The organism is Streptomyces xingningensis (genome assembly GCF_054957865.1).
The window spans coordinates 1-52,706 of sequence record NZ_JBDJPF010000031.1 but is presented as its reverse complement, the minus strand read 5'-3'; the positions used below and the strand labels follow the sequence as shown (position 1 = coordinate 52,706).

The 52,706-nt window shown below is 70.1% G+C and carries 64 protein-coding genes (1 of these 64 running past the window's edge); 49 read left to right on the top strand and 15 right to left on the bottom strand.

The window, feature by feature from the left end; genetic code table 11:
* From rplN to truA, 20 genes are all read left to right on the top strand, one after another.
* A protein-coding gene (gene rplN / locus ABCR83_RS17980) for a 50S ribosomal protein L14 (RefSeq protein ID WP_087927567.1) crosses the window boundary here: on the top strand, positions 1-335 show its 3' portion. Its footprint begins 34 nt before the window's first position; 335 of the gene's 369 nt are visible here — the last part of the coding sequence; its start codon lies beyond the left edge, outside the window; it ends in the stop codon at positions 333-335.
* A 2-nt stretch (positions 336-337) separates the two neighbouring features.
* Positions 338-661: a 50S ribosomal protein L24 gene (gene rplX, locus ABCR83_RS17975; RefSeq protein WP_462696044.1), complete on the top strand. Its 324-nt coding sequence runs from the start codon at positions 338-340 to the stop codon at positions 659-661.
* Positions 661-1,221 (top strand): 50S ribosomal protein L5, encoded by a 561-nt coding sequence (rplE, locus tag ABCR83_RS17970; RefSeq protein ID WP_462696043.1) that lies wholly within the window; start codon positions 661-663, stop codon positions 1,219-1,221. Before rplX ends, rplE begins: the two co-directional genes overlap by 1 nt.
* Positions 1,222-1,226: 5 nt before the next feature.
* Positions 1,227-1,412, top strand: coding sequence for a type Z 30S ribosomal protein S14 (locus tag ABCR83_RS17965; protein WP_462696063.1), 186 nt, complete (start codon positions 1,227-1,229; stop codon positions 1,410-1,412).
* A 246-nt stretch (positions 1,413-1,658) separates the two neighbouring features.
* Positions 1,659-2,057, top strand: coding sequence for a 30S ribosomal protein S8 (gene rpsH, locus ABCR83_RS17960; RefSeq protein WP_462696042.1), 399 nt, complete (start codon positions 1,659-1,661; stop codon positions 2,055-2,057).
* Positions 2,058-2,078: 21 nt separating this feature from the next.
* Positions 2,079-2,618, top strand: a complete 540-nt coding sequence (gene rplF, locus ABCR83_RS17955; RefSeq protein WP_462696041.1) for a 50S ribosomal protein L6 — start codon at positions 2,079-2,081, stop codon at positions 2,616-2,618.
* 3 nt (positions 2,619-2,621) lie between these two features.
* On the top strand, positions 2,622-3,005 hold the full coding sequence (rplR, locus tag ABCR83_RS17950) for a 50S ribosomal protein L18 (protein WP_462696040.1): 384 nt from the start codon (positions 2,622-2,624) through the stop codon (positions 3,003-3,005).
* A gap of 46 nt (positions 3,006-3,051) precedes the next feature.
* Positions 3,052-3,654: a 30S ribosomal protein S5 gene (gene rpsE, locus ABCR83_RS17945; protein ID WP_004946659.1), complete on the top strand. Its 603-nt coding sequence runs from the start codon at positions 3,052-3,054 to the stop codon at positions 3,652-3,654.
* Positions 3,654-3,836, top strand: coding sequence for a 50S ribosomal protein L30 (gene rpmD / locus ABCR83_RS17940; protein ID WP_386430030.1), 183 nt, complete (start codon positions 3,654-3,656; stop codon positions 3,834-3,836). The genes rpsE and rpmD overlap by 1 nt, the downstream gene beginning before the upstream one ends.
* Before the next feature lies 1 nt (position 3,837).
* Positions 3,838-4,293, top strand: a complete 456-nt coding sequence (gene rplO / locus ABCR83_RS17935) for a 50S ribosomal protein L15 (RefSeq protein ID WP_462696039.1) — start codon at positions 3,838-3,840, stop codon at positions 4,291-4,293.
* Positions 4,294-4,522: 229 nt separating this feature from the next.
* On the top strand, positions 4,523-5,839 hold the full coding sequence (gene secY, locus ABCR83_RS17930; RefSeq protein WP_462696038.1) for a preprotein translocase subunit SecY: 1,317 nt from the start codon (positions 4,523-4,525) through the stop codon (positions 5,837-5,839).
* Positions 5,839-6,498, top strand: coding sequence for an adenylate kinase (locus ABCR83_RS17925; RefSeq protein WP_462696037.1), 660 nt, complete (start codon positions 5,839-5,841; stop codon positions 6,496-6,498). The genes secY and ABCR83_RS17925 overlap by 1 nt, the downstream gene beginning before the upstream one ends.
* A gap of 118 nt (positions 6,499-6,616) precedes the next feature.
* Positions 6,617-7,453: a type I methionyl aminopeptidase gene (map, locus tag ABCR83_RS17920; RefSeq protein WP_462696036.1), complete on the top strand. Its 837-nt coding sequence runs from the start codon at positions 6,617-6,619 to the stop codon at positions 7,451-7,453.
* Positions 7,454-7,770: 317 nt separating this feature from the next.
* Positions 7,771-7,992 carry a translation initiation factor IF-1 gene (gene infA / locus ABCR83_RS17915; RefSeq protein WP_014047798.1) on the top strand — a complete coding sequence of 74 codons (222 nt, stop codon included), beginning with the start codon at positions 7,771-7,773 and terminating at the stop codon, positions 7,990-7,992.
* 60 nt (positions 7,993-8,052) lie between these two features.
* Positions 8,053-8,166, top strand: a complete 114-nt coding sequence (gene rpmJ / locus ABCR83_RS17910; RefSeq protein WP_003956441.1) for a 50S ribosomal protein L36 — start codon at positions 8,053-8,055, stop codon at positions 8,164-8,166.
* A gap of 178 nt (positions 8,167-8,344) precedes the next feature.
* Entirely contained in the window at positions 8,345-8,725 is a 381-nt protein-coding gene (gene rpsM / locus ABCR83_RS17905) for a 30S ribosomal protein S13 (RefSeq protein ID WP_462696035.1), read from the top strand.
* A gap of 63 nt (positions 8,726-8,788) precedes the next feature.
* Positions 8,789-9,193 (top strand): 30S ribosomal protein S11, encoded by a 405-nt coding sequence (gene rpsK / locus ABCR83_RS17900; protein WP_003948617.1) that lies wholly within the window; start codon positions 8,789-8,791, stop codon positions 9,191-9,193.
* A 228-nt stretch (positions 9,194-9,421) separates the two neighbouring features.
* Positions 9,422-10,444: a DNA-directed RNA polymerase subunit alpha gene (locus ABCR83_RS17895; protein ID WP_004946635.1), complete on the top strand. Its 1,023-nt coding sequence runs from the start codon at positions 9,422-9,424 to the stop codon at positions 10,442-10,444.
* Positions 10,445-10,522: 78 nt separating this feature from the next.
* On the top strand, positions 10,523-11,008 hold the full coding sequence (gene rplQ, locus ABCR83_RS17890; RefSeq protein WP_462696034.1) for a 50S ribosomal protein L17: 486 nt from the start codon (positions 10,523-10,525) through the stop codon (positions 11,006-11,008).
* A 91-nt stretch (positions 11,009-11,099) separates the two neighbouring features.
* Positions 11,100-11,951 carry a tRNA pseudouridine(38-40) synthase TruA gene (truA, locus tag ABCR83_RS17885; RefSeq protein ID WP_462696033.1) on the top strand — a complete coding sequence of 284 codons (852 nt, stop codon included), beginning with the start codon at positions 11,100-11,102 and terminating at the stop codon, positions 11,949-11,951.
* A 39-nt stretch (positions 11,952-11,990) separates the two neighbouring features.
* Here truA and ABCR83_RS17880 read toward each other — a convergent pair whose 3' ends face one another.
* A complete protein-coding gene (locus ABCR83_RS17880) occupies positions 11,991-14,108 on the bottom strand; it encodes a glycosyltransferase family 4 protein (protein ID WP_462696032.1) in 2,118 nt (705 codons plus the stop codon).
* 564 nt (positions 14,109-14,672) lie between these two features.
* Between ABCR83_RS17880 and ABCR83_RS17875 the strand changes: the two genes are divergently transcribed.
* Positions 14,673-15,566: a hypothetical protein gene (locus ABCR83_RS17875; protein WP_462696031.1), complete on the top strand. Its 894-nt coding sequence runs from the start codon at positions 14,673-14,675 to the stop codon at positions 15,564-15,566.
* Positions 15,567-15,612: 46 nt separating this feature from the next.
* On the opposite strand, the gene ABCR83_RS17870 is transcribed toward ABCR83_RS17875, so the two are convergent.
* Positions 15,613-16,485 (bottom strand): hypothetical protein, encoded by an 873-nt coding sequence (locus ABCR83_RS17870; RefSeq protein ID WP_462696030.1) that lies wholly within the window; start codon positions 16,483-16,485, stop codon positions 15,613-15,615.
* 55 nt (positions 16,486-16,540) lie between these two features.
* Between ABCR83_RS17870 and ABCR83_RS17865 the strand changes: the two genes are divergently transcribed.
* From ABCR83_RS17865 to glmM, 4 genes are all read left to right on the top strand, one after another.
* Positions 16,541-18,169, top strand: a complete 1,629-nt coding sequence (locus ABCR83_RS17865) for an ABC-F family ATP-binding cassette domain-containing protein (protein WP_462696029.1) — start codon at positions 16,541-16,543, stop codon at positions 18,167-18,169.
* A 272-nt stretch (positions 18,170-18,441) separates the two neighbouring features.
* Positions 18,442-18,888: a 50S ribosomal protein L13 gene (rplM, locus tag ABCR83_RS17860; protein ID WP_462696028.1), complete on the top strand. Its 447-nt coding sequence runs from the start codon at positions 18,442-18,444 to the stop codon at positions 18,886-18,888.
* A 39-nt stretch (positions 18,889-18,927) separates the two neighbouring features.
* A complete protein-coding gene (gene rpsI / locus ABCR83_RS17855) occupies positions 18,928-19,434 on the top strand; it encodes a 30S ribosomal protein S9 (RefSeq protein ID WP_462696027.1) in 507 nt (168 codons plus the stop codon).
* A 197-nt stretch (positions 19,435-19,631) separates the two neighbouring features.
* A complete protein-coding gene (glmM, locus tag ABCR83_RS17850; RefSeq protein WP_462696026.1) occupies positions 19,632-20,990 on the top strand; it encodes a phosphoglucosamine mutase in 1,359 nt (452 codons plus the stop codon).
* A 31-nt stretch (positions 20,991-21,021) separates the two neighbouring features.
* Here glmM and coaA read toward each other — a convergent pair whose 3' ends face one another.
* Positions 21,022-22,005, bottom strand: coding sequence for a type I pantothenate kinase (coaA, locus tag ABCR83_RS17845; RefSeq protein ID WP_462696025.1), 984 nt, complete (start codon positions 22,003-22,005; stop codon positions 21,022-21,024).
* Between the two features lie 211 nt (positions 22,006-22,216).
* Here coaA and ABCR83_RS17840 point away from each other — a divergent pair, with 211 nt between their 5' ends.
* From ABCR83_RS17840 to ABCR83_RS17830, 3 genes are read left to right on the top strand one after another with little or no spacing between them, the layout of a single operon-like run.
* Positions 22,217-22,498, top strand: a complete 282-nt coding sequence (locus ABCR83_RS17840; RefSeq protein WP_462696024.1) for a hypothetical protein — start codon at positions 22,217-22,219, stop codon at positions 22,496-22,498.
* A gap of 47 nt (positions 22,499-22,545) precedes the next feature.
* Positions 22,546-24,393 (top strand): glutamine--fructose-6-phosphate transaminase (isomerizing), encoded by a 1,848-nt coding sequence (gene glmS / locus ABCR83_RS17835; protein ID WP_462696023.1) that lies wholly within the window; start codon positions 22,546-22,548, stop codon positions 24,391-24,393.
* Entirely contained in the window at positions 24,390-24,758 is a 369-nt protein-coding gene (locus ABCR83_RS17830; protein WP_462696022.1) for a holo-ACP synthase, read from the top strand. Before glmS ends, ABCR83_RS17830 begins: the two co-directional genes overlap by 4 nt.
* A gap of 163 nt (positions 24,759-24,921) precedes the next feature.
* On the opposite strand, the gene ABCR83_RS17825 is transcribed toward ABCR83_RS17830, so the two are convergent.
* Together ABCR83_RS17825 and ABCR83_RS17820 are read right to left on the bottom strand one after the other, a co-directional pair.
* Positions 24,922-25,293 carry a fic family toxin-antitoxin system, toxin component gene (locus tag ABCR83_RS17825; protein ID WP_462696021.1) on the bottom strand — a complete coding sequence of 124 codons (372 nt, stop codon included), beginning with the start codon at positions 25,291-25,293 and terminating at the stop codon, positions 24,922-24,924.
* Positions 25,290-25,502: a hypothetical protein gene (locus ABCR83_RS17820; RefSeq protein WP_462696020.1), complete on the bottom strand. Its 213-nt coding sequence runs from the start codon at positions 25,500-25,502 to the stop codon at positions 25,290-25,292. The genes ABCR83_RS17825 and ABCR83_RS17820 overlap by 4 nt, the downstream gene beginning before the upstream one ends.
* A gap of 91 nt (positions 25,503-25,593) precedes the next feature.
* Between ABCR83_RS17820 and ABCR83_RS17815 the strand changes: the two genes are divergently transcribed.
* The 3 genes from ABCR83_RS17815 (at position 25,594) to ABCR83_RS17805 (ending at position 29,961) form a co-directional block, all read left to right on the top strand.
* On the top strand, positions 25,594-25,998 hold the full coding sequence (locus ABCR83_RS17815) for a RidA family protein (protein WP_462696019.1): 405 nt from the start codon (positions 25,594-25,596) through the stop codon (positions 25,996-25,998).
* A gap of 125 nt (positions 25,999-26,123) precedes the next feature.
* Positions 26,124-29,474, top strand: a complete 3,351-nt coding sequence (locus ABCR83_RS17810) for an NACHT domain-containing protein (protein ID WP_462696018.1) — start codon at positions 26,124-26,126, stop codon at positions 29,472-29,474.
* 79 nt (positions 29,475-29,553) lie between these two features.
* Positions 29,554-29,961, top strand: coding sequence for a hypothetical protein (locus ABCR83_RS17805; protein WP_462696017.1), 408 nt, complete (start codon positions 29,554-29,556; stop codon positions 29,959-29,961).
* A 310-nt stretch (positions 29,962-30,271) separates the two neighbouring features.
* Here the strand turns inward: ABCR83_RS17805 and ABCR83_RS17800 are convergent, their stop codons facing one another.
* The gene (locus ABCR83_RS17800; RefSeq protein WP_462696016.1) at positions 30,272-31,705 is read right to left on the bottom strand and encodes an NAD(P)H-hydrate dehydratase; all 1,434 of its coding nucleotides are present in this window, start codon (positions 31,703-31,705) and stop codon (positions 30,272-30,274) included.
* Positions 31,706-31,774: 69 nt separating this feature from the next.
* On the opposite strand from ABCR83_RS17800, the gene alr reads away from it, so the two are divergent.
* From alr to ABCR83_RS17780, 4 genes are all read left to right on the top strand, one after another.
* Positions 31,775-32,929, top strand: a complete 1,155-nt coding sequence (gene alr / locus ABCR83_RS17795) for an alanine racemase (RefSeq protein WP_462696015.1) — start codon at positions 31,775-31,777, stop codon at positions 32,927-32,929.
* Between the two features lie 21 nt (positions 32,930-32,950).
* Entirely contained in the window at positions 32,951-34,135 is a 1,185-nt protein-coding gene (locus ABCR83_RS17790; protein WP_462696014.1) for an alpha/beta fold hydrolase, read from the top strand.
* Between the two features lie 20 nt (positions 34,136-34,155).
* Positions 34,156-34,704, top strand: coding sequence for a tRNA (adenosine(37)-N6)-threonylcarbamoyltransferase complex ATPase subunit type 1 TsaE (tsaE, locus tag ABCR83_RS17785; protein ID WP_462696013.1), 549 nt, complete (start codon positions 34,156-34,158; stop codon positions 34,702-34,704).
* 139 nt (positions 34,705-34,843) lie between these two features.
* Positions 34,844-35,032, top strand: coding sequence for a hypothetical protein (locus tag ABCR83_RS17780; RefSeq protein ID WP_462696012.1), 189 nt, complete (start codon positions 34,844-34,846; stop codon positions 35,030-35,032).
* A 55-nt stretch (positions 35,033-35,087) separates the two neighbouring features.
* On the opposite strand, the gene ABCR83_RS17775 is transcribed toward ABCR83_RS17780, so the two are convergent.
* Complete coding sequence (locus tag ABCR83_RS17775) at positions 35,088-35,663, bottom strand: hypothetical protein (protein ID WP_462696011.1); 576 nt, start codon at positions 35,661-35,663, stop codon at positions 35,088-35,090.
* A 164-nt stretch (positions 35,664-35,827) separates the two neighbouring features.
* Between ABCR83_RS17775 and tsaB the strand changes: the two genes are divergently transcribed.
* The 4 genes from tsaB to ABCR83_RS17755 all read left to right on the top strand — a co-directional run bounded on the left by tsaB (position 35,828) and on the right by ABCR83_RS17755 (position 39,032).
* On the top strand, positions 35,828-36,496 hold the full coding sequence (gene tsaB / locus ABCR83_RS17770) for a tRNA (adenosine(37)-N6)-threonylcarbamoyltransferase complex dimerization subunit type 1 TsaB (protein ID WP_462696010.1): 669 nt from the start codon (positions 35,828-35,830) through the stop codon (positions 36,494-36,496).
* A 5-nt stretch (positions 36,497-36,501) separates the two neighbouring features.
* A complete protein-coding gene (gene rimI / locus ABCR83_RS17765) occupies positions 36,502-37,062 on the top strand; it encodes a ribosomal protein S18-alanine N-acetyltransferase (protein WP_462696062.1) in 561 nt (186 codons plus the stop codon).
* Positions 37,046-38,182, top strand: a complete 1,137-nt coding sequence (gene tsaD / locus ABCR83_RS17760; protein WP_462696009.1) for a tRNA (adenosine(37)-N6)-threonylcarbamoyltransferase complex transferase subunit TsaD — start codon at positions 37,046-37,048, stop codon at positions 38,180-38,182. The genes rimI and tsaD overlap by 17 nt, the downstream gene beginning before the upstream one ends.
* Positions 38,183-38,453: 271 nt before the next feature.
* Positions 38,454-39,032, top strand: coding sequence for a Uma2 family endonuclease (locus tag ABCR83_RS17755; protein ID WP_462696061.1), 579 nt, complete (start codon positions 38,454-38,456; stop codon positions 39,030-39,032).
* A gap of 135 nt (positions 39,033-39,167) precedes the next feature.
* Here ABCR83_RS17755 and ABCR83_RS17750 read toward each other — a convergent pair whose 3' ends face one another.
* Entirely contained in the window at positions 39,168-39,626 is a 459-nt protein-coding gene (locus ABCR83_RS17750) for a carboxymuconolactone decarboxylase family protein (RefSeq protein ID WP_462696008.1), read from the bottom strand.
* A gap of 275 nt (positions 39,627-39,901) precedes the next feature.
* Between ABCR83_RS17750 and ABCR83_RS17745 the strand changes: the two genes are divergently transcribed.
* The gene (locus ABCR83_RS17745) at positions 39,902-40,780 is read left to right on the top strand and encodes an NADP-dependent oxidoreductase (protein ID WP_462696006.1); all 879 of its coding nucleotides are present in this window, start codon (positions 39,902-39,904) and stop codon (positions 40,778-40,780) included.
* A gap of 67 nt (positions 40,781-40,847) precedes the next feature.
* Here the strand turns inward: ABCR83_RS17745 and ABCR83_RS17740 are convergent, their stop codons facing one another.
* The gene (locus ABCR83_RS17740) at positions 40,848-41,795 is read right to left on the bottom strand and encodes an oxidoreductase (RefSeq protein ID WP_462696005.1); all 948 of its coding nucleotides are present in this window, start codon (positions 41,793-41,795) and stop codon (positions 40,848-40,850) included.
* Positions 41,796-41,876: 81 nt separating this feature from the next.
* Between ABCR83_RS17740 and ABCR83_RS17735 the strand changes: the two genes are divergently transcribed.
* Positions 41,877-42,500: a TetR family transcriptional regulator gene (locus tag ABCR83_RS17735; RefSeq protein ID WP_462696004.1), complete on the top strand. Its 624-nt coding sequence runs from the start codon at positions 41,877-41,879 to the stop codon at positions 42,498-42,500.
* A gap of 3 nt (positions 42,501-42,503) precedes the next feature.
* Here the strand turns inward: ABCR83_RS17735 and ABCR83_RS17730 are convergent, their stop codons facing one another.
* The 3 genes from ABCR83_RS17730 to ABCR83_RS17720 all read right to left on the bottom strand — a co-directional run bounded on the left by ABCR83_RS17730 (position 42,504) and on the right by ABCR83_RS17720 (position 44,543).
* Entirely contained in the window at positions 42,504-42,851 is a 348-nt protein-coding gene (locus tag ABCR83_RS17730; RefSeq protein ID WP_462696003.1) for a DUF1330 domain-containing protein, read from the bottom strand.
* A 161-nt stretch (positions 42,852-43,012) separates the two neighbouring features.
* Positions 43,013-44,002: a hypothetical protein gene (locus ABCR83_RS17725; RefSeq protein WP_462696002.1), complete on the bottom strand. Its 990-nt coding sequence runs from the start codon at positions 44,000-44,002 to the stop codon at positions 43,013-43,015.
* Between the two features lie 85 nt (positions 44,003-44,087).
* Positions 44,088-44,543, bottom strand: a complete 456-nt coding sequence (locus tag ABCR83_RS17720; RefSeq protein ID WP_462696001.1) for a hypothetical protein — start codon at positions 44,541-44,543, stop codon at positions 44,088-44,090.
* A gap of 397 nt (positions 44,544-44,940) precedes the next feature.
* Here ABCR83_RS17720 and ABCR83_RS17715 point away from each other — a divergent pair, with 397 nt between their 5' ends.
* The gene (locus ABCR83_RS17715; protein WP_462696000.1) at positions 44,941-45,081 is read left to right on the top strand and encodes a hypothetical protein; all 141 of its coding nucleotides are present in this window, start codon (positions 44,941-44,943) and stop codon (positions 45,079-45,081) included.
* A 74-nt stretch (positions 45,082-45,155) separates the two neighbouring features.
* On the opposite strand, the gene ABCR83_RS17710 is transcribed toward ABCR83_RS17715, so the two are convergent.
* Complete coding sequence (locus tag ABCR83_RS17710) at positions 45,156-45,383, bottom strand: hypothetical protein (protein ID WP_462695999.1); 228 nt, start codon at positions 45,381-45,383, stop codon at positions 45,156-45,158.
* Positions 45,384-45,723: 340 nt separating this feature from the next.
* On the opposite strand from ABCR83_RS17710, the gene ABCR83_RS17705 reads away from it, so the two are divergent.
* From ABCR83_RS17705 to ABCR83_RS17695, 3 genes are all read left to right on the top strand, one after another.
* Positions 45,724-45,948: a type II toxin-antitoxin system VapB family antitoxin gene (locus ABCR83_RS17705; protein WP_462695998.1), complete on the top strand. Its 225-nt coding sequence runs from the start codon at positions 45,724-45,726 to the stop codon at positions 45,946-45,948.
* Positions 45,948-46,364: a PIN domain-containing protein gene (locus ABCR83_RS17700; protein ID WP_462696060.1), complete on the top strand. Its 417-nt coding sequence runs from the start codon at positions 45,948-45,950 to the stop codon at positions 46,362-46,364. Before ABCR83_RS17705 ends, ABCR83_RS17700 begins: the two co-directional genes overlap by 1 nt.
* Before the next feature lie 161 nt (positions 46,365-46,525).
* Complete coding sequence (locus ABCR83_RS17695; protein ID WP_462695997.1) at positions 46,526-46,894, top strand: hypothetical protein; 369 nt, start codon at positions 46,526-46,528, stop codon at positions 46,892-46,894.
* 7 nt (positions 46,895-46,901) lie between these two features.
* Here ABCR83_RS17695 and ABCR83_RS17690 read toward each other — a convergent pair whose 3' ends face one another.
* Positions 46,902-47,525 (bottom strand): Uma2 family endonuclease, encoded by a 624-nt coding sequence (locus tag ABCR83_RS17690; RefSeq protein WP_462695996.1) that lies wholly within the window; start codon positions 47,523-47,525, stop codon positions 46,902-46,904.
* A complete protein-coding gene (locus tag ABCR83_RS17685) occupies positions 47,522-48,751 on the bottom strand; it encodes a THUMP-like domain-containing protein (protein ID WP_462695995.1) in 1,230 nt (409 codons plus the stop codon). Before ABCR83_RS17685 ends, ABCR83_RS17690 begins: the two co-directional genes overlap by 4 nt.
* Before the next feature lie 98 nt (positions 48,752-48,849).
* Here ABCR83_RS17685 and ABCR83_RS17680 point away from each other — a divergent pair, with 98 nt between their 5' ends.
* The 4 genes from ABCR83_RS17680 (at position 48,850) to groL (ending at position 52,612) form a co-directional block, all read left to right on the top strand.
* On the top strand, positions 48,850-49,257 hold the full coding sequence (locus tag ABCR83_RS17680; protein ID WP_462695994.1) for a nuclear transport factor 2 family protein: 408 nt from the start codon (positions 48,850-48,852) through the stop codon (positions 49,255-49,257).
* Between the two features lie 199 nt (positions 49,258-49,456).
* A complete protein-coding gene (locus ABCR83_RS17675) occupies positions 49,457-50,347 on the top strand; it encodes a polysaccharide deacetylase family protein (RefSeq protein ID WP_462696059.1) in 891 nt (296 codons plus the stop codon).
* 213 nt (positions 50,348-50,560) lie between these two features.
* Entirely contained in the window at positions 50,561-50,869 is a 309-nt protein-coding gene (gene groES, locus ABCR83_RS17670) for a co-chaperone GroES (protein ID WP_462695993.1), read from the top strand.
* A gap of 120 nt (positions 50,870-50,989) precedes the next feature.
* Complete coding sequence (groL, locus tag ABCR83_RS17665) at positions 50,990-52,612, top strand: chaperonin GroEL (RefSeq protein WP_462695992.1); 1,623 nt, start codon at positions 50,990-50,992, stop codon at positions 52,610-52,612.
* Positions 52,613-52,706: the final 94 nt, after the last annotated feature.

The window sequence follows — 52,706 nt, the reverse complement described above, 5'->3', positions numbered from 1 at the left end:
ACAACACTGGTGCCAAGGAGATCCTTTGCATCCGTGTTCTCGGTGGCTCGGGTCGCCGCTACGCGGGCATCGGTGACGTCATCGTCGCCACCGTCAAGGACGCGATCCCCGGTGGCAACGTGAAGAAGGGTGACGTCGTCAAGGCGGTCATCGTTCGCACCGTCAAGGAGCGCCGCCGTCCCGACGGCTCGTACATCCGTTTCGACGAGAACGCGGCCGTCATCCTCAAGAACGACGGTGACCCCCGCGGCACCCGTATCTTCGGCCCGGTGGGCCGAGAGCTGCGCGAGAAGAAGTTCATGAAGATCGTCTCGCTCGCGCCGGAGGTGCTGTAAGCATGAAGATCAAGAAGGGCGACCTGGTCCAGGTCATCACCGGCAAGGACAAGGGCAAGCAGGGCAAGGTCATCGTGGCCTACCCCCGCGAGGACCGCGTCCTGGTCGAGGGTGTCAACCGGGTCAAGAAGCACACCAAGGCCGGCCAGACCGCCCGCGGTTCCAAGACCGGCGGGATCGTCACGACCGAGGCCCCGATCCACGTCAGCAACGTTCAGCTGGTGGTGGAGAAGGACGGCAGCAAGGTCGTCACCCGCGTCGGATACCGCTTCGACGAGGACGGCAACAAGATCCGCGTTGCCAAGCGGACCGGTGAGGACATCTGATGACTGCCACCACCAACGCACCGCGCCTCAAGCAGCGCTACCGCGAAGAGATCGTCGGCAAGCTGCGTGATGAGTTCAAGTACGAGAACATCATGCAGGTTCCCGGCCTGACCAAGATCGTGGTCAACATGGGTGTGGGCGACGCCGCCCGCGACTCCAAGCTGATCGAGGGCGCCATCCGCGACCTCACCACGATCACGGGCCAGAAGCCCGCCGTCACCAAGGCCCGTAAGTCCATCGCGCAGTTCAAGCTGCGTGAGGGCCAGCCGATCGGTGCTCATGTCACCCTCCGTGGCGACCGCATGTGGGAGTTCCTGGACCGCACCCTGTCGCTGGCGCTGCCGCGCATCCGCGACTTCCGTGGTCTGTCCCCCAAGCAGTTCGACGGTCGGGGCAACTACACCTTCGGTCTCACGGAGCAGGTCATGTTCCACGAGATCGACCAGGACAAGATCGACCGCGTCCGGGGTATGGACATCACCGTGGTCACCACGGCGACCAATGACGACGAGGGTCGTGCCCTCCTTCGTCACCTCGGCTTCCCGTTCAAGGAGGCGTGAGCGAGATGGCGAAGAAGTCACTGATTGCCAAGGCTGCTCGTAAGCCCAAGTTCACCGTTCGGGCGTACACCCGCTGCCAGCGCTGTGGCCGCCCGCACTCCGTTTACCGCAAGTTCGGCCTCTGCCGCGTGTGCCTTCGTGAGATGGCTCACCGTGGCGAGCTGCCGGGCGTGACCAAGAGCTCCTGGTAATAACCCAATTGGGTTGACCAGGGCTCTCGGTAAGCAATTGGCCGGCGGGGCCCGGCCCTTTGACTCGCGTAGAGTTGAAGGGTTGGGCGCCCGCCGCCCATGACCGCCCGCGGACTGTGAATCTGTCACAGCCCGCTTAACGTCGCTTACTACGCCGTAGGTCCCCGCGCCGCACCCGCCCCGAGACAGTTGGGGAGAGGGATGGCGCAGATAGGAAACCCCGGCGAGAGAGGCCGAAGGCCAAACATGACCATGACCGATCCGATCGCAGACATGCTGACCCGTCTGCGAAACGCGAACTCGGCGTACCACGACTCCGTGGGCATGCCGCACAGCAAGATCAAGGCGCACATCGCCGAGATCCTGCAGCAGGAGGGCTACATCGCCGGCTGGAAGGTCGAGGACGCCGAGGTCGGCAAGTCCCTCGTCATCGACCTGAAGTTCGGTCCGAACCGTGAGCGCTCCATTGCGGGCATCAAGCGGATCTCGAAGCCGGGTCTGCGGGTCTACGCAAAGTCCACCAACCTGCCGAAGGTCCTCGGCGGCCTGGGCGTGGCGATCATCTCCACGTCCCACGGTCTCCTGACCGGCCAGCAGGCCAGCAAGAAGGGCGTGGGTGGGGAAGTCCTCGCCTACGTCTGGTAATCGGGAACGGAGGAAAAGCCAATGTCGCGTATCGGCAAGCTCCCCATCCAGGTTCCCGCTGGTGTGGACGTCACCATTGATGGCCGTACGGTCCAGGTGAAGGGCCCCAAGGGCACCCTCAGCCTCACCGTCTCGGCGCCCATCGAGGTCGCCAAGGGCGATGAGGGCGTGCTGAACGTCTCGCGTCCCAACGACGAGCGTCAGAACAAGGCCCTGCACGGTCTGTCCCGCACGCTGGTGGCGAACATGATCACCGGCGTGACCCAGGGCTACAGCAAGAAGCTCGAGATCAGCGGTGTCGGTTACCGCGTCCAGGCGAAGGGCTCCAACCTGGAGTTCGCCCTGGGCTACAGCCACCCGATCCTGGTCGAGGCCCCCGAGGGCATCACCTTCAAGGTGGAGTCCCCGACCAGGCTGACTGTCGAGGGCATCGACAAGCAGAAGGTCGGCGAGGTCGCCGCGAACATCCGCAAGCTGCGGAAGCCCGACCCGTACAAGGCCAAGGGCGTCAAGTACGAGGGCGAAGTCATCCGCCGCAAGGTCGGAAAGGCGGGTAAGTAAGCCATGGCATACGGTGTGAAGATCGCCAAGGGCGACGCCTACAAGCGCGCCGCCGCGAAGCGCCGCCACATCCGCATTCGCAAGCGGATTTCGGGTACGGCCGAGCGTCCGCGCCTGGTCGTGACGCGGTCCAACCGCGGTATCACCGCTCAGGTCATCGACGACATCGCGGGCCACACGCTGGCCTCCGCGTCGCACCTGGACGCGTCGATCCGTGGTACCGAGGGCGACAAGAGCGCCCAGGCCAAGAAGGTCGGCGCCCTGGTTGCCGAGCGTGCCAAGGCCGTCGGCATCGAGGCTGTCGTGTTCGACCGCGGTGGCAACCAGTACGCCGGGCGCATTGCCGCTCTGGCGGACGCCGCCCGCGAAGCCGGGCTGAAGTTCTAAGCCCCGGTTCCGGAGCTAGCGGACGTAACAGAGAGAGGTAAATCCAATGGCTGGACCCCAGCGCCGTGGAAGCGGTGCCGGTGGCGGCGAGCGGCGGGACCGGAAGGGCCGTGACGGTGGCGCTGCCGCCGAGAAGACCGCGTACGTTGAGCGCGTAGTCGCGATCAACCGCGTCGCCAAGGTTGTCAAGGGTGGTCGTCGCTTCAGCTTCACTGCGCTGGTCGTGGTGGGCGACGGTGATGGCACGGTCGGTGTCGGTTACGGCAAGGCCAAGGAAGTTCCGGCTGCCATCGCCAAGGGCGTGGAAGAGGCCAAGAAGAACTTCTTCAAGGTCCCCCGTATCCAGGGCACCGTCCCGCATCCGATCCAGGGCGAGAAGGCGGCCGGTGTCGTCATGCTCAAGCCTGCTTCCCCCGGTACCGGTGTTATCGCCGGTGGCCCGGTGCGAGCGGTGCTCGAGTGCGCCGGCATCCACGACATTCTGTCGAAGTCGCTCGGTTCTTCGAACCCGATCAACATCGTGCACGCCACGGTGGAGGCCCTCAAGGGACTGCAGCGTCCCGAGGAGATCGCCGCCCGTCGTGGTCTGCCGCTGGAGGACGTCGCCCCCGCCGCACTGCTGCGGGCGCGTGCAGGGGCGGGTGCGTAATGGCTCGCCTCAAGGTCACGCAGACGAAGTCGTACATCGGCAGCAAGCAGAACCACCGCGACACCCTTCGTTCGCTTGGTCTCAAGCGCATGAACGACGTGGTGGTCAAGGAGGACCGTCCCGAGATCCGCGGCATGGTGCAGACCGTCCGCCACCTCGTCACGGTCGAGGAGGTCGACTGACATGGCGGAGAACAACCCGCTGAAGGTCCACAACCTCCGTCCTGCCCCGGGCGCCAAGACCGCCAAGACCCGTGTCGGTCGTGGTGAGGCGTCCAAGGGTAAGACCGCGGGTCGTGGCACCAAGGGCACCAAGGCCCGCTACCAGGTTCCGGAGCGCTTCGAGGGCGGGCAGATGCCCCTCCACATGCGCCTCCCGAAGCTCAAGGGCTTCAAGAACCCCGCCCACAAGCAGTTCCAGGTGGTGAACCTGGACAAGCTGGCCGCGCTCTACCCGCAGGGTGGCGAGGTCACGGTGGCCGACCTGGTCGCCAAGGGCGCCGTTCGCAAGAACGAGCTCGTCAAGGTCCTGGGCCAGGGCGAGATCTCCGTTGCGGTGCAGGTGACGGTGGACGCCGTTTCCTCCTCCGCCAAGGAGAAGATTGCCGCCGCCGGCGGCACCGTCACCGAGCTCATCTGAACTCGTTGATCTGACAACCGGGGATGTCCCATCAGGGGCATCCCCGGTTGGTCGTTCCAAGCCAGGCATAGTCGCCGGTAAGGTGGCGTGGACTGTTGCTGTACCAAGAGGGGGCCCTGCCCCCGGGCTGCGCGGCCTGTGCCCGTGCGGCTTTTGACTGAGCTCCTTATCCGTCGAACCTCAAGACCGTTACCTCTCACGTTGATTCGTGAGGGGCGCAGGAGGCACCGTGCTCACCGCGTTCGCCCGGGCGTTCAAGACGCCCGACCTGCGCAAGAAGCTGCTGTTCACGCTGGGCATTCTGGTCATCTACCGATTGGGCGCGCATGTGCCCGTACCGGGCGTCGACTACCGGGCTGTGCAGACCTGTTACGACCAGGCCAAGGGCAGCGGGGCGGGTCTGTTCGGGCTCGTGAACATGTTCAGCGGTGGTGCGCTGCTGCAGATCACGATCTTTGCGCTGGGGGTCATGCCGTACATCACGGCGAGCATCATCCTGCAGCTGCTCACCGTCGTCATTCCGCGGCTGGAGGCCCTCAAGAAGGAGGGCCAGGCCGGGCAGGCCAAGATCACGCAGTACACGCGCTATCTGACCGTCGCCCTGGCCGTGTTGCAGGGCACCGGACTTGTCGCCGTCGCCCGCAGCGGCGCGTTGTTCCCCAGCTGCACGTCCGCCGGCTCGATCGTGCCCAACCAGTCGATCTTCACCACCATCACCATGGTCGTCACCATGACCGCGGGCACCGGGTTGATCATGTGGCTCGGTGAGCTCATCACCGACCGCGGCATCGGCAACGGCATGTCGATCGTGATGTTCACCTCGATCGCGGCCAACTTCCCGAGCGCCCTCTGGGCGATCAAGCTCCAGGGCAAGCTGGCCGGTGGCTGGCTGGAGTTCAGCCTGGTGATCCTCTGCGGTCTGGCCATGGTCGGGCTGGTGGTCTTTGTCGAGCAGGCTCAGCGCCGCATCCCCGTGCAGTATGCGAAGCGCATGATCGGCCGCCGGTCCTATGGTGGTACGTCCACCTACATCCCGCTCAAGGTGAACCAAGCCGGCGTGATTCCGGTCATCTTCGCCTCGTCGTTGCTCTATATCCCAGCGCTGCTGGTGCAGTTCACCGGCTCGAAGGGCGGCTGGGCGACCTGGGTCCAGACCAACCTGGTCAAGGGTGACCACCCGATCTACATGGTCACCTACTTCCTGCTGATCGTTTTCTTCGCGTTCTTCTATGTCGCCATCTCCTTCAACCCCGAAGAAGTTGCAGACAACATGAAGAAGTATGGTGGGTTCATCCCGGGCATCCGGGCCGGTCGTCCCACCGCGGAGTACCTGAGCTACGTGCTGAACCGCATCACGTGGCCTGGCTCTCTCTACCTGGGCCTGATCGCCCTGGTGCCCACGGTGGCACTGGTCACACTGAACGCAAACCAGAACTTCCCGTTCGGCGGGACCAGCATCCTGATCATCGTGGGTGTCGGTCTGGAGACTGTGAAGCAGATCGAGAGCCAGCTTCAGCAGCGCAACTACGAAGGGTTCCTCCGCTGATGCGAATCGTCCTCGTCGGGCCGCCCGGCGCCGGCAAGGGTACGCAGGCCGCGTACCTCGCCAAGAACCTTGCGATCCCGCACATCTCCACGGGCGACCTCTTCCGCGCGAACATCAGCCAGGGGACGCCGCTCGGCCTGCAGGCCAAGGAGTACATGAGCGCCGGTCAGCTGGTGCCGGACTCGGTGACCATCGGGATGGCCGAGGACCGCCTGGACCAGGAGGACGCCGCGCACGGCTTCCTGCTGGACGGCTTCCCGCGCAATGTGGGGCAGGCCGCGGCGCTGGACGCATACCTCGAGGGCAGGGGGCTGCGGCTGGACGGGGTCCTGGACCTGGAGGTCCCCGAGGACGAGGTCGTCAAGCGGATCGCCGGCCGGCGGATCTGCCGCAATGACAGCAGCCATGTCTTCCACGTGGTCTACAACCGGTCGAAGGCCGAGGGCGTCTGCGATGTTTGCGGCGGCGAGCTGTACCAGCGCGACGACGACCGCGAGGACACGGTCCGCAAGCGGCTGGAGGTCTACCACACGGAGACCGAGCCGATCATCGACTACTACAAGGCCCAGGGCCTGGTGGTGACGATCTCGGCGCTCGGCCAGGTTGCGGAGGTCACGCAGCGGGCGATGGAGGCGCTTCCCAAGCGGGAAGTCTCCTGACCACTGGCTGTCCACGGCCGCGATGCCCCTCGGGGTGTCGCGGCCGTAGTGTTGTTTGAGCAGTGTTGTCTGCCCGGCCGTCGTCAAAATACCGACATCACATTGGAGAGGCACCACCATGGTGGAGATCAAAACCCCCGACCAGATCGCGAAGATGCGCGAGGCGGGTCTGGTGGTCGCCGCCATCCACGCGGCCACCCGGGCGGCGGCGGTGCCCGGCGCCACCACCAGGGATCTGGACGATGTGGCCCGCAAGGTGCTGGCCGAGCACGGGGCGAAGTCGAACTTCCTCGGTTACGGCGGCTTCCCCGCCACTATCTGCACCTCGGTGAACGAGGTCGTGGTGCATGGCATCCCGGACACCGGGACCGTCCTCAAGGACGGTGACATCATCTCCGTCGACGCCGGAGCGATCGTGAACGGCTGGCACGGGGACGCCGCCTTCACCGCCTTTGTGGGCACCGGTCACGCTCCGGAGCTGGTGGAGCTGTCCCGGGTGACCCAGGAGTCCATGTGGGCGGGCATCGCGGCGGTGAAGAAGGGCAACCGGCTGGTGGACCTCTCCCGGGCCATCGAGGGCTATATCCGCCGCCAGCCCCGCCCGGCCTCCGGCAAGTACGGGATCATCGAGGACTACGGCGGCCATGGCATCGGCTCCCAGATGCACATGGATCCGCACCTGCTGAACTATGTCTCGCGCAAGCGGGGCCGCGGGCCCAAGCTGGTCCCCGGCTTCTGCATCGCCATTGAGCCGATGGTGAGCCTGGGCACGGCCAAGACGCATGTCCTCGAGGACGAGTGGACGGTCAAGACGGACGACCTGACCTGGTCCTCGCACTGGGAGCACTCGGTCGCGCTCACGGAGGAGGGCCCGCTGGTCCTCACCGCCGTGGACGGCGGGAAGGCGAAGCTGGCGGAACTGGGGATCACGGCCGCGCCGGATCCGCTGGGCTGAGCCCGGCCCGTCGGCCGGAGGCCGGCGCAGTCGCTCGAAGCTTGTGAGGCGCCCTGGCGCCGAGCCCGCGAGGGCGGCGTTGAGGGGATCCTGCGGCGGGAAGGCGAAGCTGGCGGAACTGGGGATCACGGCCGCGCCGGATCCACTGGGCTGAGCCAGGAGTAGTGATCTCTGCGAGTGGGCAACAGATCCTGGATTAGTCTTTCCGGTTGCCCTGACGTAGACTGATGCGTCGGCTCTCGTGTATCTGCATGCCCATGTCCGCATGGGGTGCGAACACCTGAGTCGATCAAGGTAGCCGATTCGAAAGGCGAAGCGTGGCCAAGAAGCAAGGTGCCATCGAGATTGAGGGCACCGTGATCGAGTCTCTGCCGAACGCCATGTTCAGGGTGGAGCTCCAGAACGGTCACAAGGTCCTCGCGCACATCAGCGGCAAGATGCGGATGCACTACATCCGTATCCTTCCCGACGACCGGGTCGTGGTGGAGCTCTCTCCGTACGACCTGACGCGCGGACGGATCGTCTACCGCTACAAGTAGATCTTGCTCGAGCCCCGCTCCCGTGGGGTGAAGGCACTGACCCGGAGAACCTCACATCCCATGAAGGTCAAGCCGAGCGTCAAGAAGATCTGCGACAAGTGCAAGGTGATCCGCCGTCACGGCCGGGTCATGGTCATCTGCGACAACCTGCGCCACAAGCAGCGCCAGGGCTGACGCAGAACCTGCACTCCGCAGTTTCTTCGCGCGACGCATAGCAATACGTACATACGCAGACACCCGACCCCCGCGGTAACGCGTGGGCGACACCCCCGGCGGAGGCCGGGGACCCGGCTCGTAAACACATACGGGAACGGTGCTGCGGAAGACCTCCGAACACTCAGGAGCCACATTCATGGCACGCCTCGCAGGCGTTGACCTCCCGCGCGACAAGCGCGTCGAGGTCGCCCTCACCTACGTCTTCGGCATCGGGCGCACCCGGTCGAAGGAGACCCTCGCCGCCACCGGTGTGAACCCCGACACCCGCGTTCGCGACCTGGCCGAAGAGGACCTGGTCAAGATCCGCGAGTATGTGGATGCCAACCTCCGGACCGAGGGTGACCTCCGCCGTGAGATCCAGGCCGACATCCGCCGCAAGGTCGAGATCGGTTGCTACCAGGGTCTGCGTCACCGCCGTGGCCTGCCCGTCCACGGTCAGCGCACCAGCACCAACGCCCGCACCCGCAAGGGCCCGCGTCGCGCCATCGCCGGCAAGAAGAAGCCGGGCAAGAAGTAGTCCTCAGCGGACGCTTACCAGCGGTCTTCGCTGTAGGACCGACCACCTCCACGGGAGAATCGAATGCCCCCCAAGGGACGCCAGGGCGCTGCCAAGAAGGTGCGCCGCAAGGAAAAGAAGAACGTCGCTCACGGCCACGCGCACATCAAGAGCACGTTCAACAACACCATCGTTTCGATCACCGACCCCACGGGCAACGTGATCTCCTGGGCCTCCGCCGGCCACGTCGGCTTCAAGGGCTCGCGCAAGTCCACCCCGTTCGCCGCGCAGATGGCCGCCGAGTCGGCCGCGCGTCGCGCGCAGGAGCACGGCATGCGCAAGGTTGACGTCTTCGTCAAGGGCCCGGGCTCCGGTCGTGAGACCGCCATCCGTTCGCTGCAGGCGACCGGCCTCGAGGTCGGCTCCATCCAGGACGTCACCCCGACCCCGCACAACGGCTGCCGTCCGCCCAAGCGTCGGCGCGTCTGACGCCGCGCTGAGGCGGCCTGGCGGTCGGCCGGGGGTGTGGGGGTTGCCCCCCACATGTCGCAGCACGGCTGCCGTCCGCCGAAGCGGAGGCGCGTCTGACCTCAGGTGCGTTACGCATCTGTGGCTGATGTGCGTTCGGGCGGGAAGACCCTTCGGGGTCTTTCCGCCCGTACCCTGTTGTACAGAGGGCGTCAAATAGCGGGCGCCCATGACTGAAGGATCCACAACATGCTGATCGCTCAGCGCCCCTCGCTGACCGAAGAGGTCGTGGACGAGTTCCGTTCCCGGTTCGTGATCGAGCCGCTGGAGCCGGGCTTCGGCTACACCCTCGGCAACTCCCTGCGCCGTACGCTCCTCTCCTCGATCCCGGGTGCGGCGGTCACGTCCATCCGTATCGACGGTGTCCTGCACGAGTTCACCACCGTGCCGGGCGTCAAGGAGGACGTCACCGACCTCATCCTCAACATCAAGCAGCTGGTCGTCTCCTCGGAGCACGACGAGCCGGTCGTGATGTACCTGCGCAAGCAGGGCCCGGGTCTGGTCACCGCCGCCGACATCGCGCCCCCGGCCGGTGTCGAGGTGCACAACCCCGACCTGGTTCTGGCGACCCTGAACGCCAAGGGCAAGCTGGAGATGGAGCTGACCGTCGAGCGCGGTCGCGGCTATGTCTCGGCCGTCCAGAACAAGCAGGTGGGCCAGGAGATCGGCCGTATCCCGGTCGACTCCATCTACTCGCCGGTGCTCAAGGTCACCTACAAGGTGGAGGCGACCCGTGTCGAGCAGCGCACCGACTTCGACAAGCTGATCGTCGACGTCGAGACCAAGCAGGCCATGCGCCCGCGTGACGCCATGGCGTCGGCCGGCAAGACCCTGGTCGAGCTGTTCGGTCTGGCCCGCGAGCTCAACATCGACGCCGAGGGCATCGACATGGGCCCGTCCCCGACGGACGCCGCCTTGGCCGCCGACCTGGCGCTGCCGATCGAGGAGCTGGAGCTCACCGTTCGGTCCTACAACTGCCTCAAGCGCGAGGGCATCCACTCCGTGGGTGAGCTCGTCGCCCGCTCCGAGGCCGACCTGCTCGACATCCGCAACTTCGGTGCGAAGTCGATCGACGAGGTCAAGGCGAAGCTGGCTGGCATGGGCCTGGCCCTCAAGGACAGCCCGCCCGGATTCGACCCGACCGCCGCCGCCGACGCCTTTGGCGCCGACGACGACGCGGACGCCGGGTTCGTGGAGACCGAGCAGTACTGATCTTCCGGTAGGCGACCGCCTGCTGGGACCTGACACCGGTACCTGATACGGCCGGTGCAGAGAACAAGGAGAAACACCATGCCGCGTCCCACCAAGGGAGCCCGTCTGGGCGGCAGCGCCGCGCACGAGAAGCTGCTGCTGGCGAACCTCGCCAAGTCGCTGTTCGAGCACGGCCGCATCACCACGACCGAGGCCAAGGCCCGCCGCCTGCGTCCGGTCGCGGAGCGCCTGATCACCAAGGCGAAGAAGGGCGACATTCACAACCGTCGCCTGGTGCTGCAGACGATCACCGACAAGGGCATCGTCCACACCCTCTTCACCGAGATCGCCCCGCGCTTCGCCGAGCGTCCGGGTGGCTACACCCGCATCACCAAGATCGGTAACCGCCGGGGCGACAACGCGCCCATGGCCGTGATCGAGCTGGTCGAGGGCGAGATCGCCAAGAAGGCGACGGTTGCCGAGGCCGAGGCCGCCACCAAGCGTGCGGTCAAGGAGGCGGACGCCGCCAAGGTCGAGGACAAGGTCGAGGACGCTGTCCCCGCCCAGGAGTCCAAGGACGCCTGACGCTCCCGATGGGTGCATACGGACGGGCCCGCTCCCCTTTGAGGGGGCGGGCCCGTCCCGCTTTTCTGGATGTTCTGGAGAGGAATTCTCGGTGAGTGACGAGGCTGAGCCGGGTTTCATCCGGGTGCGGCTGGACCTGTCGTATGACGGCAAGGACTTCTCGGGCTGGGCCAAGCAGCATCAACGCCGCACGGTCCAGGGTGAGTTGGAGGACGCGCTGCGCACCGTGACCCGGTCCGCCCAGACCTGTGAGCTGACGGTCGCGGGCCGTACGGACGCCGGTGTGCATGCCCGCGGACAGGTCGCGCATGTGGATCTGCCGGTGGACGTGTGGGCCGAGCACCGGGAGAAGCTGCTGCGGCGGCTCGCCGGGCGGCTGCCGCACGATGTCCGGGTGTGGCGGGCGGCCGAGGCGCCGGCCGGGTTCAACGCACGGTTCTCGGCGGTCTGGCGACGGTACGCCTACCGGGTGGTCGATCATGTGGGCGGGGTGGATCCGCTGTTGCGCGGTCATGTCCTGTGGCATGACTGGCCGTTGGACGTGGAGGCGATGAACGAGGCGTCCCGGCCCCTGATCGGGGAGCACGACTTCGCGGCGTACTGCAAGAGGCGCGAGGGCGCGACGACCATTCGTACGCTGCAGCGGCTGAGCTGGGAACGCGATGCGTCGGGCGTGGTCACGGCCACGGTGCGGGCGGATGCCTTCTGCCACAACATGGTGCGGTCACTGGTGGGTGCGCTGCTGTTCGTCGGTGACGGGCACCGGCCCGTGGAGTGGCCGGGGCGGGTGCTGGCGGCGGGGGTACGGGATTCGGCCGTGCATGTGGTGCGACCGCATGGGCTGACGCTGGAGGAGGTCGGTTACCCGGCGGATTCGCAGCTGGCCGCGCGGAATCGGGAGGCGCGGAACCGGCGGACGCTACCGGGGGCCGGGTGTTGTTAGGGATGTGCCCCGGCTCCGGGGCACAGCTCCCTGCTGCCGTCAGTCCGTCTCCGCCGGGCAGCTGACCGCCAGGTCGCTGTTGACGGTGAGGTAGGGGCGGATGCCCTGGACGGTCGGGTAGAGGTCGGTCTTGTTGCGGTCGACGATGTCGCTGATGATCCGGCCGACCCGCACCGGCTCGGCGTCGGTGGCCAGCCGCAGGGAGAGGTCCCAGACGGTCTCCTGGCCGGTGTTGCCGCGGGCGACCTTCAACTGCTTGTAGGGCAGCGAGAACCGGAAAGTCGTGTCGTCGACAACGGTGACCTCCGCGGAGATGTCGGTCGCGGTCTCCGCGCGCGGCGTGCCGATGACGAACGGCTTGCTGTCGGGGTTGAACTCGGTGCCGTGGAGCGTGCCTTCGACCGTGAACTCGGTCCTGCTCTGACGGATCGTCAGTGCTTCCGCGTGTGCCTTGCGGTGCCAGGCGCGCAGTGCCAGGTAGCCGTCCACGGTCGGGTAGGGCACCGCCCAGGTGAACGGCGAGCCCGGCAGCGGCCGCAGCTCCAACAGGCCGCGCCCTTCGGCGAGATGGGAGGTCACCCGGCGGCGGGCCTGGTCCTCGCCGCGCACGATGTGCAGGTCCCAGCGGCCCTCGCCGAGCCGCGGCTCCTGGCGGTCGAGGACGGCCGTGTAGGGGGCGCCCGGGGTGGCCGGAGCCCGCAGCGGGAGGCGGTGGGAGGTGCCCTCCTTGCGCCGGGTGACCGTGAGGCTGAGGTCGTCGCCGGTCAGCCCCTTGGACTCGACCGAGAAGGCGATATTGCCGTCGGCGTCGATGCGGCAGGACGCGGTGGCCCGCAGCGGCTTGCGGACGATCCCCTTCAGGGCCGCCGCGACCGGCTGCTTGGCGACCGGCTGTTTGGCGACCGGACGGCGCAGCGGGCGGACCAGCTTGCCGACGGTGCGGCGCAGCAGCTTGCTCAGCGGCACCTGTTCGGCCCGGCCGCTGCCGGTCGCGGGCTTGGCGGGCGTGGCGGTGGTGTCGGCGCCCAGGCTCTTGATGAGCTCCTCATAGGCGTCGGCGATCCGCTCGGGGGCGTAGCGCTGGGCGGCTTTGCGGGCGGCGGTGCCCATGGTGCGGCGCAGCTCGTCGTCCTCGATCAGCTTGAGGAGGCCCTTGGCGATGGCGTCGACGTCGCCGACCGGGACCAGGAGGCCGTCCGTGCCATCGCCGATGATCTCGCCGGGGCCGTGCGGGCAGTCGGTGGCGACGACGGGGACGCCGCAGTTCATGGCCTCCACGATCGTCATGCCGAAGGACTCCTCGCGGGAGGTGACGGCGGCGATGGAGCCCTTGGCCCACTCGGTCTCGATGGGGGAGTGGGCGCCCATCAGGGTGAGGGTCTCGGTGAGGCCGAGCTGGTCGATCTGGGCGCGCAGCTTGGCCTGTTCGGGGCCGCGGCCGTAGATGCGCAGCTTCCAGTCGGGGTGGGCGGCGTGCACGGTGGCCCAGGCGGCGACGAGCAGGTCGTAGCGCTTGACGGGGATGAGCCGGCCGGCGGCGACGACCAGCTTGGTGGCGGGGTCGGCGGGTTCGACCTCGGAGGGCGGGCAGCCGTTCGGGATGCAGACGATCTTGGTCTTGGTGTCCGGGAACTGCTCGCGATGGGTGTTGGCGTCGGCCTCGGAGACGGTGGTGTGCGCGTCGAGGCGGGGGATGGCGCGGTCCTGGGCGGCTCGGATGTGCGGCTCGTGGGTGCCGTAGATCCGGTGCTCCTGGCCGATGCGCAGATAGCGGTCCTGGCCGAATTCGGCGAGGTACATCACCAGGCCGGGGCGGGTGGCGATGACGACATCGGCGTCGGTCCGCTCGAGGTGCGCGGCGACCCGCTGGTCGGTGAGGGCGCTGAAGTGCGCGCCCTTCGCCTCCTTGGGCGGGATGTGGGCGCTCTCCCGGGTCAGCAGCTCATGGTCGCGGTCGGCGCCCTCGTCGGGACGGTTGTCGATCAGGTTGACGAGCTTGACGTCGCGGTGCAGGGGGAGCCGGGGGGCCTTGCCGGTTCTGATGACCGAGACGATCTCCACCTGGTGCCGGGCGGCGAGGGCACCGGCGACGTTGAAGGTGGAGCGGATCGTGCCGCCGATGCCATAGGCGTTCTGAAGCAGGAAAGAGATCTTCATCGCGTGTGTGCGCGGTGCCCTCGGGGCATCGCGTCCATCCTCCCCCTGGCATGGGTGTCGGGGTCCGTCCCCTGCGGGCCGGACTGAATTCCTGACCGGTCCGGCCGGACCTGTCGATTAAGACTGTCGACAGGGATTTTGGTTGCATTGGCAGCCTACATTGTGGCTTGCGGCACGTCCCAAATCCGCAGGGTGAGATCGTTTTCGGGGGCGAATACGGGGCGCACGGAGGCGGTTCCGCGGAAAGGGTGGGGCAGGAGGTGCGCGGGATAGCGGCCGGGCCCGTTCGAGCGGGGCGGCGCGGAGAGCGGGGGCGGGGGCGCCTCCGGGTAGGCTGGACGGTCGCGCGCGGCGGGCCGCCGGTGCGGTGGATGTGCGGTCACGGCCGTTGGGCGGTCTGTCTCCCTGCCGAAAGACCCTGTTGGAACCCTTGTGAGAATGGAACGATCACCCGGTTGTCATTGCGTTCGGTGCACACCTGTTTATCCGGAGTCGGCGAACTGCGGATCGGTGCGCAAAGGGCGTGTCAAGTGAATCGGGGGACATCTGGTGGCGGTAGTGGGAATGGGCAGAGTGAAGATCAACGCGGCGCTGGCGGCGTCCGCACTGCTGGCGGTGGGTCTGACCGCCGGGTGCGGACGTGCGGACGACAAGGCCGTGGTGAAGAGCTCCAACAGCGCCTCTGCCACCACCGCCACCGGTCAGCCCGGGCAGCGGGCCGGGGACCGGCCGTCTGCGGCCGAGGGCGCCGACGACAAGTCGCTGGACCGGGCCGAGCTGGACGAGACGGAGGTCCCCGGCTTTTTGATCGAGCAGGTCGAGGACGACTCGGCCGGCTTCGGCAACCCCACCACCGGCAGCCCCCAGTGCCGTCCGCTGGTGACGGCACTGGGCTCCAACCCCGAGCCCCGTCCCGTCGCCTCGCTGGTCAACACCTTTGCCCGGTCCGGTGCGGACGACGAGTTCGAGGGCATGCTCGGCACCATTCGCGTCTCCTCGTACCAGGGCGACGAGGCCGCCGCCACCTTCCGGCGGCTGCGTGACTCCGCGACGGCCTGCGCGGGCGGTTTCCGGATGTCGACCGGTGAGGGGGAGTCGCAGTCCTTCGCGAAGGTGGAGTCGGTGAAGGCGCCCGCGCTGGGGGACGAAGCACTGGCGTACCGCCTGGACAACACGGTGGAGGAGGCGCCGACGCTGCTCACGGTGGTCCGCACCGGTGACACGCTGTCGATGTTCTTCGCCACCAGCCTCGATGACCTGGACGACCCCAACTCGGTGGAGATTCCCGAGCAGTTGGTCAAGGCGCAGGTGGAGAAGGTGAAGCGGGCCAAGGCCGGGGAGGCGGCCGCGCCGCGGTCGGCGGAGCCGGATCCCGGGCAGGACGACGAGGAGGACCCGGACGGCTTCCAGGCGGACCGGGCCGAGGTCGTCGCCCGTCTGGAGCCGGGCGGAGCGTAGGCGCCCCACCGGAGGTGAGGTCCTGCGGCAAGCCCGCCCGGGGTCCTCAGACCCCCTTGGGCGTCGCCGAAACCGCGGCCGCGGCCTGCGCCCGGCCGCGGGCCAGGATGCGGTCGAAGGCGTAGGCCGCCACATCGCGCCCGGCCGTCAGCGCCTGGGTGTCGTCGGCGGTGACGGGCTTGCCGTCGGTGTAGCCCGCGATGGTGAAGTAGGCGTAGCGGCCGGCCGCGTTGGCGCTGGTCCGGCAGGACGGGCCGTGGCAGAAGGCGGGGCTCCCGCCTCCGGTGAGGGCGGCGATGTTTCCCGTGGACCGGTCCTTGACCTGGTCCGCGGTGGCCTTGGCGTCGAAGACGGCGACGCCGACGGTGACCGCGACCCCGCCCCGTACATAGGTGGCCCGCAGCACCCTGCGGCAGTCGTTGCCGGAGAGCACGGAGCCCAGTCCGCCCTGGGTGACCGAGGCGCAGTCGGTGTCCTCGGAGGTGGCGACCCGCTCGTAGCCGCGTGGGCCCACGGCGAATCTGGCGTTGGGGAACAGGGTCGTGGGGGAGAGCGGCGCCTTGTCCTTCGCCGCGCTCGCTATGAAGTCGCGCGGGTCCGGTGGTGACGGCGGTGTGACCGGGGTGAACGTGGGCTCGGGGGACGCGGAGGCGCTGGGGAGCTTCCCGTTGTGCGGCCGGTCCGCCGCCTTGCCTCCTTTGTCCGACTGGACGACCGCGGTCGCCACGATCGCCGCGACCGCCCCGGCGGCCAGCACCCCGCCGCCGATCAGCAGCCACTTGCGCCGTCGTCCGCGGGCCGCGGCGCCGTCCGCGAGCGCCGCCCAGTCCGGTGTCTGCTGTCCCGGTGGCGGTCCCCACGGCTGCTGCTGCCCGGATTCCCCGTGGGCCCCGTCCGGCCCCCCCTGCCCAAAGCTCATGGGCCGCATCGTAAACCGGTTGGTCACCGACCCGGGAGGCGCCAGAATGCGGCCCATGGGACACGTCGAGGCCGGACATCTGGAGTACTTCCTCCCCGATGGGAGGCCGCTGCTCGGCGATGTGTCGTTCCGGGTCGGCGAGGGCGCCGTCGTCGCCCTGGTCGGGGCCAACGGCGCGGGCAAGACCACGCTGCTGCGGCTGATCGCGGGGGAGCTCCAGCCGCACGGCGGTTCGGTCGTGGTCGGCGGCGGGCTCGGGGTGATGCCGCAGTTCGTGGGGTCCGTACGGGACGACCGGACGGTCCGCGACCTGCTGGTGTCCGTCGCCCGTCCGGGCATCCGGGAGGCGGCGAAGGCGGTGGACGAGGCCGAGGAGGCCGTGCTGACCGTCGATGACGAGGCCGCGCAGCTGGCGTACGCCCAGGCGCTCGCCGACTGGGCCGAGGCGCGTGGCTACGAGGCCGAGACCATGTGGGACATGTGCACCATGGCCGCGCTCGGCGTCCCCTATGAGAAGGCCCAGTGGCGCAAGGTGCGCACCCTCTCCGGGGGCGAGCAGAAGCGGCTGGTCCTGGAGGCGCTGCTGCGCGGCCCGGACGAGGTGCTGCTGCTCGACGAGCCGGACAACTACCTGGACGTGCCCGGCAAGCGCTGGCTGGAGGAGCGGCTGCGGGAGACCAAGAAGACCGTCCTCTTCGTCAGCCACGACCGTGAGCTGCTGTCCCGCTCCGCCGAGAAGATCATCAGCGTTGAGCCGGCCCCGGCGGGCAGCGATGTGTGGGTGCACGGCGGCGGCTTCGGCACGTACCACGCGGCGCGCAAGGAGCGCTTCGCCCGCTTCGAGGAGCTGCGCAGGCGCTGGGACGAGGAACACGCCAAGCTGCGCCGGCTGATGCTGATGTTCAAGCAGAAGGCCGCCTACAACTCCGATATGGCCAGCCGCTACCAGGCGGCCAGGACCCGGCTGCGGAGGTTCGAGGAGGCGGGCCCGCCGCAGGAGCCGCCGCGCGAGCAGGACATCCGGATGCGGCTGCGCGGCGGGCGCACCGGGTTGCGGGCCGTGACCTGCGCGGGGCTGGCGCTGACCGGCCTTATGCGGCCGTTCGACCTGGAGGTCTTCTACGGCGAGCGGGTCGCGGTGCTCGGCTCCAATGGCTCCGGCAAGTCGCACTTCCTGCGGCTGCTGGCCGGGGACACCGAGCACCCGGTAGCTCACACCGGGGCCTGGAAGCTGGGCGCGCGGGTGGTGCCCGGCCACTTCGCGCAGACCCACGCCCACCCCGAGCTGCAGGGCCGCACGCTCGTCGACATCCTGTGGACCGAGCATGCCAGGGACCGGGGCGGTGCGATGTCCGCCCTGCGGCGCTATGAGCTGGAGCGGCAGGGCGATCAGCCCTTCGAGAAGCTCTCCGGCGGCCAGCAGGCCCGCTTCCAGATCCTGCTGCTGGAGCTGGCGGGCACCACGGCGCTGCTGCTGGACGAGCCGACGGACAACCTCGACCTGGAGAGCGCGGAGGCCCTGCAGGAGGGGCTGGAGGCATACGAGGGGACGGTGCTGGCCGTCACCCATGACCGCTGGTTCGCTCGTTCGTTTGATCGATTCCTGGTTTTTGGCGCGGACGGGCGAGTGCGGGAGGCTTCGGAGCCGGTGTGGGACGAGGAGCGCGTGGCGCGGCGCCGATAGGGGGTGTCTTATGGATCAGCACAGGCCCTGGGCCGCGTCAGCCGGTGGGACCATGTTTTGACCCCGCCGGTACGCGCCCGGTAGGCTACGAGTTCGTTATGCGTATTGGCTTGGTCGTTCTCACGCGAGGGGCCCTTACGCTTGTCCGTCAGGTTGACCACCGGCGGCCGACACGTGGGTTGCGTCCCCGCGGTGCGGCCAACGCCGGGTGATCGTCCCGTGCGGACCGTGTCAGGACCCACACTCACACTGAAGAAGCGAAGGCTACGACCGTGCGTACGTTCAGCCCCAAGCCCGGCGATGTCCAGCGCCAGTGGCACATCATCGACGCGCAGGACGTCGTCCTGGGCCGTCTGGCCTCTACGGCTGCCTCCCTGCTGCGCGGCAAGCACAAGCCCGTGTACGCGCCGCATGTCGACACGGGCGACTTTGTCGTCATCGTCAACGCCGACAAGGTGCACCTGTCCGGCAACAAGCGGACCCAGAAGATGGCCTACCGGCACTCCGGTTTCCCGGGTGGTCTGCGCTCCGTCCGGTACGACGAGCTGCTCGACAAGAACCCGGAGAAGGCCGTCGAGAAGGCCGTCAAGGGCATGCTGCCCAAGAACACCCTCGGCCGTCAGATGCTCTCGAAGCTGAAGGTCTACTCGGGCTCCGAGCACCCGCACGCCGCTCAGCAGCCCGTTCCGTTCGAGATCACCCAGGTCAAGCAGGGCTAAGTCCCGGCCACCGCCGAACCAGAAAGTCTGAGGAGAATCGTGGCTGAGACCACCGCCGAGACCCCGCTCGAAGAGGTCGAGGAGTACACCACCGAGACCGTGGTCGTCGTCGAGTCGGAGTACACCTCCGAGTCCCTCGCGTCCCGCTTCGGCGACCCGCAGCCGGCCGCCGGCCTGGGCCGTCGCAAGAACGCCATCGCCCGCGTCCGGATCGTCCCGGGCTCCGGCAAGTGGAAGATCAACGGGCGCACCCTCGAGGACTACTTCCCGAACAAGGTGCACCAGCAGGAAGTCAACGAGCCCTTCAAGGTGCTCGAGCTCGACGACCGCTACGACGTCATCGCCCGCATCTCGGGTGGCGGCGTCTCCGGCCAGGCGGGCGCCCTGCGCCTGGGCGTGGCCCGTGCCCTCAACGAGGCCGACGTCGACAACAACCGCGGCCCGCTGAAGAAGGCCGGCTTCCTCAAGCGCGACGACCGTGCGGTCGAGCGCAAGAAGGCCGGTCTGAAGAAGGCCCGCAAGGCTCCGCAGTACAGCAAGCGCTAAGCGCAAGGCCGGCTGCTCTGCTCGAACGCCCCGGCGGCACGATCCGTGCCGCCGGGGCGTTCGGCTATTGGCCGCCCGGGGCGTATACCTGAAGGCAATGCCCCGGCCCAGGCCGCGCCACCTCGGGTACAACCCGACACCTCAAGTACGGGGGGCTCTCCCGGGCCCCGAACTCCCGCGTTTTTCGGAGGACACCAGTGGGACGACTCTTCGGTACGGACGGTGTGCGCGGTGTCGCCAACGCCGATCTGACGGCCGAGCTGGCGCTCGGCCTGTCGGTCGCGGCGGCGCATGTGCTCGCCGAGGCGGGGACGTTCGAGGGCCACCGCCCGGTGGCCGTGGTCGGCCGCGATCCGCGGGCGTCCGGGGAGTTCCTGGAGGCCGCGGTGGTCGCCGGGCTGGCCAGCGCCGGCGTGGACGTCCTGCGGGTCGGGGTGCTGCCCACCCCCGCCGTCGCCTACCTCACCGGCGCGCTCGGCGCCGACCTCGGCGTGATGCTCTCCGCCAGCCACAATCCGATGCCCGACAACGGCATCAAGTTCTTCGCCCGCGGCGGCCACAAGCTCGCCGACGAGCTCGAGGACCGCATCGAGCAGACCTACCGGGCCCATGCCACCGGCGAGCCCTGGGACCGGCCCACCGGTGCCGGTGTCGGCCGGGTGCGCGAGTACGACCAGGGCTTCGACAACTACGTCGCCCACCTGATCGGGGTCCTCCCCAACCGGCTGGACGGCCTCAAGGTCGTCATCGACGGCGCGCACGGGGCCGCGGCCCGGGTCTCCCCCGAGGCGTTCGCCCGCGCCGGGGCCGAGGTCATCACCATCGGCACCGACCCCGACGGCCTCAACATCAACCATGAGTGCGGCTCCACCCACCTGGAGAAGCTGCGCCGCTCCGTCGCGGAGCACGGCGCGGACCTGGGGGTGGCCCACGACGGCGACGCCGACCGCTGCCTGGCGGTCGATGCCACCGGCGCCGAGGTGGACGGCGACCAGATCCTCGCCGTCCTCGCCCTGGCGATGCGCGAAGCGGGCTCGCTGCGCCGGAACACGGTGGTCGCCACGGTGATGTCCAACCTGGGCTTCAAGATCGCCATGGAGCGGGAGGGCGTCGAGGTCGTCCAGACCGCGGTCGGCGACCGCTATGTCCTGGAGGAGATGAAGGCGGGCGGCTTCGCCCTGGGCGGCGAGCAGTCCGGCCATGTCATCGTCCTCGACCACGCCACGACCGGTGACGGCACGCTGACCGGCCTGCTGCTGGCCGCCCGGGTCGCGGCGACGGGACGCACCCTGCGGGAGCTGTCCGGGGTGATGGAGCGGCTGCCCCAAGTCCTCATCAACGTCCGGGATGTTGACAAGTCGCGCGTCGCCACCTCGCCGGAACTGGCCGAGGCCGTCAATGACGCGGAGCGCGAACTGGGCGCGACGGGGCGGGTATTGCTGCGTTCCTCCGGTACGGAGCCGCTCGTACGGGTGATGGTGGAAGCGGCCGACATCGAACAGGCCCGGACGGTCGCCCAGCGGCTGGCGGACGTGGTCAAGTCCGTTCTGGGCTAGGAAGAGTTGAGGGGGCCGGAGGGTCGGCCCCCTACAACTTCCGCAGCGACAGCCGCTGCACCTTGTGATCCGGCCCCTTCCGCAGGATCAGATTCGACCGGCCCCGGGTGGGGGCCACATTCTCCAGCAGATTGGGCTTGTTGATCGTGCGCCAGTTGCGGCGCGCGAAGTCCAGCGCCGCCTCCTCGCTCACCTGGGTATAGCGGCGGAAGTAGGAGTCCGGGTCCTGAAAGGCCGTCGCCCGCAGCTTCTTGAACCGCTCGTAGTACCACCGCTCGATGTCATCGGCCCGGGCGTCCACATAGATGCTGAAGTCGAAGAAGTCCGCCAGCCCCACCCGGGTGCGCCCGTCCTCGCCCGGCAGCGCGGGCTGCAGGACATTGAGCCCCTCGATGATCAGGACGTCCGGGCGGTGCACGGTCAGCCGCTCGCCGGGCACGATGTCATAGATCAGATGCGAGTAGACGGGCGCGGAAACCTCCCCCTTCCCCGCCTTCACATCCGCGACAAAGCGCATCAGGGCACGCCGGTCGTAGGACTCCGGGAAGCCCTTCCTGGACATCAGGCCGCGCCGGTGCAGCTCGGCATTGGGCAGCAGAAAGCCGTCCGTGGTGACCAGCTCCACCCGCGGGTGCTCGGGCCAGCGCGCCAGCAGCGCCCGCAGCAGCCGGGCCGTGGTCGACTTGCCGACCGCGACACTGCCCGCGACGCCTATCACAAAGGGGGTGCCCCGCTGTGCCCCCTTCTCCCCGAGGAAGGTGTTGAGCGCGCCGCGCAGCTGCCCGGTGGCCCCTACATAGAGGTTCAGCAGCCTGGAGAGCGGCAGATAGACGTCCCGGACCTCGTCCAGGTCGATGACGTCACCGAGCCCGCGCAGGCCTTCGACCTCCGCGGCCGTCAGCGGCAGCGGGGTGCTCTCGCGCAGGGCGCTCCACTCGGCGCGCGTGAGGTCCACAAACGGGGAGGAGTCTCCTGCGCGGCGTCGGTGCTGCGGCTGCTCTGTGGTGGTCGGCACGGGCCCCATTGTGCGCGTGTGATGGAAGACGGTCACTGTGGGGTGTGGGGTTCGGGTGCCCCGGCAGGCGTCCCCAGGGGGAGACGGGTGACCGCGGGAGTGAAGTTCCTGTGCGGAGCCTGTACCTACTCGCCGGTCAGGAATACGGTCCCTCCCCCGGCCTCCGGCCGGAGACCCCACTCGGCCCGGCCCGCACCATGCGAGGGACCCCGTGTTCGTACTCCGTCTGGTACTCCGGCTCGTCCGGAACTCCCTCCAGCGCCTCCTCCACCGCCGGGCCGGCTCCCCGGCCGCCGGCCGGCCCGCCCCGGACGACCTCTTCGCCGACCGGGTGCGCGCCGAGCTGTCCGACGAGCTGCCGGACGAGGACCTCGGGCAGGACCTCGGCGACTGCCTGGACCAGTACCACCTGGGCAGCAAGCCGCGCTGTGAGGAGGTCGAGTATCTCGAACTCGTCCAGGAGGCCATCGACCGGATCGAGCGCGGGCGTTGACCCCGTCGCTCCCCGGCCGCTGACACCGGGGCCGTACGCTGCACCCCATGTGCGGAATCGTTGGTTATGTGGGAGGGCAGTCCGCCCTCGATGTCGTCATGGCGGGGCTGCGGCGGCTGGAGTACCGCGGCTATGACTCGGCCGGGGTCGCGGTGCTGGCCGACGGCGGGCTCGCCGCCGCCAAGAAGGCGGGCAAGCTCGCCAATCTCGAGAAGGAGCTCTCCGACCGGCCGCTGCCGTCCGGCCCGACCGGCATCGGCCACACCCGCTGGGCCACCCACGGCGGCCCCACCGACGTCAACGCCCATCCACACCTGGACAACGCGGGACGGGTGGCGGTCGTCCACAACGGCATCATCGAGAACTTCGCCGCCCTGCGCGCCGAGCTCGCCGAGCGCGGCCACGCCCTCGCCTCCGAGACGGACACCGAGGTCGTCGGGCATCTGATCGCCGAGTCCTTCTCCTCCTGTGGCGACCTCGCCGAGGCCATGCGCCAGGTCTGCCGCCGCCTGGAGGGCGCCTTCACCCTGGTCGCCGTGCACGCCGACGAGCCCGATGTGGTGGTCGGCGCCCGCCGCAACTCCCCCCTGGTGGTCGGCATCGGCGTGGGCGAGTCCTTCCTGGCCTCCGATGTCGCCGCCTTCATCGCCCACACCCGGGAGGCTGTCGAGCTGGGCCAGGACCAGGTCGTCGAGCTGCGCCGGGACGGCGTGACCGTCACCGACTTCGACGGCGCCCCCGCGGACGTCCGGGCGTACCACGTCGGCTGGGACGCCTCCGCCGCCGAGAAGGGCGGCTACGACTACTTCATGCTCAAGGAGATCGCCGAGCAGCCGAAGGCCGTCGCCGACACCCTGCTGGGCCGCATCGACACGGCGGGCTCGCTGACCCTGGACGAGGTGCGCATCCCGGCGTCCGTGCTGCGGGAGGTCGACAAGGTGGTGATCGTGGCCTGCGGCACCGCGTACCACGCCGGGATGATCGCCAAGCTGGCGATCGAGCACTGGACCCGCCTCCCCTGCGAGACCGAGCTGGCGAGCGAGTTCCGCTACCGCGACCCGATCCTGGACCAGCGGACGCTGGTGATCGCCATCTCGCAGTCCGGCGAGACCATGGACACCCTGATGGCGCTGCGCCATGCCCGGGAGCAGGGCGCCAAGGTCCTGGCCATCTGCAACACCAACGGCTCCACCATCCCCCGGGAGTCGGACGCCGTGCTCTACACCCACGCCGGGCCGGAGGTCGCGGTCGCCTCGACCAAGGCGTTTCTGACCCAGCTGGTGGCCTGCTATCTGGTGGCCCTGTATCTGGGCCAGGTGCGCGGCACCAAGTGGGGCGACGAGATCCGGAGCGTGGTCCGCGAGCTGTCGGAGATCGGCACCCAGGTGGACGAGGTGCTGGAGACCATGGAGCCGGTGCGCGAACTGGCCCGCTCGCTGGCCGACAAGAACACCGTCCTGTTCCTGGGCCGCCACGTCGGCTATCCGGTGGCCCTGGAGGGCGCGCTCAAGCTCAAGGAGCTCGCCTATATGCACGCCGAGGGCTTTGCCGCCGGTGAGCTCAAGCACGGCCCGATCGCGCTGATCGAGAAGGACCTGCCGGTGGTGGTGGTCGTGCCGTCCCCGCGCGGCCGGTCCGTTCTGCACGACAAGATCGTCTCCAATATCCAGGAGATCCGGGCCCGGGGCGCCCGCACCATCGTCATCGCCGAGCGCGGTGACCGGGCGGTGCGCCCCTATGCCGACCACCTGATCGAGATCCCGGCGACCCCGGTGCTGCTGCAGCCGCTGGTCGCGACCGTCCCGCTCCAGGTCTTCGCCTGCGAGCTGGCCACCGCCCGGGGCAACGAGGTCGACCAGCCGCGCAACCTGGCGAAGTCGGTGACGGTCGAGTGATCGTCGGAGTGGGCATCGACGTCGCCGAGATCGAGCGCTTCGACGCGGCGCTGCAGCGCACCCCCGGGATGGCCGGCCGGCTCTTCCTGGAACGGGAGTTGTACCTCCCCAGCGGCGAGCGGCGCGGCATCGCCTCGCTGGCGGCCCGGTTCGCCGCCAAGGAGGCCCTGGCGAAGGCGCTGGGCGCCCCGCCGGGCCTGCTGTGGACGGACGCCGAGGTGAGCACCGAGGAGAGCGGGCAGCCCCGGCTGACGGTGACCGGCACGGTGGCGGCGCGGGCGGCGGCGCTGGGCGTACGGTCCTGGCATGTGTCGCTCAGCCATGACGCCGGGGTGGCGTCGGCGGTGGTGATCGCGGAGGGGTGAGGGTCCGGCTCCGCCCCTTCAACCGGCCGGTTCCGCGGGGTGGTTGGAGGGCGGGGGCCGTTGAACTCGTTGTCGTGGAACTCGATGTGATCGCCGGACCGGTTCCACGGCCCGAACTCCGTCGCGTTTTCCCGGAACGCCGCCGCGTGCCCACGGGAGAGGCTCAGCTGCTCCAGCCGCGCAGGACGTCCGCGACCGAAGCCGCGGTCGACCGAGGACTCTTCAACTCGTTCGCCAGAGCGGTGACGTCGGTCTGGGCGAGCTTCACCTCGACCCCTGAAGCCGTCAGGTAGCCGTGTGCCACACCGATCGCCACGCGCAGATTGGAGTGTTCCAGCCAGTGCAGCCGCCCCAATGTATGGGCCAGTGCCGCGGCCCGCAGGTATACGTCGTGGTAGACCTCCTCACTCGCCAGTACGGCTTGGTGTCGCTCGACCGCGGCGATGGGCACTCCGTAGTCGCGCGGCGCGGGATCGTCCTTCCCGGTCACGCGGGCGGCATCAAGGAGCCAGGACAGGTCGATGTGGAGGGTCACGCGGCGGCCTCGATCTCGTCGATGAGGTCTCCGTAGCCGTCGAATACTTCCTGGACACCGGCGAGGAACGCCTCGCGGAGGCTTTCGTTGTCCGCCCGGATCAACTGCTCGACGTACTCGTTCACGGCCATGTGGCGCGTCTCGGCAGCTTGTTTGGCCATCTCAGCGGTGGATTCTTCGAGCCTGAGGTTCACCTGTGTCTTCGCCATGACCGAGAAGCTAGCACTTGGTAGCAGGCGCTGTGCGGCGATCGCGGAAATGCGCTGGCGGCAATGGCCGGCACCGTATGAGGATGCCGCCATGGCACATGAACCGCAGCTCACCCACATCCCCGCCCCCGAGGGCGTCTTCCCCGGCGCCGGCTACACCCAGGTGGTGACCGGGCCGGGCCGGATGGTCGCGGTCTCCGGCCAGGTGGCCCTCGACGAGCACGGCGGGCTGGTCGGCGAGGGTGATCCGGGGGCGCAGGCGCGGCAGGTCTTCGAGAACCTGCGCCGCTGCCTGGCGGCCGCCGGGGCGACCTTCGACGACGTCGTCAAGCTCACCTACTACCTCACCGATGTCGCGCACCTGCCCGCGGTGCGGGCGGCCCGTGATGAGTTCGTCGACACCGGGCGTCCGCCCGCCAGCACGGCGGTGCAGGTGGCGGCGCTGTTCAGGCCCGAGCTGCTGCTGGAGGTCGAGGCGTTCGCGCTCGTCCCATGAGCGTGCCCGTCGAGTCCGCCCGTTGAGTCCGCCCGATCCGCGGAACCCACCGCTCGCTCAACTCGCTTTCCGTATCGTCTTGGTCACCGTCCGAGGACGGAACGCAAGGACGTGGGGGAGGGGTTGTGCACCCGGCGAAGGAACGCATCGCGGCAGTGTTGGGGAGCTGCCAGGGCAGTGGGTATCTGCTGGAGCCGCGGCTGGTGCTGACCGCCGGGCATGTGGTGGCCGGGGCCGCCGGCGCGCGGCCGCGGGTGGTGGTGCCCGGCGGGGTGGGGCCGGTGGGCTGCCGGGTGGTGTGGGCCCGCGATGACGACCGGTGCGATGCGGCGCTGCTGGCCGCCGACCGGAACCTGGTGCCGGACGAGGCGGCCGCCGCCTTTGCGCCCCTGGGCTGGGGGCGGGTCAATGACCTGCAGGTCTGGCCGGACGCACAGGCCATCGGCTTCCCGGGGGTGCAGCGGACCGCGGCGGGCGAGCTCGACACCGAGCAGTTCACCGGGACGCTGAAGACCGGCAGCCAGTTGCTCGGCGGCCGCTATGTGCTCGACGGCGGCCATCGGGCGCCGGCCGCGGTGCCCGGCGGGGAGTCGCCCTGGGCGGGGATGTCCGGGGCCGCCGTCTTCGTCAACGGCTTTCTCGTCGGGGTGGTGTGCGCGGACCCGGGCGGCTGGCGGCACGGCAGGCTGCTGGTGACGCCGGTGATCACGCCGCTCACCTATCCGGCGTTCCACCGGGAGTGCGCCCGGGCGGGGCACCGGATCGCGGTGTGCGTACTGGCCTCGTCCCAGGACCTGGAGCGGGAGAAGTTCGAGCGCAGGCTGCGCGATTACCTCATCAAGAAGGCGGGCGAGCTGACCATCGTCGGCCTCACGCTCTCGGACGGGGAGGAAGAGGCCTGGCCGCTCGATGCCGCGTATCTGAGCCTGGAGCTGATCGGCGCGGAAGGGCGGCAGGAGGTCGGGCCGGTGCTGGCGTCCGAGGGCTTCGGGGGGTCCCGGGAGGTGGCGGTGCGGTCCGTGCCGTCGCCGCAGCGGGCCGAGGCGGCGCTGGCCGGACAGCAGCGGGTGCTGCTGCGCGGGGCGGCCGGATCGGGGAAGACCACCCTGCTGCAGTGGCTGGCCACGATCACCGCCCGGGGGGAACTCCCGCCGGGCCTGGACCAGTTGAGCGGCTGTATGCCGCTGACGCTGTCGCTGCGCACGCTCATCAGGGCGGGCAGCCTGCCGGGGCCGGGGGAGTTCCTGACGTGCGGGGCCCGCCCGCTGGCGGGGCTGCCGGCCGCCGAGGGGTGGGCGGCCCAGCGGATGGCCGAGGGCGGCATGCTGCTGCTGATCGACGGGGTGGACGAGGTTCCCGAGGCGGACCGCCGACGGACCCTGGCCTGGCTGAAGGATCTGCTGGCCGCGTATCCGGACGCGCGGTATGTGGTGACCACCCGGCCGTCGGCCGTGCGGGAGGGCTGGCTGGCGGAGTACGGCTTCACGGAGCTCGAACTGCTCCCCATGAGCCGCAGCGATGTCACGGCCTTCATCGACCGCTGGCATGCCACCGCGGAACAGTGCGTCCCGCCGGACGAGCGGGAGGGCGAGCGGGAGCGCCTGCGCGCCTTCCGGGATGTGCTGGCGGCGGCGGTCATCGCCAAGCCGGATCTCGGACGGCTGGCCACCAACCCCCTGATGTGCGCGCTGATCTGCGCACTCAACCGCTCCCGGCGGGGGCATCTGCCGCGGGGCCGGATGGAGCTCTACCGGGCGGCCCTGGAGCTGTTGCTGGTGCGGCGGGACCGCGAGCGGGAGATCATGACGGGTCCGGAGGTGCCGGAGCTGGATCACGCCCAGCAGCTGGCGCTGCTGCAGAAGATCGCCTACTGGCTGATCCGCAACGGCCGTTCGGAGATCGAGTGGCACAAGGCCGTGGAGATCGTGGTCCGGGTCCTTCCGGCGATGCCCTCGATGGCGGCGGCGGGCGGTGACGCCGAGCGGATCCTGCGCCATCTGGTGCTGCGGAGCGGGCTGTTACGGCGGCCCACCAATGAGACGCTGGACTTCATCCACCGTACGTTTCAGGACTATCTGGGCGCCAAGGCGGCCGTGGACGACTGGGACTTCGACGTCCTGGTCGAGCATGCGCACGACGACCAGTGGGAGGACGTGCTGCGGATGGCGGTCGGCCATGCGCCACGGCGGGCCCGCGGGGAGCTGTTCGGCAAGCTGCTGGCGCGGGGAGAGCGGGAGGAGGCCCACCGGTACCGGCTGCGGCTGCTGGCGGCGGCGTGCCTGGAGCATGCCACCGAGGTGGACCCGGGGGTACGGGCCCAAGTGGAGCGGGCGGCGGCCGAGTTGGTGCCGCCGCGCGATGTGGAATCGGCGAAGGCGCTGGCGGAGGCCGGACATGTGGTGCTGGACCTGCTGCCGGGGCCCGAGGGGCTGACGGACGAGGTGGCCTCCGCGGTGGTGGTGGCGGCGACCGCGGTGGCGGACGACCGGGCCATTCCGCTGCTGGCCGAGTACGCCGCCCTGCCCTGCCTGGGCGTGCGGGCGCAGCTCGCCTGGGCCTGGGACCGCTTCGACACCGACCACTACGCGGCCGCGGTGATCGCCAGGCTGGCGGACGCCGGGCTGTGGTTCGTGGCCAAGTCACGGGCCCACCTGGCCGTGCTGAAGGCGCTGGGCGGCCGGTGCCAGGTGGAGTGCTACGGGCTGACCGGTGGCGAGCTGGCGGATCTGCCGACGGAGGTGCTGGCCAAGGTGTGGCTCAGGGCCAGTCCGGAGGCCGTGGATCTGCGTGCCCTGGCGGCCTGCCCGCCGCTGCGCGGGGTGCTGATCTCCGACACCGAGGGCGTCTCCCACCTGGGCGCCCTGAACAGCGACGCCCTGCGGTCCCTCAACCTCAGGCTGACCGAGTGCCCCGACGACCTGGACACCCTGTCCGGCATGCCCTGGCTCACCTCGCTGCAGCTCGACTGGCACGCTCCGGCCCCGGCGCGGCCGGGCTCCCGGCGGCCCTCGCTGCCGCCGCGGCTCCAGGCCTTCTCGATGGGCCGGGGGGCGTCCGCCGATCTGCGGCTGTCCCTGGTGCGGGATCATCCCGCCCTGCAGATGCTGAGGTTCGACGGCCCGGGCATCACCCAGCGGGAGCGGCTGGTCCTGGGGACCCTTCCCCAGCTCACCGACCTGACCGTGGTCAACGAGGACCTGGCGTCGCTGGCCTGCGCGGAGCCGCTGCCGCGCATCGTCCACCTGGGGCTGTCCGGACCGGTCGGCCTCGCCCGGCTGACCCAGGTGCCGAGGGCCTACCCCAACCTGGAGTCGCTCACCATCCACACCCCCGCCGGGTCCGCGATCCCCCTCGACCTGGCGCAGCTGCGCGGCCTGGAAGCGCTCAAGCGGGTGGAGGTGGCGCACTCCGGGCCGGTCCTCAACTCCGAGCTGCTGCCCACCGGTTCACGGCTGCTGCTGGGGCGGGGGCGGTGAGACCGCCCTCCGGGCGCTTGCTTTCTGTGACCTGCGAGAAGAACGAATGCTTGCCGGAAGGGTGGACGAAGTGACCCGCATGACGTACGAGGTCGTCGCCAAGCGCTGGAAGCGCGGCTGGGAGCTTCATATCGAAGACGTTGGCGTAACCCAGTCCGGGACGCTGCTCGATGCGGAGATCATGGTCCGCGACTACGTCTCTCTGCTGCTCGACGTTCCGGCGGACTCCTTCGATGTGACGGTTGTGCCGGAGATCGGCGCGGGAGTGGACGGTGAACTCTTCCAGCTCCGGGACGCCGACCGGGAAGCGCAGGCCGCTCAGGAACGAGCCGCGGTGCAGCGGCGGAAGGTGGCCCAGCGCCTGGAGTCGCTCGGGTTGTCGGGGCGTGAGATCGCCGCAGTGCTCAAGGTGAGTCCGCAGCGGGTTTCCCAGCTTCTGGGGAAGGGCAAGTCCGGTCGTCCGGGGTATCGCGAGATCGCATCCTGAACCGCCGGTCGGCCTCCGCGATTCGCCGGTCGAGCTCGGCGTCGACCTGTGCTTCCTCCTCCGGGCTGAGGTGGTGGCCGTAGTCATCGAGCGACGGCCGGTGGATGCGCTCGGCGGGCACGGGAAGGCTGTTGGCGAGACGCGTCGGATGGGCGCGCAGCGACAGGCCCTCCGCGGCGGCGGCCCTGGCGAGGCGGTCCCGTACTTCGGCGGGGACGCGAATGTCGGCATCGGCCATGGGGTGATCTCCTTCCGCTCTCCGCCCAGCGTGCGGGCACCAACCCCATGCCTGCCGGGAGTTGTGCGCTTCTCACCCGATCGAGACGTCCCGCCAGGCCGCCCCCAGCTGCTCCGCCACCTCCATCGCCGTGATCGGCCCCGCACCCAACTCCCGTGCCGCCAGCCCGTGCAGATATGCGCCCACCGATGCCGCGTCCCGCCCCGGCAGCCCCGCCGCCAGCAGCGAACCCATGAGCCCGCTGAGCACATCCCCGCTCCCGGCCGTCGCCAGCCACCCGGTGCCCGTGGGGTTCACCCGTACCGTCCGCCGTCGGCTCGAGGCCACCAGGGTCGTCGAGCCCTTCAGCAGCGCCGTCACCCCGTACCGGTCGGCCAGCGCCCGTACGGAGGCCAGGCGGGCGTCCTCGACCTGTTCGCGGGCCAGGCCCAGCAGGGCGGCCGCCTCGCCCGCGTGCGGGGTGAGGACGGTCTCCGCGCTCCGGGCGCGCACCGTCTCGGCGGAGAGCAGCCGCAGGCCGTCCGCGTCGACCAGGACCGGGACGTCCGTCGCCAGCACGTCCGCCAGCGCCTGCCGGGCCTGCGCGTCATCGCCCAGTCCCGGGCCGACCACCCACGCCTGTACGCGCCCGGCCTTGGCCGGCGGGCCGGCGGTGACCAGGGTCTCCGGGAAGCGGGCGATCACGGCGTCCGCCGCCGGGCCCGCGTAGCGGACCGCGCCCGCGCCGCCCCGCAGTGCACCGGCCACGGCCATCACGGCCGCGCCCGGGTAGCGGGCCGAACCGGCCACGATGCCGACCACACCGCGCCGGTATTTGTCGCTCTCCGCCGCCGGGCGCGGCAACAGGGCGGCGACATCGGCGTGTTGGAGGGCCTCGACATCGGGTTCGGCCGGCAGCCGGAGCCCGATCTCGATCAGGCGCAGCGCGCCCGCGTGCCGGCGCGCGGGGTCGATCAGCAGGCCCGGCTTGTAGGCGCCGAAGGTGACCGTTGCGGTGGCGGGTACCGCGGCGCCGGGTACCTCGCCGGTGTCGGGGTCGATGCCGCTGGGCAGGTCGACGGCCACCACCAGGGCGCCCTCCGCCGCCCGTACCAGCGGTTCGGCCGCCGGGCGGAGGCCGCCCCGGCCGCCGATGCCGACGATGCCGTCCAGCACCAGGTCGGCGCGTTCGACGGCGCGCACGCCGTCGGCCGCGTCCGTCACCCGGCCCCCGGCGGCGCGCAGGGCGCGCAGCCCGCCGGGGTGGGTGCGCTCCGGCGCCAGCAGGACCGCGGTCACCCCCGCGCCGCGCCGGGCGAGCCGGGCGCCCGCGTAGAGGGTGTCACCGCCGTTGTCGCCGCTGCCGACCAGCAGGGCGACCCGGGCGCCGTACACCCGGCCCAGCAGGTCCGCGCAGGCGGCCGCGAGGCCCGCCGCGGCGCGCTGCATCAGCGCGCCCTCGGGGAGTTCGGCCATGAGCGTTCGCTCGGCGGCCCTTACGGTCTCCACGCTGAAGCCGGTTCTCATGTGATCAGTGTCCCCGTGGCCCCGCACTCCCCGCACCCCTGTTCGCCGTGGCCTGAGACACTGGCTGGGATGAGTGAGACACCGATGCGCGCCCGAGCCCTGGTAGACCTGGCCGCCCTGCGGGCCAACGTACGCGCCCTGCGGGCCCGCGCCCCTCGGGCGCAGCTGATGGCCGTGGTGAAGGCCGACGGCTATGGCCATGGCGCGGTGCGCTGCGCGCGGGCCGCCCGGCAGGCCGGTGCCCGGTGGATCGGTACGGCCACCCCCCAGGAGGCGCTGGCGCTGCGCGCCGCGGGGGACACCGGCCCGCTGATGTGCTGGCTGTGGACGCCGGGCGGGCCATGGCGGGAGGCCGTGGAGGCGGACATCGATGTCTCGGTCGGCGCGCTGTGGGGGCTGGCGGAGGTGACGGAGGCGGCCCGGGCCGCGGGCCGCACCGCCCGCGTCCAGCTGAAGATCGACTCCGGCCTGGGCCGCAACGGCTGCACGCCCGGCGACTGGGCGGAGCTGGTCGCCGCCGCCCGCGGGGCGGAGGCGGACGGGCTCGTCCGGGTCACCGGAGTCTGGTCGCACTTCGCCTGCGCGGACGAGCCGGGCCACCCATCCATCCAGGCCCAACTGGCGGTGTTCCGCGAGGCGTTGGCCCATGCGGAGCGGCAGGGCATCCGGCCCGAGGTCCGGCACATCGCCAACTCCCCGGCGACCCTGACCCTGCCCGAGAGCCACTTCGACCTGGTGCGCACCGGCATCGCCGTCTATGGCATATCGCCGAGCCCGGAGCTGGGCACCCCCGCCGACCTGGGGCTGCGGCCGGTGATGACGCTGTCCGCCGCGCTCGCCTCGGTGAAGCGGGTGCCGGGCGGACACGGCGTCTCCTACGGACACCGCTACACCACCCCCGGCGAGACCACGCTGGCGCTGGTCCCGCTCGGCTACGCCGACGGCATTCCGCGCGCCGCCTCCGGCACCGGGCCGGTGCTGATCGGCGGCAAGTGGCGGACGGTGGCGGGCCGGGTCGCCATGGACCAGTTCGTGGTGGACCTGGGCGGCGACTCGGCCGGACCCGGCGAGGAGGCGGTGCTGTTCGGCCCCGGCGACCGGGGCGAGCCGACCGCCGAGGACTGGGCGAGGGCGACCGGAACCATCGCTTACGAAGTTGTCACGCGCATCACCGCGCGGGTGCCTCGCGTCTACGTTGGTGACGAACCACCAAGGGATCGATGACAACGACCACGGGGGCACGGCATGAGTGAGGGTGACAGTTCCGACCGGGTCACCGGCATGGCCGCCTGGCTGCGCGGTGCGGGCGTGGCGGGCGCCGCGGTGGGCATCGTCGCCGCGGGTGCGGCGGCGGGCGTCGCGGTGGAACGGCTGACGGTGGGGCGCGGGATGCGCCGCAGGGCCCGGCTGGCGCTGGACTCCGCGGGCCCGTACGGGACGCTGCGCGGCACACCGGGAGTGGCGGTCGCGGAGGACGGGACCGAGCTGCACTACGAGGTGGAGGAGCCGGACCCGGAACCGCGGTCCAGGCTCTTCGGGCGGCGCCCCGCACCGCCCGTCACGGTCGTTTTCAGCCATGGTTACTGCCTCAACCAGGACTCCTGGCACTTCCAGCGTGCCGCCCTGCGCGGCGTGCTGCGCACCGTCTTCTGGGACCAGCGCAGCCATGGCCGCTCCGGGCGCGGCCGGACCGGGCCGGTCTCCATCGACCTGCTGGGCCGCGACCTCAAGGCGGTCATCGACGCGGCGGCCCCCGAGGGGCCGCTGGTGCTGGTCGGGCACTCCATGGGCGGCATGACCCTGATGGCGCTGGCCGCGCAGTTCCCCCGGCTGATCGCCGAGCGGGCGGCCGGCGCGGCCTTCATCGCCACCTCCGCCGGCCGCATGTCCGAGGTCACCTTCGGCCTCCCGGCCATGGGGATGACCATGGCCCGGCGGGTGGTGCTGCCGGGCGCCTTCCGGCTGATGGTCGGCCAGACCGAGCTGATCGAGAAGGGGCGGCGGGTCAGTACCGACTTCCTCGCCGGGATCTACCGGCGCTATTCGTTCGGGTCCAAGGAGGTCGACCCGGGGGTGGCGCGGTTCGCCGAGCGGCTGCTGGAGTCCACGCCGGTCGATGTGGTCGCCGAGTTCGCCCCGGCCTTCTTCGAGCACGACAAAGCGGCGGCGCTGAGTGCCTTCCGCGACCTGCCGGTGCTGGTCATCGGCGGGGAGAAGGACCTGATCACCCCGGCTTCGCACAGCGAGGCCATCGGCGCCGCCCTGCCGGACGCCGAGCTGCTGATCGTCCCCGGCGCGGGCCACCTGGTGATCCTGGAGCGCCCCGGGACGGTCGAGGACCGGCTGCTCGCCCTGCTGTCCGCCGCCGGTGCGGAGGGCGCGCTCCAGGGGCGTGCGGGGCGTACCGCCGAAGCGCAGGGCGGCGGCTGAGGCCCGTACCATCGGGCGGTATGAACGCCCCGCTCGAGATGCCCGGCACGGCTGGCACGTCCGCTTCCGCTTCCGCCGAGCTCACCGTGAAGACGGCCGAGGACATGCGGGAGCTGGGCCGCCGCCTGGCGGCCCTGCTGCGCCCCGGGGACCTGGTGCTGCTCTCCGGCGAGCTCGGCGCGGGCAAGACGACGCTGACCCGCGGGCTGGGCGAGGGGCTCGGCGTTCGGGGCGCGGTCACCTCGCCGACCTTTGTGATAGCGCGGGTGCACCCGCCGCTCGGCCCCGGCCCGGCCCTGGTCCATGTGGACGCCTACCGGCTCTCCGGCGGGCTGGACGAGATGGAGGACCTGGACCTGGACGTCTCGCTGCCGGAGTCGGTGACGGTGGTGGAGTGGGGCGACGGCAAGGTCGAGGAGCTGTCCGAGGACCGGCTGCGGGTGGTCATCGGGCGGGCGATCGGGGCGGACGCGGTGGCGTCGGCCGCCGAGGACGACGATGTGCGCGCGGTGACGGTCACCGGCGTCGGCGAGCGCTGGACGGGTGTGGACCTGTCGCCGCTCGGCTGACCGGCCCGGCCGGCCGGTCAATGGGTAACCGACAAGCCGTCGGGAAGATGTTGCGCCCGTGCCATGGGCCGTGGTCACATGGAAGGCAGAGACACGGTTAGGTCTACCTAACCTTGCCCAGCTGCCCCAGGAGGCACTCATGTCGGCACAAGAGCCTGCTGCCGCCGTGGCCAACCGCTCCGATCGCCCCGGACCTCCGGAGGAGCGGCCCCCCTCGATGCGTGACCTCCTCGCGGCCTGCGCGGCCGCCGACGCGGTCTCCACCCCTCCGCGGGCGCCCGCCGCCCGGGAGCCGGAGGGCCAGGCCGTTGCGGAGCACGCCGCCTGAGCACTCCGCTCCCGCCCAGGGAATTAGCCCGACCGGGTGACGCCCCGGCCACCGCCTACTGGACGACGACGATCTTCGTGTTGTTCGGCGCGAACTCCCACATCGCCCGCCCGTCCGCAGGAGTCTCCCGCACCGCACCCGTCTTCTTGACCGACTTGGGGTCCGGCGTCGAGCCGTCCACCGCGGCGCTGAAGCCGAAGACCACCCCGGTCGCATCCCGGTTGAAGCGCACCACATGCTCGACCGGCACCCCGTCCGAGCCGGTCCCCGTGGGGCTGCGCGAGGTCACCGAGTACGTCCCGGCCGCCGGGCTCACCGAGCTCGGCGCGACCTCGAAGGACCGTGCGGCCTTGCCGTCGGCGCCGACCAGCCACACCCGCTTCTGCCCGATCGAGTAGACGACCCGCTTCCCGGTCCCCGAACCGGCCGGAAGCGCCGCCTTGTCCTTGGCCGCCTGCCCGCCCCGGTCCTTGTCCTTCCCCTGGTCCGACGGCCGGGAGGGCGAGGCATGCGGCCGGGCCGGGGGGTGGTAGTCGTCCGCCGCCGACGCCTGATAGGCGAGAAAGCCGACCACGGCCAGGGCCCCCGCGGTGAGCCCGGCCACAATGATCCCCGAGCTGCTGCGTGCCACGCTGCGCACCCTTTCGTCCTACGTACGTCTAGTACGGCTATGCGGCGTACGGCTATCCGGCTGACCGTAGCACCCGGACGCGCTCCCGCCGCGCCCCCGGAGGACCCCGGCGGGAAGCGAACGCGCGCACCGCCCGCCCCATGCCGCGCCGTAGGCTTGTCACTGTGCTGCTGCTCGCTCTTGATACCGCAACCCCTGCCGTCACCGTCGCCCTCCATGACGGGGAATCCGTCGTCGCCGAGTCGAACCAGGTGGATGCGCGGCGGCACGGCGAGCTGCTGCTGCCCGCCGTCGACCGGGTGCTGGCCGAGGCGGGCCACCGGCCGGCGGAGGTCACCGGCCTGGTCGTCGGCGTCGGCCCCGGCCCGTACACCGGCCTGCGCGTCGGCATCGTCACCGCCGCGACCTTCAGTGCCGCCCTCGACATCCCCGTGCACAGCCTGTGCAGCCTGGACGGCATCGCCTTCGCGGCCGGCCAGGCCGGGCTGACCGGCGAGTTCGTGGTCGCCACGGACGCCCGCCGCAAGGAGGTCTACTGGGCCCGGTACGCGGATGCGCGCACCCGGATCACCGAGCCCGCCGTCGACCGCCCCACCGACCTCACCGAACCGCTCGCCGGACTGACCGCCGTCGGCACGGGCGCGGTCCTCTACCCGGAAGCCTTCTCGGACGTACGGGCCGACCTCCCCCAGCACCAGTCGGCGGGCGCGCTGGCCGCCCTCGCGGTGGAGAAGCTGCGCACCGGCGGTGAGTTCCTGCCCGGCCGGCCGCTCTACCTGCGCCGCCCGGACGCCCAGGTTCCGGCCAACTACAAGGTGGTCACCCCGAAGTGAGCGCCATGGACCCGGTGGAACCGGGCACCGAAAAGGTACGCATCCGCGAAATGCGCTGGTGGGACATTGCACCGGTGCTGGAGCTGGAGCGCGCGCTGTTCCCGGACGACGCCTGGTCCAAGGGCCTGTTCTGGTCCGAACTCGCCCATGCGCGCGGCGCGAACGCCAACCGCCGCTATGCGGTGGCCGTGGACGACACGGACCGGGTCGTCGGCTACGCCGGCCTCGCCGCCATCGACGGCACCGGTGACATCCAGACCATCGCCGTCGCCCGGGCACACTGGAGCACCGGCCTCGGCTCCCGCCTGCTGCGCGAACTGCTGTCCGCCGCCACCGACTTCGAGTGCCGCGAGGTGCTGCTGGAGGTGCGCGTCGACAACACCCGCGCCCAACGCCTGTACGAGCGCTTCGGCTTCGAGCCGGTCGGCATCCGCCGCGGCTACTACCAGCCGGGCAATGTGGACGCGCTCGTCATGCGCCTGTCCGCGGCATCCGAAGCATCCGACAGCGGCTCCGCCGCGGAGACCACCACTGCGCAAGGAATGACCCATGGCCCGCAAGGCTGACGAACCGCTCGTCCTCGGCATCGAGACGTCCTGCGACGAGACCGGCGTCGGCATCGTCCGCGGGCACACCCTGCTCGCCGACGCGGTCGCCTCCAGCGTCGACGAGCACGCCCGCTTCGGCGGCGTCGTCCCCGAAGTCGCCTCCCGCGCCCACCTGGAGGCCATGGTCCCCACCATCCGGCGCGCCCTGAAGGAGGCCGGCATCGCCGCCTCCGACCTCGACGGCATCGCCGTCACGGCGGGCCCGGGCCTGGCGGGCGCCCTGCTGGTCGGCGTCTCGGCGGCCAAGGCCTACGCCTACGCCCTGGGCAAGCCGCTCTACGGGGTGAACCACCTGGCCTCCCACATCTGCGTCGATCAACTCGAGCACGGCGCCCTGCCCGAACCGACCATGGCCCTGCTGGTCTCCGGCGGCCACTCCTCCCTGCTGCTCGCCCCCGACATCACCTCGGACGTACGCCCCCTCGGCTCGACCATCGACGACGCGGCGGGCGAGGCCTTCGACAAGATCGCGCGGGTGCTGAACCTGGGCTTCCCCGGCGGCCCGGTCATCGACCGCTACGCCCGTGCGGGCGACCCGGACGCCATCCGCTTCCCCCGCGGCCTCACCGGCCCCCGCGACCCCATCTACGACTTCTCCTTCTCCGGCCTCAAGACCGCGGTGGCCCGCTGGATCGAGGCCAGGCGCGCGGCGGGTGAGCAGGTGCCGGTCGCCGATGTCGCCGCGTCCTTCCAGGAGGCGGTGGTGGACGTCCTCACCCGCAAGGCGGTGCGGGCCTGCCGCGACCACGGCGTCGACCACCTGATGATCGGCGGCGGTGTCGCCGCCAACACCCGCCTGCGCGCCATGGCCCAGCGCCGCTGCGAGGACGCGGGCATAACCCTGCGCGTCCCGCGCCCCAAGCTGTGCACCGACAACGGCGCGATGGTGGCCGCCCTGGGCGCCGAGATGGTGGCCCGGGGCCGGTCGGCGTCCTCCTGGGACCTGTCGGCGGATTCGTCGCTGCCGGTCACCGATACGCATGTGCCGGGGCACTCGCATGACGACGACCATGGCCACGGGCACGGCCATGACCACGATCACTTCCATGAGCTGAGCAAGGACAACCTGTACTCCTGAGCGCGGGGCTCAACGGCTGCTGGTCCAATACCAGGCAGGTTCAGAAGTCGCCCCATATCACAGCCTGTTCACTTATTGTTGCCGGTTTGCGACGTGTCGTAGCGGCGCTCTAGCGTGCCGACGGAAGAGGGCCAAGCGGCGAGCTGCCGAGGCTCCACCCGTGTCGATCGACATCGGGTGATCAACCGTGACGCGAAAGGACTCGCGCATGACCGCAGTGCACGACGCGCCTCCCGATATCGGGGCACGATGGGGGAGAGGAGGCAACAACATGACCCCTGGTACCAGTGACCGTCCCCTGATCCTCACCGAAGAGTTCGAGGAGCTGGCCCGTACGGCGCCCGAGACCGTACGCCTGGAGTTCATCAACGGAAAGATCGAGGTAAAGCCGGTGCCGGACGGGGACCACGGCGAGATCATCAGGTGGCTGCAGAAGCAGTGTATGCAGCATGTTCCCAGCCTGTGGCTGTATCCGGAACAGGGGCTCAAAGTCGAGCATTACCGCAAGGGCAGGGCGCGCCCGGACGGTTCTCTCGCACCTGAGAGGCATTTCACCGGCAAGGGAGAGTGGACTGAAGCCGATGGCGTGCTGATGGCTGTCGAGGTCACCTCGAACGACGCGGACACCAACCAGCGTGACCGGGTGGACAAGCCCAATGGCTATGCCGCAGTCGGCATCCCGGTCTATCTCCTGATCGACCGCGATCGCTGCATGGTCACCGTCTACTCCGAGCCCAAAAACGGCGAGTACCTGAGCTCGGTGTCCCACCCGTATGGCACGCCGGTCGAGCTTCCCGGCCCGGTCGGGTTCACTCTGGAGACGGAAGAGCTGAAGGATTTCGTCAACTGATAGGGGACGCTGCCCCCGTCCCTCTGGAATCAGAGGGCCGGGGCGCTCATAACCGGGCTGTTTCCGCGGAGCAACGGGCGCTGGAGAAGGCCGGGTTCACCCGGGAGGGCGTGCTGCGCGGCGACCTCGATTTCCTTACCAGGTGACCGAGCCCGCGACCTGCTTGGTGGTGGCGTTGAGGCGGTTGAAGAGGTTGGTTATGCCGATCCAGAGGGTGAGAGCGGCGAGCTGCTTTTCGTCGTAGTGCTTGGTGGCCTCGTTCCAGATGTCGTCCGGGACCGGGTCGGGCCGGTCGGCCAGCCGGGTCACGGCCTCGGCGAGCGCGAGTGCGGCGCGTTCGGCGTCGGTGAAGAAGGGGGCCTCGCGCCAGGCGGCCACCGCGTACAGCCGCTCGTCGCTCTCGCCCGCCTTCTTGGCGCTGAGCGCGCCCCCGGTCACGCAGAAGCTGCAGCCATTGATCTGGCTCGCGCGCAGATGGACCAGCTCGAGCGTCGTCTCGGGGACGCCGCCCTTCTTTGCGGTCTTGATCAGGCTGTAGATGGCCTGGGTGGCCTCGGGGAGGACCGTCGCGGGGTTCTGCATGCGTGCCTGCATCGTTGTCTCCTTCGTAGTGGCTTTCACTGCACTGACGGAGAGCGGCAGGAGAATGTGACAGGGGGCGGGGCATCCATTTCGGGGGCATCCATTTCGATCGTCGCACGATCGTTGGGCGGATGCGCGAGGAGATCTTCGATCAGTTCGAACGGCAGATACTGCATCAACTTGCCGGGACGGGGTTGACTCTCACATAGATGTGAGGCTTTAGCGTTCCTTCGGGCGGCAGGGCCTCATCCCGCCCTCCGCGTAAACCCGTGCGAAGGAGAACACCCATGCGCGCCGTACGGATCGACCGCCACGGCGGTACCGACGTCCTGGCCGTCCGCGAGCTCCCCGAGCCCGTCCCCGGCCCCGGCGAGGTGCTGATCCGGGCCGTGGCCAGCAGCCTGAACCCCGTGGACTGGAAGACCCGCACCTGGGACGTGGGTCCGGAACTCCCGGCCACCCTGGGCTGGGACCTCGCCGGAGTCGTCGTCGCCGGGGAAAACTCCGGATTCCGCCCCGGGGACCGGGTGGTCGCGATGTCCGCCCAGATCGCCACCGGGCGCGGCACCTGGTCCGAGCAGGTCGTCCTGCCCGCCGGCCTGGTGACCACGGCGCCCTCCGCGCTGCCCCTGGAGGAGGCCGCGGCCCTGCCGCTGGCCGGGACGACCGCCCTCCAGGCGCTGGAGCAGGCCCGGCTCTCCGCCGGGCAGCGCATCCTTGTGGTCGGTGCCGCCGGGGCCGTGGGCGGCCTGGCCGTCCAGCTCGCCCGGCGCGCCGGAGCGGCCGTCGACGGGCTGGTCTCGCGCCCCGAACACATCGACGAGGCCCGTGCGTTGGGCGCCGAGCAGGTGTGGAGCGACCCGGCCGGCCTGCCGTCCGGCGGCCACCAGGTGGTCCTCGACACCGCGGGCACCGACGCGAGCCGGGCGCTCGCGCCGGGCGGCCGGTACGTCTCCATCGCCGACCACCCGCTGCCCGACGTGCCCGGTGCGGCCAAGAGCTATGTCCAGGAGAACCGGGACCAATTGGCCCGCCTCGTCGCCCTGGTGGATGCCGGGGAACTCAGGCTGCGCATCGGGGCGCGCTACCCGCTGGACGAGGTGCGGGCCGCCCATGAGTACTTCGAGGCCGGCGGCCGGCTCGGCAAGGTCCTGCTCACCTTCTGAGCCACGGATGCGGGGGAGCCGTCGGCCCCACGGGGCCCTTGATGGACAGCGGACAGCGGACAGCGGTTCAGGCGAGGGCCGGAAGCCCGAACCGCACATCCGTCAGCCGCTCCGACAGCTCCCACAGCCGGCGGCCGGTCTCGGGGTCGGCCGCCGCTGCGGACAGCCGGACCCGGGTCGGTCCGCCGCGCAGCTCGGCCGGGCCGTCGGGCCCGATGAACTGCCCACCCTGCACGTCCGGTTCGGTCGCGGCGTACAGCTGCGGCAGTGCGCCCCGGTCCGGGGTCTGGGCGAGCAGCGGGTTGCCGATGCGGCCGAACACCACCCGCCACAGACCGACCGGCGCACTCGTCTGCAGGTTGGTGGCGGTGTAGCCGGGGTGGGCGAGCACGCTGCGCACCGGGCTGCCGGTCCCGGTCAGCCGCCGGTGGAGTTCCCAGCCGAAAACGGCATTGGCGAACTTGGACTGGTTGTAGAAACCCATGGGCGAATAGCCGCGCTCACCGGCAGTGTCATCGAAGTAATCGAAGTACATGCGCCCCTTCCGGTGGTTGACCGAACTCACCGTGACCACGCGGGGGTTGTGTCCGGCGGCCAGCAGGTCGAGCAGTAGTCCGGTGAGGGCGAAATGACCGAGATGGTTGCAGGCGAACTGCAATTCATGGCCCTGGGTGCTCAGTGATCGGGGTGGAGCCATCACCCCGGCGTTGTTGACGAGTACATCCAGCCGCGCATGGTCGGTGTGCAGTTTGTCGGCGAAGGCCCGGACCGAGTCGAGATCGGCCAGGTCGAGGTGGCGTACCTCGAGGCTGGCGCCCGGCTGCCCGGCGGTGATTTCCGCGACCGCCCGATGCCCTTTGCCCTCGTCGCGGACCGCGAGGATCACATGCCCGCCCCGGTGGGCGAGCGCTCGGGTGGTCGCCAGGCCGAGGCCGCTGTTCGCCCCGGTGACGACGAACACCCGCTTGGTCTGGTCCGGGATCTGCTCGGCGGTCCAACGCTGAAGCTGTGTCATGAGGCACACACTGTCGTTGATGGCACTTAGTGTCAAGTGTGCGACTGTGTGCCATGCGTGGCATGGCGCTACGATTGCCCGGTGACTTCCCGCCCCGAAAGCAGCCTGGCCCAGCGCAAACGTCAGCTCGTCTCGAACGAGCTGGCCGAAGCGGCACTACAGCTGCTGGCGTTGAAGGGATTCGACGCGGTCACCATCGACGAGATCGCGGCCGCCGCCGGAGTGTCCAAGCGGACGTTCTTCCGGTACTTCGCGTCCAAGGAGGACGTGGTCGTCCAATTCCTGGCCGACATGGGCACCGGCATTCGCGCGGAGCTGGCGGCCCGCCCCGCCGGGGAGCGGCCCTCCCTGGCACTGCGGCACGCCGTCTGGGTCGCCATGGCGGCCTGTGCCGACCACACCGACATCGACCGGACCCTGCGCGTGGTGCGGCTGATCCTGCGAACTCCCGCCCTGCGCGCGCGCTTTCTGGAGCGCCAGGCGCAGTGGCGCGATGAACTGGCGGCGGAGTTGGCGTCCCGCCAGGAGCTCGACCCCACGACCGAGCTGTACCCGCAGCTGGCCGCCGGGATGGCGCTCACCGCCTTCGACGCCGTACTGCAACGGTGGAGCGGCAGCGACGGCGCCGAGGACCCCGCCGAACTGATCGACCGGGCCTTCGCCGTCATCGCCCAGGCGCTGGACGCCGTCCAGGCCCGGACCTGAGGGCTACTCGGCAGGCAGGGCCTCCCGCATCGCCTTGGCGGTGGTGGTCGGGTCGTAGCTCTCGGAGACGCCTTCGACCAGAATGATGTCGCCCTCGATATGCCGCGAGCGCAGTGGTGCGATCTCCTGGTACGCGGGTGAGTCCCACCAGGCCCGTGCCTCGGCAATTCCCGGGAAGCCGATCACCACGACATTCCCGGGCCAACTGCCCTCCTTTACCTCGTGCTGCGTGGCGTGCACGAGGAATCGGCCGCCGTATGGCTCGAAGGTGCCGGTGATGCGCTCGATGTATTCAGCGATCTCCGGGACCGGGGCGGCCTCCTGCAGGTTCGCTATGGCATAGGCGGGCATGTGGCGTCCTTACAACTGGTCGGGACAACTGGTCGGGCTCCATACGCCGTTGACCATGACATGCGGAGCCACCCGGGGCGATGACCTGCCAGGTAAGGTTCCTGCCTTGGTGACGGCCCCCGGCTCCGAGCAACCCGGGCTCGAGCCTGGTGTGTTCACCGTCACCCGGCATGTCCTGCCGCCGCCAGACGGCGGAGCCGGTCCGCCTCGTCGTCCAGTTGCGTCCGTACTCGCGCGAGCGCAGCGCCATGTTCGCGGATGGCGGCGTTCTGGTAGCCGGACTCCACCGCGAACCACACGCCCACCAGGTTGGTTCGCGCCTTGCAGGTCACGTCGGCCGTCGCCTGGGCGATCTCCGTACGACCGGGGCGGCCGTCGGCCGGCTTGGGCAGCCGGTCGGAGGCGTGCATCGGGTCGGACAGCCGGTAGCCCTGCGACTTCATGCACGCGGACCAGGCGGCGAAGACCGCGGACACCCGGGGATCGGTGCGGGATGCCTCGAAGCTGTCGTGCTTGATGGCGGCGACCAGCTCTCCGGGGCCGGTCTGCGGGCCCTGTGGGCTGGTGGCCTCGTCGCCGAGTTCGTGGTTGGCCGCACCCACGCAGCCGCCGGCCGGCACGGTTCGTCCGTCCTGTGAGCGGACGGGCTTCCCGGTCTCCGGGTCGCGGCCCAGCAGCACCCGCCGGGCGGCGGGCGTGAAGTCGGAGAGCCGTACGCCCGTCGCGGCGGCCGGTGGTGCACCGGCGGCAGGCCTTGGCCGGCGGTAGCCCCAGGTCCGTACCGCGGCCGGATCGGTCACCCCGTAGCGCCGGTACATCACCGTGTAAGCGTCGACGGCCCTCTGATCCGAGTGATCCGAACCGGAGCGCGGCGGTGCCGGGTAGGGGTGGCCGTGGTCGCGCATGCAGTCGTGGATCAGGGTGCCGCGGATCCGGTCGTAGGTCACCGACAGCCGGGGCGGGAGCAGATACGCCTCGATGGGCAGGTGCAGCGCGGAGGCCGGAGTGCCCGCCGAGGGGGTCGGTGCGGGTGTGCCGGCAGACCGCGGTGGCGAGTCGGCCTGTGCCGCGCAGGCGCCGAGGACGATGGTCAGTGCCGCTGCCGAGCCAACCGCCCGCAGGGCGCGGCCCGTTGTGCCGGAGTTCCGCATCGCGCGTTCCTCTCACTCGGTCGGTTGGCCGGCCGGGCCGGGGTTGCGCAGGCGGCGGCCGCCGCCCGCGCGGTTGGCGGGCCGGTCAGCCCATCCCGGTGCCGGGGCAGTGGGTGTCGTCGTCGACCGAGATGGACGCCTCGTTGTTGCGCAGGAAGGTGAGGTTGCCGCCCATCCAGGGGTTCAACCACTCCGAGTCGCCCTGGAAGTCGGGGGAGTACCAGATGCCGACGTTGCAGTCGGAGACGTCCTCCACCGAGGCCGCGTTGTTGCGGACGACCTGGCCGTGCCCGGCCCCGTCGTTGGCGTACCGATAGTTGCCGAGGTTGTGGATGTCGGCGTCGGCGTGCTGGTAGCCGAGCGAGGCACCCTTGGCATTGGGCGAGTAATACAGGCAGAACCAGTTGACGCTGTTGCAGCGGTGGCTGCTCCAGGTGGAGATGTTGTCGCTTGCCTGGGCCGTGCCGCCCAGGACGCCTACGGCCAGACCGAGGGCGGCGGCGACCACTCCGGCTCTGCTCGCGAGCTTCTTGCCGACCATTGCGTTTCCTTCCGCCAGAAACCAGTGGGGCGTTGTCGACCGAGATCCTGCGCCGTGCCGGGCCACCGGTCTTGTAGGAATGCGCCATGGGATGTGGAAGGGCGAGCTCCGTCGGTATCGGCCGCGATCACCGCAGGGCGGGCCGGAGAAATGAGGCGATGGAGTTGGCGGCGATCGTTCTGGTACCCGGGTCCCGGACGGGCGCGTGGGCGTGGGAGGACGTGCCCCGGGAACTGCGGGCGGCCGGGCACGAGGTGTATCCGGTCGCGCTGAGCGGGCTGGCGGACCGGGTCGCCGAGGCCGCGCCGGAGCCGTTCGGTGCCGCCGTCCGGCCACTGGACCGTCCGGCCGCGCTGCCGGACATTCCCTGTTCGCCTACACGTTCAGGCCCGACCAGGTGCGGCTCTGGGTCGACCGCGGCAACCCGGTCTTTGGGCTGATGGCGGGGATGGACATGCGCCACCTGCCTACCGGGCACTGGCCGATGTTCTCGCGGCCGCGGGAACTGGCGGTCCTGCTGGGTGAGATCGCCGGGTAGCGCATGGTGCCCACGAGGCGAGGTGCCGCCGCCCCCCGAGGCGTACGGTCCCTCGCCCGGTCGTCCGGGGTCGGCTAGACCACACCCGCACCGGTTTGGATGGCGCTCACCAGAGTGGCGAAGAGGATGTCGGTGGCGCCGTTGCCGCCGCCGCAGCCACAGTGGTCATCGCGGTCGCCGGGGGCGGCGGTGACTGTGGTGGCGCTGGGCTGTGCCTGGGAGGGGGCGGCCAGCGCGACGCCTCCCAGGGCGAGCAGGGTACTTGCCGCGGCGACGGTGGCGATACGACGGAAGCTGTTCAACGCAGGGCTCCTGGAGGGGTGTTGGGGGTACCTCTGATCGGCAGTGAGGCTTCCCGGCTCCATCGGCCGATGCACGCCGCACCCCGTACGGGCAGGGGCGCGTGGGAGCCCGGCAGGGGCGTGCCCGGAATGCGGGATCAGCCCGTCCCTGTCGCGGCCGGTGATGAATACGCGCATGGGCGGCACCCCTCAGATTGTTGCAGGCGCGGACTATCCTTCTTGAATTTAGTAGGCGTGTGCAATGAGTTTGGGTGAAGGTCGAGTCGGAGCCCGTGTCGGCGGAGGCTTGGATATGTACTCTGTTGATGCCGGTTATGTTGCTTCAACAAGGGTGGTGGCGATGAGTCTGACCACGATCGATCTCGATGACGAGGCGCTGGCCGAAGCGATGCGGGTGTCTGGGATAAGGACCAAGAAGGAGGCGGTGAACACCGCTCTCAGGGAGTTCACCGAGCGGCACCGGCGCATCGCCGCTCTGGAGCGGTACGCGGGACTCGCGGAGACCTGGGACTACGAGTCCTGGGAGCGGCGTCATACGGCAGAGAAGCGCGGCGGCGGGCGGTGATCGTCCGGTATGTCATTGATTCGTCCGCGCTCTGGCGCATTCAGCGCGACAAGCAACTGCGTGCGGCCTGGACCGAAGTGATCGGCAACGGGGCGGTGGGCTCCTGCCAGCCGCAGCGTGCCGAGTTCAAGAGCTCGGCACGTGATCGTGGCGAGTACGACGCGATGACCGAGATGTTTGCCGACCTCTACCCGGATGTGTCCATACCCAAGAACGCCTGGCAGTGGGTCGAGGCCGCCCAGTACCGGCTCACCCAACAGGGAGAGCACCGCGGCCTGTCGGTTGTCGACTTACTGGTTGCGGCTGTTGCGGCGCATCACGGTCTGACGGTGCTGCACGATGACAACGACTTCGCGACGATGGCCCGATGCGCGCAGGACCTGCGTGAGCGGAGTGTCCACAACGTTCCCGGTTGACCGGGGGTGAGTGGGGAGATACCGCGTCGCCGGCGGCGTACCCTGCCGCCGGTCACTCGGCGACGGGCCTGTCTGCCGCCCCGGCGGACGGCTTATCCTGATGGCCCGTGCGGGGGGACGGTCCTGCCCGCGTAACCGGGAACAACGGGGAGGCGGGCGCCGTGGAGTGGTGGTGGATCTTCATCGCCATCGGCCCTGTCGGGGCTGTCGCACACGCATTCCGCGATACCGCCCGCGAGGCGCTGCGCACCCGCCACAAGCGCAAGCTGCAGCTGATGGAGGCCAAGCACAAGGAGCGCACGGAACTGGAGGCGGCGGAGAAGCCCCCGGCACCGGTGTGCGGTTGTGGGCACCACCTTGCCAAGCATGACAAGCAGGGCAAGTGCCATGAGACGGTCGAGGTGGCCATCGCCTGGGACGCGGAGAAGAAGCCGGTCCGCTATGAGCCGGGCCGGTGCAACTGCCAGCAGTACGTGGGCCCGCAGCCGCTGACGACGTTCTATGCGGAAGAGCTCACGGATCTGGGGTGAGGTCGGGTCAGGGGAGCAAGGGCGAGGTGTCGAGGGGAGGATAGGGGGCCGGGAGCGGGAGCTTCTGACCGAGCTCGACTTCCGTCTTGGTGATGTAGTGCGCTTCGGCCAGGTCTGCTGCTCGATCGGGCTCGGAGAAGACGTATGCCTTGCCGTCCTTGCGGTGGATGAGCACATAGACGGGGACTCCGGCGGCGGCGTAGCCGCGGTATTTGGGCCCGGTATCCGTCTCGTGGCTGCTGGAGGCGATCTCGCCTACGAGGGCGAGGAGCTCCATGGAGTACCAACCCTTGTGAATCCTGCAATATGCCTCGTCCAACTCGGTGGGCCTGCGTCGCAGGATGTGGAAGTCGGGGATGGCCAGAGCACTGGTCTCGTCGCCCTTTTCGTTCTTCGCTCCGGTACGGAATCCCATGCCGATGCCAGTGAGCCGGACTCCTGACGAGCGCAGCTGGTGGGACAGCTCCATGGCGCCATCGTTGTGGTGGAAATCCGGCTGCGGTGGCACGACCGCCATCCCCTCGAAGTACTCGGGTCGAATCGGCACATCCGCTGCCTCTTCAAACGCAATCAGCAGATCGATGGGGTCCTGCGGCTTGTGCACCGGCTCGGTGATGGGATCGGCGGTCATCGCTGTCCTCCCTTGTCGCTCATGCCAGGCCACGCCCGCGCAGGCTGCCCCAGCAGCATCGTCGGCGCACCCGCCACCCGGGTAAGGACGATCACACAGGAGTTCATCCCTTTGAGTCTGAGCCTCTTGCGCAGCTCCTCCGGCTCGATCGCCGAGCCCCGCTTCTTGATGACGGCGACGCCGATCTCGCGTTCGCGGACAAGGGCCTTGAGTCTCTTGAGGTTGAAGGGGAGCACATCCGTGATCTCGTATGCCGACGCATGGGGCGTCGGGTGGGGTTCGTCGCCGGTCACATAGGCGATCGTCGGGTCGATCAGGCCGCCGCCCAGCTCGTCCGCGACCTCCGCGACCAGGTGTGCGCGGATCACCGCGCCGTCCGGCTCGTAGAGGTAGCGGCCCACCGGGCGGACGGGCGGGTCGGGCAGGCCGCGGGCGGTCAGGGTGGCGCCGCCGGGCAGCAGGGTGGCCCGGCGGGTGCCCGGCTCGGTGCCGAACCAGAGGACGGCCTCCTTGACGTCACCGCCGTCCGAGATCCACTCCGCTTCCGCGTCGTCGGGGATCGCCTCGTGCGGCACACCGGGGGCGATCTTGAGGGCGGCGTGCGGGGCCTTGCGGGCCGCCTCGATCGCCCAGGAGAGCGGGGGCGAGTACGCCTCGGGGTCGAAGATCCGGCCACCGGTCTTCGATGCGCCGCGCCGCGCCGGGTCGACGAAGACCGCGTCATGGGGCGCGGTGTCGATCTCGGTCACATCGGCGCAGCGCACCTCGATCAGGTCGGCCAGGCCCAGTGCGGCCGCGTTGGCCCGGACCACCTCGCAGGTCAGCGGATCGCGGTCGACGGCGAGGACGGAGACCCCCGCCCGGGCGAGGGCGATCGCGTCGCCGCCGATGCCACAGCACAGGTCGGCGAGGCGCCGCACGCCCAGCGCGGCGAAGCGCCGGGCGCGGTGGGCGGCGACGGAGGCGCGGGTCGCCTGCTCGACGCCGTTGGGGGTGAAGAACATCCGGCACGCGTCGTCCGCGCCGAACTTCACGGCGGCGCGCTGCCGCAGCCGCGCCTGCCCGAGCGCGGCGGACACCAGCTCGGCGGGGTGCTCGCGGCGCAGCCGGGTCGCGGTGGCGAGCTCCCGGGCGGGGTCGTAGGCGCGCAGCTCGTCGAGGAGCCGGCGGCCCTCCTCGGTGCGGAGGGCGGCGAAGGCGGCGGTCGGGGAGTTCGGTGCGGACACGGGGCTCATTGTCGCCGAGCGCCATTACCTCGGTGGTAATCGACGGCCGGGGCGGTGCCGGGACAGCATCGGGCACTCACCGACTCGAGGAGATCGCCATGACCACCGAGGCCACCCGTGCGACCGTCCAGGACTTCCTGGCCCTCCTCGGCGAGGGGGACCCGGAGCGGATCGGGGCCGCGTTCGCCGAGCAGGTCGACTGGGTGATCGCGGAGAACCCGGCCGCCCCGTGGATCAAGCCCCGCTCGACGCGCGCGGATGCCGTCGCCCACTTCCGGGAGCTGGCCGAGGGCGTGGCTCCGGACCCCGCCCGGACCGGGATCCACACGGTCGTGGTGGACGGTACCGAGGCCGTGCTGCTGGGCTTCCTCGCCGGGCAGGTACGGGCCACGGGCAAGCCGTATGAGGGGCCGTTCGCCATGCGGCTCACCGTGCAGGACGGGCTGATCACCCGCTACCACCTCTGCGAGAACAGCCTTTCGGTCGCCGAGGCGTGCACCCCCTGAGGTGTCGGCGCAGCCGGGAACCGGGGGCGGCCGCGGACAGCGCCCCGGGGCCGCCAAGTGGCCGCTTCCGGTTTGGGGCACCGAGCCCGCCTGGCACCAGTTCTCTGTGCGGCGGTCACGGATCTGGCGGCGGGGTGCGGGTGGTTCGGGGGGCGCCCGCCCGGCTTCGAACGCATGCACAAGAATCGGTCGGGTGACCTTGTTGACCACGCTGCCCTCGCTGCCCTCGCTGGTCTCGCTGCCCTCGCCTCGTATTGCCAGGGCCGTACCCGCCGGTGCCGCGGCCCTGCTCCTGGCCGGCCTGCTCTCCGGGTGTTCCGGCTCCTCGTCCGGCCCCGGCAAGGCGGAGCGGAGCGCGGCCCCGGCCGCGACCGGCGGCACCACCGCCGGTGCCCCGCCCGCCGCCGACGCCTACCGCCGCTGGGGCCTGGACAAGTCGCTCGCCGCGCCCCCCGAGCCGCCCGCGACCCGGCTGACGCAGCACGCCAAGGGGGGCGCCCCGCAGATCGTGCGGCGGGTGCCGACCAAGGACAAGGTCGTCTTTGTGACCTTCGACGACGGGGCGGAGAAGGATCCCGAGTTCGTGAAGATGGCCAGGGACCTCAAGCTGCCCTTCACGATGTTCCTGACGGACAACATCGCCCGCGCCGGACGCGGCTATGGCTACTTCGGCCAGTTGCGCGCCCTGGGCAACGGCGTCCAGAACCACACCCTCACCCATCCCAATCTGCGCACCCTGTCCGCCGGGGCGCAGAAGCACGAGATCTGCGGGCAGCAGGAACAGCTGGCGAAGCGGTTCGGCAAGCCGCCGGAGCTGTTCCGTCCGCCGTATGGCAACTACAACGAGCAGACCCTGGCCGTGGCGGGCGGCTGCGGGGTGAAGGCGGTCGTGCTGTGGGAAGCCACCATGCAGATCAACGACATGCGCTACGCGGAGGCGGGCGGGCTGCGTCCCGGGGACATTGTGCTGGCGCATTTCCGGGGGCCGCAGGAGCTGAAGGGCACCTCGATGACCAAGATGGTGACCAACATGCTGCGCAGCATCCAGCGGCAGGGTTTCACGGTGGCGCGACTGGAGGACTATGTCTGAGCGGGGCCGGCCGGGTGCGGTCCGCGGCGGCGCGAATTGGCACTCCGCTTGACCGAGTGCTAAGCGCGTCATAGTCTCGGCTTCGTTGGCACTCTCCACCGGTGAGTGCCAAACACAGCGACGGGCAGGTCCGGCACCCGCGACGACGGATCCACCTGGTCGCCACCCTCAGACAGTTAACCCCGTGAGATCTCCGAAGGGGGAGGTCGGATCGTGACGACCGCCAGCTCCAAGGTTGCCATCAAGCCGCTCGAGGACCGCATTGTGGTCCAGCCGCTGGACGCCGAACAGACCACGGCCTCTGGCCTGGTCATCCCGGACACCGCGAAGGAGAAGCCCCAGGAGGGCGCCGTCCTCGCCGTGGGCCCGGGCCGCTTCGAGAACGGCGAGCGCCTGCCGCTCGACGTCAAGGTCGGCGACGTCGTGCTCTACAGCAAGTACGGCGGCACCGAGGTGAAGTACAACGGTGACGAGTTCCTCGTCCTCTCGGCTCGCGACGTCCTCGCGATCATCGAGAAGTAATTCACCCAAGGCTTCCGAGACTTCGAAGCTTTTGTGCAGCTGCGCCCCTGGTTCCCGCGTTCAACGACCGGGCGCCCGGGGCGCAGCTCGTTTGTAGATACGGCGAAGGACACATAACCCATGGCCAAGACCCTGAAGTTCGATGAGGACGCTCGTCGCGCCCTTGAGCGCGGCGTCAACAAGCTTGCCGACACCGTGAAGGTGACGATCGGCCCCAAGGGCCGCAATGTCGTCATCGACAAAAAGTTCGGCGCCCCCACCATCACCAACGACGGCGTCACCATCGCCCGCGAGGTCGAGCTCGAGGACGCGTACGAGAACCTGGGCGCCCAGCTCGTCAAGGAGGTGGCGACCAAGACCAACGACATCGCGGGTGACGGCACCACCACCGCCACCGTGCTGGCCCAGGCGCTGGTCCGCGAGGGTCTGCGCAATGTCGCCGCGGGTGCCTCCCCGGCCGCGCTCAAGAAGGGCATCGACGCCGCGGTCAAGGCCGTCTCCGACGAGCTGCTCGCGACCTCCCGCCCGATCAACGACAAGGCGGACATCGCCGCCGTGGCCGCGCTGTCCGCCCAGGACAAGCAGGTCGGCGAGCTGATCGCCGAGGCGATGGACAAGGTCGGCAAGGACGGCGTCATCACCGTCGAGGAGTCCAACACCTTCGGCCTGGAGCTCGACTTCACCGAGGGCATGGCCTTCGACAAGGGCTACCTCTCGCCGTACATGGTCTCCGACCAGGAGCGTATGGAGGCCGTTCTCGACGACCCGTACATCCTGATCCACCAGGGCAAGATCTCCGCCATCCAGGACCTGCTGCCGCTGCTGGAGAAGATCATCCAGGCGGGCGCCTCCAAGCCGCTGCTGATCATCGCCGAGGACGTCGAGGGCGAGGCGCTCTCCACCCTCGTCGTCAACAAGATCCGTGGCACCTTCAACGCCGTGGCCGTCAAGGCCCCCGGCTTCGGTGACCGCCGCAAGGCGATGCTCGGCGACATGGCCACCCTCACCGGTGCCACCGTCATCGCCGAGGAGGTCGGCCTCAAGCTCGACCAGGTCGGCCTGGATGTGCTGGGCACCGCCCGCCGCGTGACGATCACCAAGGACGACACCACCATCGTCGACGGCGGCGGCAACTCCGCCGACGTCCAGGGCCGCATCGCCCAGATCAAGGCGGAGATCGAGTCCACCGACTCCGACTGGGACCGCGAGAAGCTCCAGGAGCGCCTCGCCAAGCTGGCCGGCGGCGTGTGCGTCATCCGCGTGGGCGCGGCCACCGAGGTCGAGCTCAAGGAGAAGAAGCACCGCCTGGAGGACGCCATCTCCGCGACCCGCGCCGCGGTCGAGGAGGGCATCGTCTCCGGCGGTGGCTCCGCCCTCGTCCACGCCGTCAAGGTGCTGGACGGCGGCCTGGGCAAGGAGGGCGACGAGGCCACCGGTGTCGCCGTGGTCCGCCGCGCCGCCGTCGAGCCGCTGCGCTGGATCGCCGAGAACGCCGGCCTGGAGGGCTATGTCATCACCTCCAAGGTGGCCGAGCTCGACCAGGGCCAGGGCTTCAACGCCGCCACCGGTGAGTACGGCGACCTGGTGAAGGCCGGCGTCATCGACCCGGTCAAGGTCACCCGCTCCGCCCTGGAGAACGCCGCCTCCATCGCCTCCCTGCTGCTCACGACCGAGACCCTGGTCGTCGAGAAGAAGGAGGAGGAGCCCGCCGAGGCCGGTCACGGCCACGGTCACTCCCACTGAACGAACCGATGAACGAACCGAGGCCCGGCACCCCGAAGGGGACCCTGTTGGTTAATCCGGGCCTTGCTGTTTCGCCCCGTCGATCTTCTGGTCG

Excerpts from the sequence above, each read along its gene's own strand:
- ABCR83_RS17875 (WP_462696031.1), top strand. The coding sequence starts at position 14,673 with ATGGGCAGAGTGAAGATCAACGCGGCGCTGGCGGCGTCCGCACTGCTG.
- rplF (WP_462696041.1), top strand. The coding sequence starts at position 2,079 with ATGTCGCGTATCGGCAAGCTCCCCATCCAGGTTCCCGCTGGTGTGGAC.
- groL (WP_462695992.1), top strand. The coding sequence starts at position 50,990 with ATGGCCAAGACCCTGAAGTTCGATGAGGACGCTCGTCGCGCCCTTGAG.
- rplX (WP_462696044.1), top strand. The coding sequence starts at position 338 with ATGAAGATCAAGAAGGGCGACCTGGTCCAGGTCATCACCGGCAAGGAC.
- ABCR83_RS17790 (WP_462696014.1), top strand. The coding sequence starts at position 32,951 with ATGAGTGAGGGTGACAGTTCCGACCGGGTCACCGGCATGGCCGCCTGG.
- rimI (WP_462696062.1), top strand. The coding sequence starts at position 36,502 with ATGGACCCGGTGGAACCGGGCACCGAAAAGGTACGCATCCGCGAAATG.
- rpsE (WP_004946659.1), top strand. The coding sequence starts at position 3,052 with ATGGCTGGACCCCAGCGCCGTGGAAGCGGTGCCGGTGGCGGCGAGCGG.
- map (WP_462696036.1), top strand. The coding sequence starts at position 6,617 with ATGGTGGAGATCAAAACCCCCGACCAGATCGCGAAGATGCGCGAGGCG.
- ABCR83_RS17870 (WP_462696030.1), bottom strand. The coding sequence starts at position 16,485 with ATGAGCTTTGGGCAGGGGGGGCCGGACGGGGCCCACGGGGAATCCGGG.
- ABCR83_RS17705 (WP_462695998.1), top strand. The coding sequence starts at position 45,724 with ATGAGTCTGACCACGATCGATCTCGATGACGAGGCGCTGGCCGAAGCG.
- ABCR83_RS17805 (WP_462696017.1), top strand. The coding sequence starts at position 29,554 with ATGACGTACGAGGTCGTCGCCAAGCGCTGGAAGCGCGGCTGGGAGCTT.
- ABCR83_RS17880 (WP_462696032.1), bottom strand. The coding sequence starts at position 14,108 with ATGAAGATCTCTTTCCTGCTTCAGAACGCCTATGGCATCGGCGGCACG.
- rpmD (WP_386430030.1), top strand. The coding sequence starts at position 3,654 with ATGGCTCGCCTCAAGGTCACGCAGACGAAGTCGTACATCGGCAGCAAG.
- rpmJ (WP_003956441.1), top strand. The coding sequence starts at position 8,053 with ATGAAGGTCAAGCCGAGCGTCAAGAAGATCTGCGACAAGTGCAAGGTG.
- ABCR83_RS17730 (WP_462696003.1), bottom strand. The coding sequence starts at position 42,851 with ATGCCCGCCTATGCCATAGCGAACCTGCAGGAGGCCGCCCCGGTCCCG.
- rpsH (WP_462696042.1), top strand. The coding sequence starts at position 1,659 with ATGACCATGACCGATCCGATCGCAGACATGCTGACCCGTCTGCGAAAC.
- rplO (WP_462696039.1), top strand. The coding sequence starts at position 3,838 with ATGGCGGAGAACAACCCGCTGAAGGTCCACAACCTCCGTCCTGCCCCG.
- ABCR83_RS17750 (WP_462696008.1), bottom strand. The coding sequence starts at position 39,626 with ATGCAGGCACGCATGCAGAACCCCGCGACGGTCCTCCCCGAGGCCACC.
- rplR (WP_462696040.1), top strand. The coding sequence starts at position 2,622 with ATGGCATACGGTGTGAAGATCGCCAAGGGCGACGCCTACAAGCGCGCC.
- glmS (WP_462696023.1), top strand. The coding sequence starts at position 22,546 with ATGTGCGGAATCGTTGGTTATGTGGGAGGGCAGTCCGCCCTCGATGTC.
- ABCR83_RS17745 (WP_462696006.1), top strand. The coding sequence starts at position 39,902 with ATGCGCGCCGTACGGATCGACCGCCACGGCGGTACCGACGTCCTGGCC.
- ABCR83_RS17820 (WP_462696020.1), bottom strand. The coding sequence starts at position 25,502 with ATGGCGAAGACACAGGTGAACCTCAGGCTCGAAGAATCCACCGCTGAG.
- rplE (WP_462696043.1), top strand. The coding sequence starts at position 661 with ATGACTGCCACCACCAACGCACCGCGCCTCAAGCAGCGCTACCGCGAA.
- rpsM (WP_462696035.1), top strand. The coding sequence starts at position 8,345 with ATGGCACGCCTCGCAGGCGTTGACCTCCCGCGCGACAAGCGCGTCGAG.
- ABCR83_RS17965 (WP_462696063.1), top strand. The coding sequence starts at position 1,227 with ATGGCGAAGAAGTCACTGATTGCCAAGGCTGCTCGTAAGCCCAAGTTC.
- tsaE (WP_462696013.1), top strand. The coding sequence starts at position 34,156 with ATGAACGCCCCGCTCGAGATGCCCGGCACGGCTGGCACGTCCGCTTCC.
- ABCR83_RS17755 (WP_462696061.1), top strand. The coding sequence starts at position 38,454 with ATGACCCCTGGTACCAGTGACCGTCCCCTGATCCTCACCGAAGAGTTC.
- ABCR83_RS17725 (WP_462696002.1), bottom strand. The coding sequence starts at position 44,002 with ATGCGGAACTCCGGCACAACGGGCCGCGCCCTGCGGGCGGTTGGCTCG.
- ABCR83_RS17680 (WP_462695994.1), top strand. The coding sequence starts at position 48,850 with ATGACCACCGAGGCCACCCGTGCGACCGTCCAGGACTTCCTGGCCCTC.
- ABCR83_RS17815 (WP_462696019.1), top strand. The coding sequence starts at position 25,594 with ATGGCACATGAACCGCAGCTCACCCACATCCCCGCCCCCGAGGGCGTC.
- rpsK (WP_003948617.1), top strand. The coding sequence starts at position 8,789 with ATGCCCCCCAAGGGACGCCAGGGCGCTGCCAAGAAGGTGCGCCGCAAG.
- ABCR83_RS17720 (WP_462696001.1), bottom strand. The coding sequence starts at position 44,543 with ATGGTCGGCAAGAAGCTCGCGAGCAGAGCCGGAGTGGTCGCCGCCGCC.
- rplQ (WP_462696034.1), top strand. The coding sequence starts at position 10,523 with ATGCCGCGTCCCACCAAGGGAGCCCGTCTGGGCGGCAGCGCCGCGCAC.
- ABCR83_RS17895 (WP_004946635.1), top strand. The coding sequence starts at position 9,422 with ATGCTGATCGCTCAGCGCCCCTCGCTGACCGAAGAGGTCGTGGACGAG.
- tsaD (WP_462696009.1), top strand. The coding sequence starts at position 37,046 with ATGGCCCGCAAGGCTGACGAACCGCTCGTCCTCGGCATCGAGACGTCC.
- alr (WP_462696015.1), top strand. The coding sequence starts at position 31,775 with ATGAGTGAGACACCGATGCGCGCCCGAGCCCTGGTAGACCTGGCCGCC.
- ABCR83_RS17800 (WP_462696016.1), bottom strand. The coding sequence starts at position 31,705 with ATGAGAACCGGCTTCAGCGTGGAGACCGTAAGGGCCGCCGAGCGAACG.
- ABCR83_RS17690 (WP_462695996.1), bottom strand. The coding sequence starts at position 47,525 with ATGACCGCCGATCCCATCACCGAGCCGGTGCACAAGCCGCAGGACCCC.
- ABCR83_RS17740 (WP_462696005.1), bottom strand. The coding sequence starts at position 41,795 with ATGACACAGCTTCAGCGTTGGACCGCCGAGCAGATCCCGGACCAGACC.
- ABCR83_RS17780 (WP_462696012.1), top strand. The coding sequence starts at position 34,844 with ATGTCGGCACAAGAGCCTGCTGCCGCCGTGGCCAACCGCTCCGATCGC.
- ABCR83_RS17925 (WP_462696037.1), top strand. The coding sequence starts at position 5,839 with ATGCGAATCGTCCTCGTCGGGCCGCCCGGCGCCGGCAAGGGTACGCAG.
- ABCR83_RS17865 (WP_462696029.1), top strand. The coding sequence starts at position 16,541 with ATGGGACACGTCGAGGCCGGACATCTGGAGTACTTCCTCCCCGATGGG.